This window comes from Parafrankia sp. BMG5.11, assembly GCF_004337455.1.
On sequence record NZ_SJXI01000009.1, the window covers coordinates 1 to 57671 of the forward strand.

The 57671-nt window shown below is 71.6% G+C and carries 51 protein-coding genes (1 of these 51 running past the window's edge); 14 read left to right on the forward strand and 37 right to left on the reverse strand.

Features of this window, described 5'->3' with window-relative positions; all coding sequences use genetic code 11:
* Positions 1 to 373: 373 nt before the first annotated feature.
* From E0504_RS06205 to E0504_RS50245, 7 genes are all read right to left on the reverse strand, one after another.
* Positions 374 to 1516, reverse strand: coding sequence for an IS701 family transposase (locus tag E0504_RS06205; RefSeq protein WP_131622433.1), 1143 nt, complete (start codon positions 1514 to 1516; stop codon positions 374 to 376).
* A 92-nt stretch (positions 1517 to 1608) separates the two neighbouring features.
* Entirely contained in the window at positions 1609 to 2937 is a 1329-nt protein-coding gene (locus E0504_RS06210) for a lipopolysaccharide biosynthesis protein (RefSeq protein WP_131622395.1), read from the reverse strand.
* The gene (locus E0504_RS50240; RefSeq protein ID WP_207912221.1) at positions 2934 to 3734 is read right to left on the reverse strand and encodes a glycosyltransferase family 4 protein; all 801 of its coding nucleotides are present in this window, start codon (positions 3732 to 3734) and stop codon (positions 2934 to 2936) included. Before E0504_RS50240 ends, E0504_RS06210 begins: the two co-directional genes overlap by 4 nt.
* 217 nt (positions 3735 to 3951) lie before the next feature.
* Positions 3952 to 5319: an O-antigen ligase gene (locus tag E0504_RS06220; protein ID WP_165938417.1), complete on the reverse strand. Its 1368-nt coding sequence runs from the start codon at positions 5317 to 5319 to the stop codon at positions 3952 to 3954.
* 103 nt (positions 5320 to 5422) lie between these two features.
* The gene (locus tag E0504_RS06225) at positions 5423 to 5914 is read right to left on the reverse strand and encodes an acyltransferase (RefSeq protein ID WP_165938418.1); all 492 of its coding nucleotides are present in this window, start codon (positions 5912 to 5914) and stop codon (positions 5423 to 5425) included.
* A 98-nt stretch (positions 5915 to 6012) separates the two neighbouring features.
* The gene (locus E0504_RS06230; protein WP_165938419.1) at positions 6013 to 6834 is read right to left on the reverse strand and encodes a class I SAM-dependent methyltransferase; all 822 of its coding nucleotides are present in this window, start codon (positions 6832 to 6834) and stop codon (positions 6013 to 6015) included.
* Between the two features lie 394 nt (positions 6835 to 7228).
* Positions 7229 to 7570 carry a hypothetical protein gene (locus E0504_RS50245; protein ID WP_165938420.1) on the reverse strand — a complete coding sequence of 114 codons (342 nt, stop codon included), beginning with the start codon at positions 7568 to 7570 and terminating at the stop codon, positions 7229 to 7231.
* Between the two features lie 51 nt (positions 7571 to 7621).
* Here E0504_RS50245 and E0504_RS06235 point away from each other — a divergent pair, with 51 nt between their 5' ends.
* Positions 7622 to 8347, forward strand: a complete 726-nt coding sequence (locus E0504_RS06235; RefSeq protein ID WP_165938421.1) for a glycosyltransferase family 4 protein — start codon at positions 7622 to 7624, stop codon at positions 8345 to 8347.
* A gap of 197 nt (positions 8348 to 8544) precedes the next feature.
* Here E0504_RS06235 and E0504_RS06240 read toward each other — a convergent pair whose 3' ends face one another.
* Entirely contained in the window at positions 8545 to 9393 is an 849-nt protein-coding gene (locus E0504_RS06240; RefSeq protein ID WP_131622406.1) for a hypothetical protein, read from the reverse strand.
* Between the two features lie 442 nt (positions 9394 to 9835).
* Here E0504_RS06240 and E0504_RS51960 point away from each other — a divergent pair, with 442 nt between their 5' ends.
* Positions 9836 to 10036: a hypothetical protein gene (locus E0504_RS51960; RefSeq protein ID WP_306769218.1), complete on the forward strand. Its 201-nt coding sequence runs from the start codon at positions 9836 to 9838 to the stop codon at positions 10034 to 10036.
* A gap of 313 nt (positions 10037 to 10349) precedes the next feature.
* Here the strand turns inward: E0504_RS51960 and E0504_RS06250 are convergent, their stop codons facing one another.
* The 8 genes from E0504_RS06250 to E0504_RS06285 all read right to left on the reverse strand — a co-directional run bounded on the left by E0504_RS06250 (position 10350) and on the right by E0504_RS06285 (position 19338).
* Positions 10350 to 11984, reverse strand: coding sequence for a bifunctional diguanylate cyclase/phosphodiesterase (locus E0504_RS06250; protein WP_243657435.1), 1635 nt, complete (start codon positions 11982 to 11984; stop codon positions 10350 to 10352).
* A gap of 74 nt (positions 11985 to 12058) precedes the next feature.
* Positions 12059 to 12742 carry a protein tyrosine phosphatase gene (locus E0504_RS06255; RefSeq protein WP_131622408.1) on the reverse strand — a complete coding sequence of 228 codons (684 nt, stop codon included), beginning with the start codon at positions 12740 to 12742 and terminating at the stop codon, positions 12059 to 12061.
* 146 nt (positions 12743 to 12888) lie between these two features.
* On the reverse strand, positions 12889 to 14670 hold the full coding sequence (locus E0504_RS06260; protein WP_131622435.1) for a bifunctional diguanylate cyclase/phosphodiesterase: 1782 nt from the start codon (positions 14668 to 14670) through the stop codon (positions 12889 to 12891).
* An 825-nt stretch (positions 14671 to 15495) separates the two neighbouring features.
* Entirely contained in the window at positions 15496 to 16545 is a 1050-nt protein-coding gene (locus tag E0504_RS06265) for a class E sortase (protein WP_131622409.1), read from the reverse strand.
* 9 nt (positions 16546 to 16554) lie between these two features.
* Positions 16555 to 17310 carry an energy-coupling factor ABC transporter ATP-binding protein gene (locus E0504_RS06270; RefSeq protein ID WP_131622411.1) on the reverse strand — a complete coding sequence of 252 codons (756 nt, stop codon included), beginning with the start codon at positions 17308 to 17310 and terminating at the stop codon, positions 16555 to 16557.
* Positions 17307 to 18089, reverse strand: a complete 783-nt coding sequence (cbiQ, locus tag E0504_RS06275; RefSeq protein ID WP_131622413.1) for a cobalt ECF transporter T component CbiQ — start codon at positions 18087 to 18089, stop codon at positions 17307 to 17309. Before cbiQ ends, E0504_RS06270 begins: the two co-directional genes overlap by 4 nt.
* Before the next feature lie 26 nt (positions 18090 to 18115).
* Positions 18116 to 18547, reverse strand: coding sequence for a PDGLE domain-containing protein (locus E0504_RS06280; protein WP_131622415.1), 432 nt, complete (start codon positions 18545 to 18547; stop codon positions 18116 to 18118).
* Positions 18544 to 19338, reverse strand: coding sequence for an energy-coupling factor ABC transporter permease (locus tag E0504_RS06285; RefSeq protein WP_243657436.1), 795 nt, complete (start codon positions 19336 to 19338; stop codon positions 18544 to 18546). The genes E0504_RS06280 and E0504_RS06285 overlap by 4 nt, the downstream gene beginning before the upstream one ends.
* Before the next feature lie 311 nt (positions 19339 to 19649).
* On the opposite strand from E0504_RS06285, the gene E0504_RS06290 reads away from it, so the two are divergent.
* Positions 19650 to 20543 (forward strand): glycosyltransferase family 2 protein, encoded by an 894-nt coding sequence (locus E0504_RS06290; protein ID WP_131622417.1) that lies wholly within the window; start codon positions 19650 to 19652, stop codon positions 20541 to 20543.
* Here the strand turns inward: E0504_RS06290 and E0504_RS06295 are convergent.
* Positions 20518 to 21285 carry a bifunctional 2-polyprenyl-6-hydroxyphenol methylase/3-demethylubiquinol 3-O-methyltransferase UbiG gene (locus tag E0504_RS06295; protein WP_243657437.1) on the reverse strand — a complete coding sequence of 256 codons (768 nt, stop codon included), beginning with the start codon at positions 21283 to 21285 and terminating at the stop codon, positions 20518 to 20520. The two genes, E0504_RS06290 and E0504_RS06295, sit on opposite strands and share 26 nt — an antisense overlap.
* A gap of 238 nt (positions 21286 to 21523) precedes the next feature.
* Here E0504_RS06295 and E0504_RS06300 point away from each other — a divergent pair, with 238 nt between their 5' ends.
* Positions 21524 to 22717, forward strand: a complete 1194-nt coding sequence (locus tag E0504_RS06300; protein WP_243657438.1) for a glycosyltransferase family 4 protein — start codon at positions 21524 to 21526, stop codon at positions 22715 to 22717.
* A gap of 45 nt (positions 22718 to 22762) precedes the next feature.
* Here the strand turns inward: E0504_RS06300 and E0504_RS06305 are convergent, their stop codons facing one another.
* The 4 genes from E0504_RS06305 to E0504_RS06320 form a co-directional block, all read right to left on the reverse strand.
* On the reverse strand, positions 22763 to 23680 hold the full coding sequence (locus tag E0504_RS06305) for a bifunctional 2-polyprenyl-6-hydroxyphenol methylase/3-demethylubiquinol 3-O-methyltransferase UbiG (protein ID WP_243657439.1): 918 nt from the start codon (positions 23678 to 23680) through the stop codon (positions 22763 to 22765).
* Positions 23681 to 23831: 151 nt separating this feature from the next.
* On the reverse strand, positions 23832 to 25010 hold the full coding sequence (locus E0504_RS06310; protein WP_006538863.1) for an RNA polymerase sigma factor: 1179 nt from the start codon (positions 25008 to 25010) through the stop codon (positions 23832 to 23834).
* 40 nt (positions 25011 to 25050) lie between these two features.
* Positions 25051 to 26925, reverse strand: coding sequence for a DNA primase (gene dnaG / locus E0504_RS06315; RefSeq protein WP_131622419.1), 1875 nt, complete (start codon positions 26923 to 26925; stop codon positions 25051 to 25053).
* Between the two features lie 500 nt (positions 26926 to 27425).
* Positions 27426 to 28727, reverse strand: a complete 1302-nt coding sequence (locus E0504_RS06320; protein ID WP_112106843.1) for a deoxyguanosinetriphosphate triphosphohydrolase — start codon at positions 28725 to 28727, stop codon at positions 27426 to 27428.
* A 71-nt stretch (positions 28728 to 28798) separates the two neighbouring features.
* Between E0504_RS06320 and E0504_RS50250 the strand changes: the two genes are divergently transcribed.
* The 8 genes from E0504_RS50250 (at position 28799) to E0504_RS06355 (ending at position 38291) form a co-directional block, all read left to right on the forward strand.
* Positions 28799 to 28954: a hypothetical protein gene (locus tag E0504_RS50250; protein ID WP_020459728.1), complete on the forward strand. Its 156-nt coding sequence runs from the start codon at positions 28799 to 28801 to the stop codon at positions 28952 to 28954.
* A 40-nt stretch (positions 28955 to 28994) separates the two neighbouring features.
* The gene (locus tag E0504_RS06325; protein ID WP_020459727.1) at positions 28995 to 29534 is read left to right on the forward strand and encodes a PH domain-containing protein; all 540 of its coding nucleotides are present in this window, start codon (positions 28995 to 28997) and stop codon (positions 29532 to 29534) included.
* Between the two features lie 294 nt (positions 29535 to 29828).
* A complete protein-coding gene (locus E0504_RS06330; protein WP_131622421.1) occupies positions 29829 to 32633 on the forward strand; it encodes a non-ribosomal peptide synthetase in 2805 nt (934 codons plus the stop codon).
* Between the two features lie 40 nt (positions 32634 to 32673).
* Positions 32674 to 33171, forward strand: a complete 498-nt coding sequence (locus E0504_RS06335; RefSeq protein ID WP_241831772.1) for a BlaI/MecI/CopY family transcriptional regulator — start codon at positions 32674 to 32676, stop codon at positions 33169 to 33171.
* Positions 33164 to 34180 carry a M56 family metallopeptidase gene (locus E0504_RS06340; protein WP_112106840.1) on the forward strand — a complete coding sequence of 339 codons (1017 nt, stop codon included), beginning with the start codon at positions 33164 to 33166 and terminating at the stop codon, positions 34178 to 34180. The genes E0504_RS06335 and E0504_RS06340 overlap by 8 nt, the downstream gene beginning before the upstream one ends.
* A gap of 309 nt (positions 34181 to 34489) precedes the next feature.
* Positions 34490 to 35497, forward strand: a complete 1008-nt coding sequence (locus E0504_RS06345) for an iron ABC transporter substrate-binding protein (protein WP_112106881.1) — start codon at positions 34490 to 34492, stop codon at positions 35495 to 35497.
* A gap of 23 nt (positions 35498 to 35520) precedes the next feature.
* Positions 35521 to 37074, forward strand: a complete 1554-nt coding sequence (locus E0504_RS06350; RefSeq protein ID WP_112106880.1) for an iron ABC transporter permease — start codon at positions 35521 to 35523, stop codon at positions 37072 to 37074.
* Positions 37071 to 38291 carry an ABC transporter ATP-binding protein gene (locus E0504_RS06355; RefSeq protein WP_235014106.1) on the forward strand — a complete coding sequence of 407 codons (1221 nt, stop codon included), beginning with the start codon at positions 37071 to 37073 and terminating at the stop codon, positions 38289 to 38291. Before E0504_RS06350 ends, E0504_RS06355 begins: the two co-directional genes overlap by 4 nt.
* Before the next feature lie 75 nt (positions 38292 to 38366).
* On the opposite strand, the gene E0504_RS06360 is transcribed toward E0504_RS06355, so the two are convergent.
* The 6 genes from E0504_RS06360 to recO form a co-directional block, all read right to left on the reverse strand.
* Complete coding sequence (locus tag E0504_RS06360; RefSeq protein ID WP_131622423.1) at positions 38367 to 40250, reverse strand: transketolase; 1884 nt, start codon at positions 40248 to 40250, stop codon at positions 38367 to 38369.
* A gap of 358 nt (positions 40251 to 40608) precedes the next feature.
* Positions 40609 to 41295, reverse strand: coding sequence for a YdcF family protein (locus E0504_RS06365; RefSeq protein WP_071065341.1), 687 nt, complete (start codon positions 41293 to 41295; stop codon positions 40609 to 40611).
* 71 nt (positions 41296 to 41366) lie between these two features.
* Complete coding sequence (locus E0504_RS06370) at positions 41367 to 44426, reverse strand: glycine--tRNA ligase (protein ID WP_131622425.1); 3060 nt, start codon at positions 44424 to 44426, stop codon at positions 41367 to 41369.
* 113 nt (positions 44427 to 44539) lie between these two features.
* A complete protein-coding gene (locus E0504_RS06375) occupies positions 44540 to 44938 on the reverse strand; it encodes an antibiotic biosynthesis monooxygenase (protein ID WP_071065340.1) in 399 nt (132 codons plus the stop codon).
* Positions 44931 to 45728 (reverse strand): isoprenyl transferase, encoded by a 798-nt coding sequence (locus E0504_RS06380; RefSeq protein WP_112106878.1) that lies wholly within the window; start codon positions 45726 to 45728, stop codon positions 44931 to 44933. The genes E0504_RS06375 and E0504_RS06380 overlap by 8 nt, the downstream gene beginning before the upstream one ends.
* 233 nt (positions 45729 to 45961) lie before the next feature.
* Entirely contained in the window at positions 45962 to 46693 is a 732-nt protein-coding gene (gene recO, locus E0504_RS06385; RefSeq protein ID WP_198145482.1) for a DNA repair protein RecO, read from the reverse strand.
* A gap of 148 nt (positions 46694 to 46841) precedes the next feature.
* Between recO and E0504_RS06390 the strand changes: the two genes are divergently transcribed.
* Entirely contained in the window at positions 46842 to 47492 is a 651-nt protein-coding gene (locus tag E0504_RS06390; RefSeq protein ID WP_243657441.1) for an NUDIX domain-containing protein, read from the forward strand.
* Positions 47493 to 47525: 33 nt separating this feature from the next.
* On the opposite strand, the gene era is transcribed toward E0504_RS06390, so the two are convergent.
* The 9 genes from era to hemW all read right to left on the reverse strand — a co-directional run bounded on the left by era (position 47526) and on the right by hemW (position 56546).
* Positions 47526 to 48458, reverse strand: coding sequence for a GTPase Era (era, locus tag E0504_RS06395; RefSeq protein WP_020459718.1), 933 nt, complete (start codon positions 48456 to 48458; stop codon positions 47526 to 47528).
* Positions 48458 to 48841 (reverse strand): cytidine deaminase, encoded by a 384-nt coding sequence (locus E0504_RS06400; RefSeq protein ID WP_071065336.1) that lies wholly within the window; start codon positions 48839 to 48841, stop codon positions 48458 to 48460. Before E0504_RS06400 ends, era begins: the two co-directional genes overlap by 1 nt.
* A complete protein-coding gene (locus E0504_RS06405; protein WP_112106837.1) occupies positions 48838 to 50292 on the reverse strand; it encodes a hemolysin family protein in 1455 nt (484 codons plus the stop codon). The genes E0504_RS06400 and E0504_RS06405 overlap by 4 nt, the downstream gene beginning before the upstream one ends.
* A 15-nt stretch (positions 50293 to 50307) precedes the next feature.
* Complete coding sequence (gene ybeY, locus E0504_RS06410; RefSeq protein ID WP_020459715.1) at positions 50308 to 50787, reverse strand: rRNA maturation RNase YbeY; 480 nt, start codon at positions 50785 to 50787, stop codon at positions 50308 to 50310.
* 58 nt (positions 50788 to 50845) lie between these two features.
* Positions 50846 to 51883 (reverse strand): PhoH family protein, encoded by a 1038-nt coding sequence (locus E0504_RS06415; protein ID WP_112106876.1) that lies wholly within the window; start codon positions 51881 to 51883, stop codon positions 50846 to 50848.
* A 235-nt stretch (positions 51884 to 52118) separates the two neighbouring features.
* Complete coding sequence (locus E0504_RS06420) at positions 52119 to 52898, reverse strand: 16S rRNA (uracil(1498)-N(3))-methyltransferase (RefSeq protein ID WP_112106836.1); 780 nt, start codon at positions 52896 to 52898, stop codon at positions 52119 to 52121.
* Positions 52895 to 54037, reverse strand: coding sequence for a molecular chaperone DnaJ (gene dnaJ / locus E0504_RS06425; protein ID WP_020459712.1), 1143 nt, complete (start codon positions 54035 to 54037; stop codon positions 52895 to 52897). Before dnaJ ends, E0504_RS06420 begins: the two co-directional genes overlap by 4 nt.
* Entirely contained in the window at positions 54037 to 55056 is a 1020-nt protein-coding gene (gene hrcA, locus E0504_RS06430) for a heat-inducible transcriptional repressor HrcA (RefSeq protein ID WP_020459711.1), read from the reverse strand. Before hrcA ends, dnaJ begins: the two co-directional genes overlap by 1 nt.
* 260 nt (positions 55057 to 55316) lie before the next feature.
* Positions 55317 to 56546: a radical SAM family heme chaperone HemW gene (gene hemW, locus E0504_RS06435; RefSeq protein ID WP_112106835.1), complete on the reverse strand. Its 1230-nt coding sequence runs from the start codon at positions 56544 to 56546 to the stop codon at positions 55317 to 55319.
* A gap of 278 nt (positions 56547 to 56824) precedes the next feature.
* Here hemW and E0504_RS50255 point away from each other — a divergent pair, with 278 nt between their 5' ends.
* Entirely contained in the window at positions 56825 to 56992 is a 168-nt protein-coding gene (locus E0504_RS50255) for a hypothetical protein (protein ID WP_243657442.1), read from the forward strand.
* Between the two features lie 79 nt (positions 56993 to 57071).
* On the opposite strand, the gene lepA is transcribed toward E0504_RS50255, so the two are convergent.
* Positions 57072 to 57671, reverse strand: the final stretch of a protein-coding gene (gene lepA / locus E0504_RS06440) for a translation elongation factor 4 (RefSeq protein ID WP_071065331.1). Its footprint extends 1260 nt past the window's final position; the window shows 600 of its 1860 coding nt (coding positions 1261–1860); the start codon falls outside the window, past its right edge; its stop codon occupies positions 57072 to 57074.

A 57671-nucleotide genomic window follows, 5' to 3' on the forward strand; every position in this document is an offset into this window, starting at 1 on the left:
GGCCAGGACGTCGGCGACGGTGCGGGGTAGCGTCATCGTCAGCTCCGGTCCGGGACGGCCAGGCCTCAGGCCAACCGCCGCCAGGTAGCGGCATCACAGGCGGGTTCATCGTCAACCCGTCACACCGCCCGGCCGGAGCCCACGATCACAGCCGGACCACAGCAACATGCTCGTCGGGCTGGGGCGAAGCCCCGTTAGTACTGCAACGGCACTTACGGCCAGTCGTGGCTGTGGCGTTTGTAGTGGCTTCGGCGGGCTTGCCACTGGCGGTGGCGGCGCCAGCGTGACCAGTCCCCGACGGTCTGTTCGTCGGGGTACAACGGGGCGAGCAGAGCGGCGTACAGGCGCTGGATCTCGGGCACGGTCAGCGGGATCAGCTCGTCGCCGCGGGGGGTGGCGCCCCCTTTTGAGCCAGCGCGCGCATCACCGCGAGCCAGGCCAGGGCCAGCATGGACAAGGTGATGCGGGCGTACCAGCCGCGCCAGGTACGGACCTGGTAGTCGTCCAGGCCGGTCTCGTTCTTGGCCCGCTGGAAGCATTCCTCCACCGGCCAACGCGCGCCGGCGACGCGGGCCAGGTCGGCCAGGCTGGCCCGGCGTGGGCCGTAGCAGATGTAGTAGGCGATCTCGCGGGGGTCACTGATCGAGCGGCGGGCCAGCAGCCAGTGTCCGCGGCCGGGGCGCCAGCCGATCCGGATCGCGATACGCGCCCAGTCGTAGAGCCGCGGGCCGTGCGCGCCGTCGCCACACGAAATCCGCCGCCACGCCCGGGCCGGCAGCGCGGCCACCACCTGGTCGGCGCGGCCGTAGCCGTAGCCCTGGGCGAGGACGTCGTCGTCGCAGCGGGTGGCCACCACATAGTGGATGTCGTGCTCTTCCAGCCACACCCGCAGGTACTTGACCTGCCCGTAGATCTCGTCGGCGGTGACCCAGGCACACGGCACCCCGGCGTCGAGCACCCGTTGCAGCATCGTGAGGGCGATGCGGGGCTTGGTGGTGAACTCCACGCCGTCGCCGATCCCCGCAGCCTGGCAGCGGGCACGATCGGAGGTCCACGACTCGGGCAGGTACAACTCGCGGTCGATGAGAGCGTGACCGGCCGCGGTGACATAGGCGGCGAACACCCCGACCTGGCAGTTGTCCTTCTTGCCCGCCGTGCCGGTGTACTGCCGCTGCACCCCCGCGGACTTTGTGCCCTTTTTGAGGAAACCGGTGTCGTCGATGACGAGTACCGCATCCGGATCACCGAGATGCTCGACGACGTAGTCGCGCACGTCATCACGCACCGCGTCGACATCCCAGTCGGCCGTCCGCAGCAGCCGTTGCATCCCGTCCGGCGCAACCTCCCTGGCATGCTCGGCAAGGGTCCAGCCGTTCTTACGCTCCAGCCCGGACAGCAGCCCGTCGAGATAGCGACGCATCCGCGCCCGCGGCTCAGCCCGAGCGAACCGGCCACCGACCCGGTCGCACACCCGATCGAGTTCCTCGCGCCACACCGCGACATCGACACCGTCCATGCCGGTTGCAACGCCCGGACGGGCAGTAGTCATGCCCATAAGTGCCGTTGCAGTACTAACCGCGCCCGACCGCCCAGCGAAGCCAGCTCCCGTCAAGGCTCCGACACGGAGAAAACGAGCCCATTCCGCCGGCGCCTCAGTCCGAGCATCAGAATGTAGTAGCCTGCCGCCGAACAGCAGGGTACTGCCACTGACGCCCACGCCGTCCCGGCGAGCGAACCACTATGGACCGCGACAAGCAGCAGGGCCCCCGCCAGCAGGCCCACCGGTACCTGGACGGCGATGATTCGATAGCCCGCCGACATGCTCATGAGCACGTGAATGAGCAGATAGTCGACCGTCTGCGGGACGATCCCGAGAACCAGAATCCGCGTCACGTCGCTGGCCGGGCTGAACTCCGCCCCGTAGAGAACGCCCACGAGGACAGGCGCGCAGACGGCCAACGGTATCGCCATCGCGGTTGCCAGGACCGCGCTTCGCATGATCGCCTGACGGACCAAGCTCGCCTGCTGTTCCTCCGCGGTGACCGAGCGGAGCTGGCTGAACATCACGAGCGACCTCGCCTGCGCGAGAGTCGCGCAGGCCGTCGCCAGAGATGCGGCCACGCCGTAGAAGGCGACCTGCTCATTTGACATGAAGGCCGCCACCAGAAGCAGATGGAGGCGGTAGGCGATCTGGGTGCCGACGACAGCGGAATAACATTTGCGGGCGGTCCTCGCGAACTCCCTCGTCGGTAGCATGCGGCGACGTGCGCGTAGCCCGGCAATGCCGCCGAGACCGCGGAAGAGGAAGACGAGCGCAGGTCCCACGCTGAGCAGTCCGAGCGCAAGCAGCCAGACACCCACGTCCGTAAGGCCGACCAGCACGAAGGCCAGGAAAGCCACCAGCGCCATCGCGCCGGGGGTGAGCCGGACCACCTGGAACTCAGTCGTCATGCGGCCCCGTCGCTGAGCGAGTCCCACCGCGGTGGAGGCTGCCACGGCTGCCGCGACCGCGCACGCGGCACCCACCACACCTGGCGGACCCAACCAGGGCTGGACGTCGAAGACCGCGAACAATGTAAACAGAACCAGGCCACACAATCCGGCCAGTGCCGTGTGCAGCAGCAGCGGCCCCAGCAGGAACTCGTCACTGCCGGTGTCGACGACCAGTGCCTGGGAAACCCCGAGACACAAGTACGCCCCGACCGACACGGCCCAGGTCTGGGTAGCCAGGAACTCGCCGCGGGCCTGCGGGCCGAGAGCACGGGCGGCCACCACGCTGACGGCGATTCCGAGGAGCATGCCGGCCAGGCTGCCACCCATCACCGCCGCAGTCTGCCGCCCGGAGAGGTCACGATGCCGCCGCCGGCCTGGCGTCGGGACGGGTTCGGCGGGCCTCGCCTGCGGCGGGGTCGTGCTGGTCAGCGAATCCGACGTCATCGCCGCACCAGACCGCCGGCCCGACGGCGGACCGCGCTCCGCGTCGCCTCGGCCTCGGCCGATCGACGCGGCCGGGGTATCAGGGCTTCGATCTCCGCTGCCATCCGGTAGGCCACGTTCTCGCCCAGACACGGAATCATACGCCGTGCCTCCTGACTGGCTCGGAACATGGCTTCGCCCAGTCCGCGGATGTCGCCGGTTCGGTAGCGCCAGCACGTGGCCGGGTCGAGCAGGTCATCCGCCGCGGCCACGCGATCGCTCGCGACGACGGGAAGGCCGTTAGCCACTGCCTCGTTGACGACCAGTCCCCAGCCCTCGCGATGCGAGGGAACAACGAGCACATCGGCGGCAAGATAGTAATGACCGAGATATTGATGATCGCAGGCTCCGACCAGGGTCATGGTGGCTTCGCCCAGCACCTGACGCTCGACCTCGGGCCGCTGCGGGCCGTCGCCCACGATCACCAGGTGGGACCGTCCGGGAGTCTTCGCGAGGTACTCCCTGAATCCGGCAACGACGTCCAGTGGCGCCTTCTCCGGAGAGAGGCGGCCTACGTACAGGAAGACGAACCCCGGCTCACCGAGTTCGGCCCGTAGCCTTCTCGCCTCATTTGGATCACCCAGCGGTGGCTCGGGCACCGTGTAGGGGATGAGGGTCCTGTTGTGGAATCCCAGTTGGTTCCAGTACCGTTCGTTAGCCGAACCGATGGCCCAGATCCTGGCGCATGTTCCGAACAACGCCCGCATGGCCCAACGCCTGGCGAGCCGACGCCCGGCACCGCTCTCCGCCGCGTCCAACGGATTGGCGTCCGCCCTGGTGACGATCGGCAGACCTCGGCATCTGGCGACTGTCAGGGCCACGAGCTGAGCGGGTCTGCGGTACCCGAACGAACAGACCATTTCGACCCGGGTGCTCACGAAAATGTTGGCCACCGCGATCAGCTGCGACCAGAACCCCGCGGGCAGCGTGACGTGGGGGTGGTTCAGATTTCCGTTCCCCCATCCTCGCCCACCGTCATCCCCTCGACAGTAGAGCACCTTGATCTGAACGTTCAGCAACCGGCGCGAGAGCTCGTCGAGCACCGGCGTCCGCTGCGGAGTGGGCCGCTCGATCAGGAATAGCGCGGTCGGCGGCCGACTCGACGGTTTCCTGGAGACACGCGCCGACCACAAGCCAGTAAAGAACCATGAGAACAGTCCCCCCGCTGAAGAGCCACGCCTCGAAGAAAGCATTTACGAGACCTCCCACGACTACCACACCGAAGACCGTGGTCCGCCGCACCCGCAGCGTCGGCCAGATGACCAGCGGCACAAGCAGAACCACCACGACAAGTCCACTCACACCCAGCGCTGCCACAATGGCGATATAGGAGCTGGCCCCGTCGAAAGCGACGGTTCCGGCTCCGAACCCAATTCCGGTCAGCGGCCGCGAACGTGCGGCATCGATTCCCGCCTGCCAGAACTCGCTTCGCGTATCCACGGTCACGAACATCGAGCTGCTCGCCGTCTCGCCGATCCCCTCCGACAGGAGACTGTTCACCAGCAGCCAGGCCAGCACGAGGCCGAAGAACCAGACCACCATCCGGACGCGCGGCTGCCGCAGCAAGAAGACCCCGTAGAGCAGGCCCGCGACCGTGGCCAGCGCGCTCGCTCTGGAAGCGGACTCGAATATCAACCAGAGAGCCCCGAGACCGACCACCGCCCCCGCGCGGCCGCGTTCCAGGCAGAATGGCAGAGTCAGGGCACACATAAGCCCCAGACTGTTCGGATTCGCGAAGATTCCGGCAGTGTCCCCTCCTGCCGGGAACAGCCCCGAAACTGCCACGAAGGTCGAGAGCAGGACCAGTATGGCGAGAAGGGGCCACAGGAGGTCGGATATTTCCCGGGGTGTGAACAGCCGGGATGCCGCCCGTACGATCAGCCAGGAGATCGCCACCCCGACCGCCGCCTCCGTTGTCGCGGCAGGGCTGGGCGACCAGAAAGCGGATATCATTGCCAGCAGGGCCAGGCCCCCGAGCAGCCGGTGGACACGAACAGCGGCCCGCGACGGCGTACATGCGGGACGCCAAGCCGCACGGGAAACCAGCAGGAACACGAACGGGATAGCGCCAAGTCTCGCTTCTGCGGGGAGAGCCAAGGCATCCGTCGACAGCACTGGCAGGGTGTAGCAGACGAGCACCAAACCGAGGGCCAGCCGCGTGTTGGATTCCGCGACCACCACGACAAGGCAGTAGGCAGCCGCTCCTACAGCGTAAAGCCCGAGCCCACGGTTGAAGACGGGCAGGCAGGCGAAGCCGACAGTGAGGATGGCCAGACAGGCGATCAACGCTCTCGGGCGGACGCGGTCCAACAACGGCATCCGGTCGAATACCTGCAGCGACATAACACCTCCGACCGCTAGCTGGAAGTCGCGAGAACACGGCATACGGGCCCCACGCGCGGACCCCGACGAATCCAGCCGCCTCGGCGGCCGGTCTCGCGGAGTATCACACCAGGACGGTTTCCTCCGCCGAGTCGTCAGGCATCCCTGCCGCCATATCGCGATCCGTGTCGCGAGGGGCATCGTCGACAACCGGACGGACATCGCCTTCGGACATATATATCGTGTGGTCGGGAACATTTACACGGACAACGGCGCCAGCGCCGATCACGCAACCCCGGCCTATAGTGGCCGGACCGATGATGAGGGAGCCCGCACCAATCCAGGTACCCGCACCGACCTCGATCCGTGTCCCACGACCCGCGCCTGCTCTGCGGGTGCGACCGCCGATCTCGTGTGTTCCCGCCAGAAACATCACGCCCGGCGCGATGTCCACCTGCTCGCCGATGCGGACCTCCGCGCCAGCGCCACCGTAGACGCGCACCTCGTGACCGACGAAGGCGTCGCGACCGATGTGGAGCGCGGGGAGGTAGAACCTGGCCGATGCCACACAGCGGGCGGTTCGGTCCACATCAAAGCCCGACCGCTGTAGCAGCATGGCCCGCCATCTGTATCCACGGGTCAGCGGAGGCAGACCGGCCAAGAACCGAGCGACCCGCGCGGGAACCGAGCGGCCGGAGGAGAGGACCAGCCCGGTCATGGGAACTGGCCACGGCGCAGAACGACGATGTCGTTGGGCCTCATGTACGACATCGGACCGGCCGACGCGAGTGCGAGCGGCCGGCGCAGCTCGATGCGCAATCCAACCGACGCCACGGCGGTGTCCCAGGGAACTCTGTCCCCGTACGGTCGTAGCCGGGTGTAGCTCCGTGGGGGCCTCGGGTGGAGGTCGGAGTCTCGCTCCGTTCCCACCATGATATGGCCCATCAGACGCTCTGTCCGGCGCGCAATGGACCGGGCGCGCGGCACTGTCAGCAGCAGCGCCCCGCCCGGCCGCAATAGGCGCGCCAGCCTGGCGACAGCGCCACCAGGATCTTCTAGATACTCCAGCACCGCGATCGCCAACACCAGATCGAATCGTCCGTCGGCGTTGACCGAGACCGCGTCCAGTGTCCCGGCGGCACGACGCACCACCCTAGGCGGGGTCAACGTCGCCCGACCCAGGACAGCCTCCATAGCCGCGTGGCCCGACACTCCGGCCCTGAGCATCTCCAGCGACGGATCGAGGTCAAGCACGAAAGAGGCCCGGTCCGAACACAGCAGGCTGAATATTCCCGGGCCTCCACCAAAATCAAATACCCACGGACAGTCGACCCCGGCCAGCAGCGATTCGACGACGTGTGCGACGACACGCAAGCGCTCCTGGAAGGAGGGATGGTCTGCATAGCGATCCACCCAGCTACTTGCGATCTGATCGAAGTACCGACCGGTCGTCGGTTGCCCCAGACCTCCGGACCCCAGCGAGGGGCCTTGCCTCCCGCCGGCCATGACACTTGTCCGGGCGCCGACCTGCCGCATTTTATCTCCTTTCGCGTCGTTCGCCCACCGGCCCGTACAGGCCCGTCCCTGGAGTGAAGTATGCATGCCGGAGGGTCACCGTCCCGGTCTTGCTTCGGCGTGCGTGTCCCGCCCTTCCGGCTCGACAAGAGGACATGACACAAAACTTCGCCCATCCGACTTGAAACCGGGAGATGACGGTTTGAGTACCTAAGGGGGTAACAAAGTTTACCGACACGCAGACATCAGATGCCGTCGCCCAGCTGGATCGTCATTACCATGCTTGACCGTGACCAGTTCTTCTAATGCCCGCCAGCCGGCCACGGAACCAGTTTCTACTGTTCCCGACACCTCGCCTGGCGTCATCGATGCGCAACTGTCCCACGAAGCCGGGGACGGCGATCGGCGAAAAGTGCTACTTATCGCCGCGTCCATCGGCCAAGGCGGCGGAATCGAGCGCTACCTTGCCCAGGTAGAGGAAGCCCTCCGGATGGCTGGTGTCGAGGTCCACCGACTTAACCTGGTGGACGTCGACGGGAAGCTCACCTGGCCAGACCGTCTGCGGTTCGTGGTACGGACTTTGGTGACGGCTCGTCGTCTCGGTCGGCTGGACGCCATCGTAACCGGCCTTCACACCTTGGTACCCGTCGGCGCCGCCGCAGCGACACTGACCGGCACCAGGCATGCACCGGTGCTGTATTATCTGCAGGATGTCTGGATGATGCGCCCTTTCAAGACCGCCGTGCTCAGACACCATCCATCACTTTTCCCGGTGACTATCAGTAATTACACGGCAGGTGCTCTCTCGATGATCGATAGGGCTCCGATAATAGCTCCCAGCATCGCCCCTTCCTGGCGTTCGAGGCTGTTGGCGGAGGGAGCTCGACGAAGCGAACCCGCAGAGGTCCCGACCATTCTCAGCGTCTTCCGTCTGCCCGACTGGAAAGGCAAGGGGCTGCGGACCCTACTGGCCGGAGTTGCCGGGGCCCGTGAGGTGGTGGGGCCCGTTCACCTCGTCGTCGCGGGCCAGGGCCCGGCGCCTACCGTGGTACGCGAGCTGATCGCCTCCCACCAGGACGTCGAGCTGCACGAAACACCTCCGGACGACGTACTGACCCGTATGTACGGCACCGCGGACCTGTTCGCGTTGTGCACACGAACCGATCCACCCCACGACGGCGAGGGGTACGGAATGGTGCTACTCGAGGCACAGCTCGCCGGGTGCGCGGTCGTCGGCCCGGCATCTGGTGGGTGCCGGGAGGCGTACCGCGAGGGAATCACCGGTCTCACCCCGCGGGACGAATCGGCTGCGGCGCTCACCCACACCCTGATCGATCTGTTGAGCGACCGGCACCGACTCGCCGAGATGGGACGGGCGGCGACCCGGAACGCGGAAGCGGTGACCCGTCCGGAGGACTTCATCGCGAACGTCGTGAACATACTCGTTGGCGGGCCAGGGCCAGCGCGACCGCACAAGATCCCGAAGCAGACGAGAAGGACGGCTCCCGCGACGGTGAGCCGACAATCACCCTGAACGACCCTGCCGCCAAAAGGCCAAGGCCGTGCAGTTAGGGCGTCGAGGCTGGTGTCAAGGGGTGGCTCCGATCCTGGGGCTGCCGGATGCGGAAAGCGGAGCTCCCGGTAGAACGACTTGTCCGCCAAGACGAGTCGTTGCCGGTAGGAGCTCCGCTGTCCACATCAACATCTTGACAGGACCGATCATGGTGTCCGTCAATCGACGGACACCAGCGGCAGCCCCGAGATCAGCGGCCATTGTTCCGTCCAGCCACCCGGGTGAACGTATTGGTGGGCACAGTTCTCCGCGAAATCGATCCGCACCAGCCCCGTGACGTCCAGGTCCACGTGGACGGGGTCCACAAAAAATGCGTTCACACCATTGCTCTCCACGGTGACGAACTCGTATCCGAGCCGGGCGAAGAAAAGTTGCCAGCCTCCGAGCGATACACCGTAGTAGAGACCCGACCTCCGGTCGCCGTAACCGAATGAGTTCTGGTAGGGGACCGTGAGCGCAGCTTTTGGCCCGTAGGCAGAATTGTATTCCACACAGACCACGCGGGGACGGAAGTCAGCGGCGAACAGAGCCTGCGCCACATGGAAGTCCATCCCGTCAATGTCCAGTGAGAAGAAATCCGGGGTGCGGGTTCGACACCGGTCCAGAATAATCCCTATCTTCGCCGGCTCCACAAACGCGTGCAGATAATGGACACCGTGGTTCATCGCCCACAGCACTCTCTTTGCGTGCCGCGACTTCAACGGGTCACCCTCCACCATCACTCCGCTGTACTTCTTAACAAAGGCCAGGTAGGCGGTGTTGTTCTCCAGCCCGTCGGCCGCCCCGATCTCGACGAAGTACCGGGTCTGTACCTTCAGCCGGGAAAGTAGTTCTTCGATGATTCCGTCCTCGCCGTTCTGACTGAAGGCGGAGAACTCCCAGGATGCCGTGTTCCCCGGTTGGAACCTGCGGGTGGCCGCGTTCAGCGCACCCCGCGCACAACCCATCGACATCCGGTTCACATGCAGGAAATTCGAATTGACAAAGTTGGCCGGCGCCAGCAGCATCCTCTTGGTAGCGGTTCTCATAATGCGCACCCTACCTCCGCTCCAGAGGAAACCCACAAGATCTGGTGTTCCGGCGTGTCCACACATCGATATGGTCGGCAAACCGTCGTTGACCCATCTCGAAACGAAGGTCCGATAGTCGAGGTTTCGTCGATTCGAACCGATCGCAGCTGCCACCAACCAGCCAGGCGCTAACGATTGACGAATCAACCGATATCCTCAGGACGCGGACATCCTCCGGCTCCCCGTCATGAATCAGCGGGTGTGGAATGTCCTCCTGGTGGATACGGCAACCTCTGCTACTCCCCATGGTGGAACGCCCGACTGTTACGCGCGTCGACGGGCTGAATGCAATCCTGTGTACACAAGCACCCGGCACGGACTGAGGACGGGCCGCAGGATGGTGAGACGCACGGGAGGCGCAATACGCCGGTCGGTGCTCATGGTCTGCACCGGCAACATCTGCCGCTCACCGATGGCGGAACGATTCACCATGACCCGTTTGGCCCGACTCGCTATGGAGGCGGGCGCGCCGGAGTCGACGGCGAGAGGCGGACCTGGTGCTCTGCGCGACGCGGGCACATCGGGCCGAGGTCGTGGGGCTTGCCCCGCGCGCCGTCCGCCGGACATTCACCCTGCGTGAGTTCGCGCGTCTGACAGATGCGGTCGAATCGGAACGCATCGATACGACTGCCGGTAAGCTCGCCGCCCTGCATGAACATGGACATTTCCGCGCGGCGGGGACGGCGCTCGTGGCGGCCGGGACAGCCGCCCGTGGCGTGGTTCCCCGGTCACCGCGGCGGACGACGATCTTGTGGATCCACTGGGCGGCGACCTCGATGCCTTCCGCGCGTGCGCGGATGCTATCGAGGCCGCCCTCGACCCACCGACCCGTCTGCTCGCTGTCCTCCTGAGCACCGCGGCCCCCCGCTAAATGCCGGGCCGGCCTGGCATGCCTATCCCGTCAGGCGCCGCCCATCATGCGCAGGCTGGCCGGACGGCCGCCGGCTTCCCGCTTCAACGTGCTGCGACATGCGAAATCCCATCGACCGTAGGCCCGGGCGACTGGACGGCACGGCGAGCGAGGGTTTGCCGGCTACGAGCGGCTCCGCGACGCCGGACGCCGAACCAGAGGCCGTCATCGACGCCGCCACGACTCGGTTTGTGGGTCCGGACTGCGCGTTCCTGAGTGACGCGGGGCCGGCCACGCGTGCGGAGCCGTTCGGCAGCGCGGATGGTCCAGCGGTCGACGGCGGGACAGACGTAGTCATCGAGGCGGTCGCGACCGGCGCGGCGGACGCCGCTCCCACCGCGGACGCTGAGGCCTGGGCGTTCGGGGCGGTAGCCGCCGAGTGCGCACGAGCGCCACGCGAGGCAACGGTGACCCTGATCGGACCCGTCTGGGCAGGCTCGACCCCTGAGGGCAGCCAGCGGAGCCGGTCCCCCCATTCCCGCAGCCAGCTCAGCACCCGCTCCCCGACCAGCGGGCGGGAGACGAAGTATCCCTGGACCTCATCGCACTGCCAGGCCGCAAGCGACGCCCACGAACGCGACGCCTCGACCCCCTCGGCGACGATCCGCAGCCGGAGCGCGAGCGCGACCGTGGACCGGACGATCTCCGCCGCCGAGGAGTCTCGATCGATGTCACGTAGGAACCGCTGGTCGAGCTTCACCTCGTCCGCGGGAAGCTCCCGCAGGTAGGCGAGTGAGCACAGGCCGGTGCCGTAGTCGTCGAGGCTGACCCGCACGCCGTGGTCACGCAGGCCGGAAAGGGTCCGATGCGCCTGCTCCAGGACCGTGATGAGCCCGTTTTCGGTGACCTCGACGACAAGGGCCGACGCGGGCAGACCGTGGCGCTCCAGCGCACCACGCACCAGGTCCACGAATCCGCGGTCGACGATGACCGAGGCGGGTACGTTCACCGACACGGCCAGCGCGGCGCCGGCGGCGTGCCAGTGGGCGCAGTCGGCGAGGGCGAGGTCGAGGACCCGCTGGGTCAGGCGCCCCATCAGGCCGGCGCGTTCCATCTCGGGCAGGAACATGTTCGGCGGACGGAGCCCGCCGGTGGGATGGCGCCATCGCACCAGCGCCTCGACACCCCTGATCCGGCCGCTGCGCATTTCGGCCTTGGGCTGGTAGCGGAGTTCGATCTGGCCGCCGTCCAGCGCCTCCCGCAGGTCGGCCCGCAGCCCCAGCTGGGCACGGTCGCCGAGCTGGCACGCAGGGTCGTAGACCCGCTGGCCGGTGTGGGATCCCTTGGCCGCGTACATCGCCTCCTCCGCCCGCCGCATGAGCTCCAGGATGCCGCGCCCGTGTTCGGGAGCATGGGCGATGCCGACACTGACGTCGGCCTGGACGCGCAGGTCGTTCAGGCGGACAGGGATTCTCAGCGCCTCCCGGATCCGCCGGGCGACCGCCTCGGCGCCAGCGAGGTCGACGTCCCGCAGCAGTACCGCGAACTCGTCGCCGTCGACCCGCGCGAGCAGGTCGGCGGGATGCAGCACGGAACGCAGCCGCGCGCTGACGGTGACCAGCATGCGGTCACCGTAACGCGCCGCCCAGCCGGCCGAGATCACCCGACCGCTCGACACGGTTCACCTGGCGAGCGCGGTCGAGCCCTTCGGCGTCACCGGGCCGGTCGGCTCGCTCACCGGCCCTGCGCCGGTCATCTGGGGGCGGTGGCCCCCAGGAGGGCGGCGAGTAGCCGGTCCAGCGGCTCGAGAGCGGCCTCGATGGCATCCGCACATGCGCGGAAGTCATCGGAGCCGCCGCCGAGAGGATCCCCGAGGTCGTCGTCATCTGGAGCATCCGGGGGCGCCACGCCACGCGCGCCCGCGCCTGCCGCCCCGAGCGCCATCCCGGCGGCGCGCAGCCGTCCGCTGGGATGGCTGCCGGCGACCTCACCGGCGAGCTCGTCGATGTGCGACGGCGCCACCGCCTCCGCCAGGCGCGCGAACTCCCGCAGGGTGAAAGTCCGCCGGACGGCACGCGGTACGAGCTCGACGATCTGGGCCCGATGCGCCCGCGTCGCGCAGAGCACGATGTCGGCCTCCGCCACCATCACGGGCGTGACCTGACGCGAGCAGAATCCGATGTCGTCCGCGCCGCGTTCGCGCAGCACCGCCGCGGCCGTCGGCTCCATGGGCGTGCCGGGGAACGCCTGCACACCCGCACTACTGACCCGGGCCGAAGCCTCCGGTGGACCAGGCAGGCCCGCCGCCGTCGTGAGGCGACGCAGGCGAGCCGCCGCCAGGCGCTCGGCCATGGGCGAACGGCAGAGGTTGCCGGTGCAGACCATCAGCACCGACCAGTCGGCACGCTCCCCGATGTTCTCCGAGCGCCTGGCCATTGCGCTACCCGCCCATCCTCGCCACGCCGACAAGACCAACTACCTACAGTGCCCGAACGGATACTAGCCAAGCGGGATCGGTCCGCTGCGCGCACCACCGGCGAAACGTACGACCAGATGTCGAGGGCCGGAAACGATCGCCTCGGTTAACCCGCCATGCGTCCGTCCTGAACGCGCAGGCTCCCCCGCTCGCCACGCGACGGCGGCGGCCGGAGACCTGCCTGCCACGACGGGCCGGTAGCGGCCGGCACTGCCACCGGTCGCGCCGACGTTACGGGCTGCGCGGCGCCCAGCGCCGCCCGCGCTCCGCGCCGGGGCGTTGATCGCCTCCCGCCCGCCGCGGCGGCGCCGTTCCCGATCGGCGCAACGGCTCCCGATCCGGCTGTTGATCCTGATCCTGCTGCCAGCGTGGCGCGCCCGCGGGCGACGGATCCCTGGGTGACGGACCCGACCTTGATCGGGCCCGTCGCGGGAGCCTCCCCCAGGGATGGCAGCCGCCGGAACCGGTCGCCCCACTCTCGCAGCCAGCTCAGCACCCGCTCGCCGACCAGCGGCCGCGAGATGAAGTACCCCTGGACCTCGTCGCACTGCCAGGCCGCGAGATAGTTCCAGGACTGCGACGTCTCGACCCCCTCGGCGACGATGCGCAGCTGCAGCGCGTGCGCGAGCGAGACCGTGGAGCGCACGATCGCGGCAGCGGACGTGTCCCGGTCGATGTCGCGCAGGAACCGCTGGTCGAGCTTCACCTCGTCGGCGGGCAGCTCCCGGAGGTACGCGAGGGAGCAGAGACCGGTGCCGTAGTCGTCGAGGCTGACCCGCACGCCGTGGTCACGCAGGCCGGCGAGGGTTCGCTGCGCCTTCTCCAGCACCGTGATCAGCCCGTCCTCCGTAACCTCGACGACGAGCGCCGTCGCGGGCAGGCCGTGGCGTTCCAGCGACCCGCGGACCAGGCCGACGAAACCGGGATCGACGATGACCGAGGCCGGCACGTTCACCGAGACCGCCAGCTCGGCGCCGGCGCGGTGCCAGCGGGCACAGTCCGCCAGCGCGATGTCCAGCACCCGCTGGGTCAGCCGGCCCATCAGGCCGGCGCGTTCCATCTCGGGCAGGAACATGTCCGGCGGGCGCAGCCCGTCGGACGGATGACGCCAGCGCACCAGCGCCTCGACGCCACTGATCCGGCCGCTGCGCATATCGGCCTTGGGCTGGTACCGCAGCTCGATCTGGCCGTCGTCCAACGCCTCCCGCAGGTCGGCCCGCAGCCCGAGGCGGGCGCGGTTGCCAAGCTGGCAGTCGGGGCCGTAGACACGCTGGCCGTTGTGGGAGCGCTTGGCCGCGTACATCGCCGCCTCCGCCCGCCCCATGAGCTCCAGCACGCCCCGGCCGTGCTCGGGCGCGTGCGCGATGCCGATGCTGACATCGGCCGGGACCCGCAGGTCGTCCAGTTCGACGGGCAGCCGGAGCGCGTCGCGGATACGCCGGACGGCCGCCTCCGCGCCGGGGAGGTCAGTCCCGGGCAGCAACAGCGCGAACTCGTCGCCGTCGACCCGCGCGAGCAGGTCGGTCGGGCGGATCACCGAGGACAGCCGAGCACTGACGCTCGCGAGCATCCGGTCTCCGTGCTCGTGACCGAGAGCCCCGTTGATGTCCCGCAGGCGGTCGAGATCGATCAGGATGAGCGCCGCGGACAACCGGCCGCCGGCCCGATGGCCACCGCCGAGCCACCGGGAGGCGGTCCGCATGAAGTAGCGGCGGCCCGGCAGGCCGGTGAGGCCGTCCGTGTCGTTGCGGTGGCGTCGGCCGAGCGCGACAGCCCGCCCGCCGAGCCCGAACGCGGGCAGCCACGCCACCGCGGCCGCCGCCAGCGACATCGTCACCGCGGCGGTCGGAACCAGCGTCCGGCTGGCGAGGTACCAGACGACGATCATTGTGAGGACGGTGACGGCACCGCGGCCCGGCCCCACCCACGGGCCTGCCGGGGCTGTCCCCTCCCGTGAGTCCGGGATTGCACCGGAAGTGCGGCGGGGCTTTTCCTCAGTGCCGGCCGGTTTGTCGATTCCACCGCCACGGGGCACCGCCGCCGCCGGGGCGGATGCCCGCCAGGGCGACATGGCGCGCGGCGCGGTGAGGCGCCGGAGCCGGCCCGCACGCACCGACGTCGTCACGGGCCCTCACCCGCCGGACCAACCAGAGAACTGACTTGCCTAACCATACGATTTGCCCCCGAAGTCGAACCTGTTCCGCCCGGAACGAAGCTCCCCTTCGCTTTGGCCGCTGCCCGATCGATGGGCGGCAGCCGGTGCATGGTTCGTTCGTCCCGCGGTGTGCGAGCGTAACCCACACGAGTCGGCAGATTATCCGACGCCCGGCATTTCCGGACCCTGCGGAACCGGACGCGGCCGCACGCTTCTCCTTGGGAGGAACACCTCGCCGGCAGAATTCCGGACTAGCGGCCGTCGTTCGGCGGCACAACGCCACGACATTGGCGTTCGTGGTCTGCATGTGGCCTGCCCAGGGCAAAGGGGCGCCGGGGTAGCGGACCACCCCAATGCCACAGGGAGCAACGGCGCCGCACCTTCCGCGGCTAGTCGCCGACCGTTACTCTCGTAGCAGGCAGATGTGGCTCGACTGCCGGAAAAACGACGAACAGCAGGAACGCGACGGTCAGGAGCAGCAGGAGCCCGGCGAGCGGGATCCGGACCCTCCCGGGCCCTGGCAGGTGTCGGTAGATCCAGCCGTACATTCTCGTTCCCCTACTCGTCCGCGAGCGCCGGAGGTGGTCCGTCGGCCCTGTCAGTCGTCTGGTCGAGCTCGGCGAAGACGATGAGTCTGCTCCGTGCCGAGAATCGCGGATGACAGGTCGTCAGCGTCATAATTGCGCTGGTGGGCGCAATACCGGGGTGTTCCGGAACTGGATAGGTCACGTCCAGCCGATGTGGGTCGACGACCTCCGACCGGGTCACCCGATAGGTGAAATACCGATCAGCGACCTCCACCACGATCGGATCGCCCACCCGCAGCTCGTCCACCCGGCCGAACGGCTTTCCGTACGTCGTACGGTGGCCGGACACGACGAAGTTCCCCACCTCGCCGGGCATCGCCGTCCCGGGGAAATGCCCTGGTCCGCGGCGCAGCGCGTCCGCTGACACGCCTTCGACGATGACCGGCGCGTAGTCCGCGCCGAAGCGCGGCACCCGTAGCACCGCGAGCCCCTCACCGAGGTCGACGGGCGGCACGGCCCGCGGCGGGCCGGTCTCACCGGTGGGCGCGGGGGGCGGGGGCCTGTGCGCCCAGGCGGTGGTCAGGTCCCGGCGGAGGTCACTCTGCGTCCGGGCCGCCAGGATGTCGGTGATCCAGAGCTGGTAGACGAGAAAGAGCACCACGACCACACCCGCCGTGATCATGATCTCGCCGAGGCCACGGGTGACCCGTCCGCCGACCGGACGAGCCGCCAGCGCCGCCGACGAGTACGGCCGCCCGGCCTGGTCCGGCCGTCGTCCGCGGCGTGCCCTGGCGGGCAGCCGGCCGCCGGGGTCGTGGTGCGGGTCCACAGCCTGCCGGGCCCGCGGCACGACCGATGGGCCAGCGGGCCGCCGCGTCGGCCGGGCGTCCGCCGGCCGGTCCACGGCGACGTCGGTCGGCAGGTCTGTCGGCGGGTCGACCGGCGGCGGAACCGTCGGCGGGTCAGCGGGCGGCAGTTCGGTCGGTGGGTCCGGCAGTGGTAGGAGCGTGAGCGGATCAGGCGCCGGCAGGACGACTCCCTTGCCCTCTTCGTGTCCCGCGGCCGTCGACCCACCACCCATGCCATCACTCTAAGGCATCAGACCATCACTCTTTGCAATTGAGTAGCGAGGGTCGAAGCCGAACGGCAGCTCCAGCCGATGGGCGGCCAGCAGTGCCTCGTCGGCGAGCAGGTCCACCGTCGCGCCATCGACGGCGATCACCCCCCCGTCGAGGATCACCGACCGGGGGCACAGCTGCAGCGCGTAGGGAAGATCGTGGGTGACCATGAGGAGGGTGAGGTCGAGGCCGGTGAGGACCTCGGCGAGCTCCCGCCGGCCGGCCGGGTCGAGGTTGGCCGACGGCTCGTCCAGGACGAGCACGTCGGGTCGCATGGCGAGCACCGTCGCCACTGCCGCGCGGCGCCGTTCCCCCAGGCTGAGATGGTGGGGAGCCCGGTCCGCGAACTCGTCGAGGCCGACGGCGGCAAGCGCCTCGCGGACCCGCTCGGCGAGGTCCGCCCCGCGCACGCCGAGGTTCGCCGGGCCGAAGGCGACGTCCTGCCCGACGGTGGGCATGAAGAGCTGGTCGTCGGGATCCTGGAACACCAGGCCCACCCGGCGGCGGACGTCCCGCATGTTCGGGGCCGTGACGGGGACGCCGTCGACCCGGACCGAGCCGGCCCCGGGGGTCAGGATGCCGTTGAGATGGAGCATCAGCGTCGTCTTGCCCGCACCGTTCGGTCCCAGGACGGCCACCCGCTCGCCGCGCGCGATCGCGAGGTCGACCCCGAAGAGCACCTGGCGGCCGTCCGGGTAGGCGAAGGCCAGCCCCTCCACCTCGATCATGCCGGCGCGCCCAGGTCGAGGCGCCGGCCCAGTACGGCGATGGCCGCACCAAGGATGACCAGGCACAGCGCCGCGCCCCACTGCGCCCGCCGCGGCGCCGGGCCGGGCAACGCACCGGGCAGCGCGCCGGTGTAACCACGGGCCAGCATCGCCAGGTGCACCCGCTCGCCCCGCTCGTAGGAGCGGATGAACAGCGTGCCCAGTGACGCCGCCAACGCCCGGGTGGCGAGCAGCGACCGGGGCTCGTGCGCGCGTGAGCGGCGCGCGATGCTCATCCGGCCCATCTGGTCGATGACGATACCGGCATACCGGATCATGAAGGAGGCCACGGCGACGATCACCGGAGGCATCCGCAGCCGCTCCAGACCGACGAGCAGCTCCCGCGCCGGGGTGGTCGCGGCGAGCACGATGACCGTCATCAGCCCCAGGGTAGCCCGCGCGACCAGCCCGAACGCCTGTTCCAGGCCGGGCCTGGAGAGTGCCACGCCGAGCACCTCCGTCCGCTCCCCCGGCACGACGAACGGCAGGGCAACCGCGAACGCGACGAAGGGCAGCTCGACCGCGAGCCTGCGCAGGACGAGCCCGGGCGGAAGGCGTGCGAGCGCGCACAGCCCGCTGACGACGGCCAGATGTGCCCCGAACGCCCAGCCCGCGGTGATGGGCGTGAGCACGACGCACACGACGTACCCGAACGTGGCCGCGATCTTGCACTGGGCGGGCAGGCGGTGCAGAACACTCCCGCCCGGATGGTAGGGATCAAGGACATGGGCGCCACCCATGACGTGACCGTTCCCGGCCGGCGAGGTCAGGCGGCGGGTGCCGCGCCGGCACCCGCCGCATCCGTCCCCACATCGCCGGGACCACCAGGACCCGGATCATCCGGCCCGCGGTCACCGGTCGGAGCCGACGCGCGGCCGGGTCCGCGGGACCGCAGCCGGACCGCCCCGAAGACGAGCAGGCCACCGACGACGAAGGCGATCGACACTCCGATGACGCCCGCGACGCCGCCGGCGAGGCGCTCGTTGCCGATGCCGGAGACGGCGTAGTCGGCGAGCGGCCAGTTCGCGAAGGCGTGGTCGTCGGCCTGGCCGAGGAAACCCTTCTCCTCGGCGACCTTCTCCAGGCCGTCCGGGTGCGAGCTCGCGTAGCCGGACACGAATCCGGCGAGCACGAACGCCACGAACAGCCCCGCGACAACGAAACGCGTGTTGCCGCGACGTGCCCCGCCGGCGGTCATGCCTCGCTCCCCGAAGCCGCCCGGCGGCCGGTCACCGATGTCGCGGTGGGCTCGAGGCCGCCGGCGGCGGCACCGGTGCCGCCGCCGTGGGCGGTGGGCATGGCCGCGGCCGCGGCCGGCGGGCGGATCTCCAGCCGCCGGGCGTCGAGGAGACCCCGAGCGCCGTACACGAGGTCGGGCCGGGTGCTCATGACCAGGCTCACCGTCGCCGCCGTGATGACAGCCTCCCCTATTCCGATCAACACGTGCACTCCCAGCATCGCGCCGACGACGCCGCCGAGCGGCAGGTCCACCGTCCCACCGAGGGCGAACTCGATCACGAACGCCCCGGCGGCCAGCGGCACGGTGATCAGCGCGGCCACGGCCGAGGCGGCGGCGACCGACGGCGCGCGGGCCGGCAGGAGCCGCAGAACCAGCGCGAACAGGGCGTACCCGCCGAGCGCGCCGACCAGGGCCATGTTCGTGATGTTGAGGCCGAGCGCTGTCAGCCCGCCGTCCGCGAACAGCGACTGGACCCCGAGCACCACGGCGATGGCGATCGCCCCCAGCCAGGGCCCGACCAGTACCGCCGCCAGCACACCGCCGAGCAGGTGGCCGCTGGTGCCCATGGCCACCGGGAAGTTGAGCATCTGGGCCGCGAAGACGAAGGCGGCGCACAGCCCGGCGAGCGGGACCACCTGGTCCGAGGCCTCATCGCCCGCGCGTTTCACCGCGTACCCGACGCCCGCGACGGCGACCGCCCCGAACGCGGCCGACGTCGGTGCGTCCACGAATCCGTCCGGGATATGCATGATCTCTCCTCGACCGCGGTGCCCGGACCAGGCGGCGACACCCGACCGGCCCTCGGTCGCTAAGAATACGCAGCTGCGAATAGTTTGCAGTACCAAACGCCTGACTCCGCCAAGTCCGGGCGACCAGCTGGTGCGCCACGCGCCCACACCATCACCCGCCACCCAGCACTTTCAGTAATCTCTTCGCTACTCTTAGCCCGAAGGTGTGGGGCTGCCGCCCGGGCGCCACCGGAGTCGGCACCCCGCGCCCGGGCCAGCACGCACCACGGCCCATCCACACCAGCCCGCGCAGGTCCGCACGAGGTGAGTCCATGAAGACCGTCGCGGTGATAGTCCACTGGGGAGCGCCCGATCCGACGACCGGGCTCGCGACCCGACTGGACGCCTCCGCCCAGATCGACCAGGTCGTCGTCGTCGCGAACGACCAGTCCCCGCGGCCGGCCCAGCTCCCGCCGGGGGTCAGCTGGCTCCTCCCCCCACGCGATCTCGGGGTCGGGGGCGGCTTCCGGCACGCGGCGGACGCCTTCCCCGCCGCGTCGGCCTACCTGCTGGTCACCAACGACGTGGCGATCGCCGAGGACACCATCGCGACCTGCCTCGACCTGCTGACCGGCACCAACATCGGCGTCGTCGCGCCGACCCTCGTCGTGGCCGACGGCGTGCGGGCGGCCGCGGCCCGGCTCACCAGGTTCCTCGTCGCGTCAAAGGTGCTGGGACGGGCCCCGGCCAGCCGCCCGAGCGAGGCCGACTGGGTCTCCGGCGCGGCGATGTTCATCAAGGCCGAGTGCCACCGGCGGGTCCCGATGGACGGCCGCTTCTTCCTCGGCTTCGAGGACATCGACTTCTGTCATCGGGCCCGCAGCGCCGGCTGGAGCGTGGTGGTCAGCCCCGCGCGCGCCTGGCGTGCCAGCGGTGGCCTCACCTCGCCGGCCCACCACGACTACTACTGCTACTACGAGGTGCGGAACCGGCTGTGGTTCACCCGCGTCCGCCGCTGGCACGGGCGCACAGCTCTCGTGACGGCGTGGACGATTCTGGTGACGCTGCCCCGTGCCACCGTCCTGGGCCTGTTCCGCGGCGGCGCGCCGCGCGCGGGCTCGACCCTCGTCCTGCACGGGCTGGTGGACGGGCTCGGTGCGCTCCCGCCGAGCGGTGATCCCAGCCCGGACGAGCCACGTGTCACCCGCTGGACGGCCCCGGGCTGACCCGGCCGGGCGGGGCGGCCGGCACCGGCCGGGCCGACTTCTCGGTGTGCCGCCGGCTCCGCTGCTCGACGACAGGTACCGGCCCGCCCGTCGGGACGGTGAGGAACACCGCCTGCCAGGCGAAGAGGTTCGGCCGGTTCGCCAGGGCCCAGCGGTCGGCGCGCGCGACCAGCTCTCGCGGGAGCAGCCGCCGGCTGTGCCACCAGGGCAGGCCGCCACTGGCGTCGGAGGCGAGGATGGCCAGGCCGTTCGTCTCCAGCAGCCGGCGGGCGGTCTCGACGGTGAAGAACCGGACGTGGGTGGAGTCCATCACGCCGGTCTCGGTGTACTCGAACCGGCCGAGGAGATGCAGGGCCCGCTGCCGGAAGTGCGCGACGTTCGGCAGGGCGATCGCGATGCGCCCCCCGGGCGCGAGGACCCGGCACGCCTCCGCGATCAGCGCGGCGGGATCGACCAGGTGCTCCAGGATGTGCGACAGCAGGACCAGGTCGAACGACCCGTCGGCCGCGAACGGCAGCCCGGCGGACAGGTCGGCGAGCTCGGTGGCGACGCACTCCGCGGTGGCCGCCACCAGCTCCGCCGGATCGAGCGTCACCCCGGTGACCTGCCAGCCCTGCTGCCGCAGCAGTCGCGCGTTGTCACCGGCGCCACAGCCACAGTCGAGGACCCGGCCGGGTGGGATGTCGAGCAGGTCGAGCAGGGCCCGATTCCCCGGATTGCGGTATTGGAGGTCCATGGGCATCGACGGCTCCCTGTGGTTCACGCTCGGAAATACGCCAGTCAACTACACCAAGAGATTGTCTCACTACAAACAGTAGCAGTAGTAGTCGGTGACATCGCGCAAGGCACCGCCCGCCACACGGAGCCACACCGGGCCGGGCGTAACGCGATAACTACCAGGAGACTCATTAGTATCACTCTCCGTGTCACACTTTCGCAGATCACCCCGTCCGCCGGCCCAGGGTGCGGGCGGCCCGCGAGTGCTCCTGCTCAGCCCGTCACCGGACCGCCAGGACCCGGACGCGGCGCGCGACCTCGCGGTGATCGCGGCGCGGCTGCGCGCCGGCGGTGCCGAGCTCCTGCGGATCGAGCCATCCGAGACGCCCGCCCTCACCGGCGCCCAGCCCACCACCGCCGCCGCCGACCAACCCGTCGCCGCCCGGCTCACCGGCGCCAGGCTCACCGACTTCGGCCGCTCGCTGTGGCACACCGCCCTCGGCACGAGGGCACTCGGCGTGCTTGACTGCGTCGTCGTCGGGCGGGCCGATCTCATCCCGGTGGGCATGCTGGCGGCACACCTCACCGGCGCACGGCGGGTCCCCGTCCTGTTCCACGGCACGGACATGTGGACGATGCGACCCCACCTGCGCTGGCTGCTTCGCCGCGACCCCCTGCTCTACCCGGTGACGACGAGCTCGTTCGGCGCCGGCGCGCTCTGCGCGGTCAGCGTGGGGGCGGTCCTCGCCCCTGGCCTCGAACAGCGGTGGCGGGACACGCTGCTCGCCGAGGCCGGCCGGCGGCGCCCGCTGCCGCCGGTGCCCACCGTGCTCAGCGTGTTCCGCCTGGACGAATGGGAGGCCAAGGGCCTGCCCGCCCTCGTCGAGGCCGTGGCCGAGGCCCGCCGCGTTCTGGGCGCGGTGCGCCTGGTGGTCGCCGGGCCGGGGCCCGCGCCCGGCGCCCTGCACGAGCTCGTCGCCGCCAGCGAGCACACCGAGCTGCATGAGAACCCCGGCGACGAGGCGCTGGCACGGCTCTACGCGACGGCGGACCTGTTCGCCCTGTGCACCCGGACCAGGACGTCACCGCCGGTGAGCGGCGAGGCGTACGGCCTCGCCCTGCTCGAGGCCCAGCTCGCCGGGTGCGCGGTGATCGGCCCGGCGCGGGGCGGCGCCCGCGACGCCTACCGCAACGGCGACACCGGGTGGACGCCGTCCGACGAGTCCCCGCAGGCGCTCGCGCGCGTCCTGCTGGATCTGCTGGCCGATCGGGCCCGGCTGGCCCGCGCCGGCCGCCAGGCCGCGGAGTGGGCGGGCGCCTGCACCGACCCGCGGGCCCACACCCGCGCCGTGTTCAACACCCTGCTGGGCTGCGAGCCCGTCGTGCCGGCCCCCGCCGAGAACGTGCTTGCGGCGAGCCAGCCGCCCCGGACGACCGGAACCCCGGCCGTGCGGTAGCGGAACGCGGACACCGCAAGCCGCCCGGGCTGCCGATCTGGGGTGTCAGGCGCTCGCCGCGCGTTCCTCGCAGGCCTGTTCCAGGCCGGCACCCTGATGGCCGGCCGGCGCGCCGAGCGGGCGCCGCGCCACCAGGAGCCGCCGGACCACGCCGTCGCCGTCCAGGCGCCCAGTGCCTTCCAGGGTCTCGGCGCTCTCGGGGTTCTCGACCTGGGGCACCGCGGCCGTGATGATCTTTACGTGGGTGAAGCCTGCCCACTCGACCAGCCGCGCCGCCCGCGCCCTGGTCCGGACGGTGCGGTGCGGCCCGGAGCGGCGCCGCGTGCCCGGGCCCGGCCGTGCCGGTGCGCCACCGCGCACCCGCGAGCCACCCTCGCCGCGCGCGCCCGGCCCGGCGGCGAGCCCGTCGTCCGGCTCGTCGACCGCCACCTGCATGAGCAGGTGACCCCCGGGCCGCAGGACGGCCCGCACCGAGGTCAGCATGGCCGACAGGTCATGGTCGTCGAGCTGCTCGGCGAGTGCGAGGCACACGGCGACGTCCACCCGGCGGCCGGACTCGAAGAACTGCCGGGGCGTCCGGTAGTCGATGTTGAGTGCCGGGTTGAGCACCCGTGCGCAGGCGAGAGCGCCCCGAGACACGTCGATCGCCGACACCGACCACACCCGCCCGGCCACCGCCCGGGCCAGGTATCCGGGGCCGCAGCCGACGTCGAGCAGGTCCTGCTCGGGCGCCAGGTAGGGAGCGAGCACGTCGCGGACGAAGACCTCGCGGGAGCGGCGGCTACGCCACGCGCTGTCGTCCCGCCCGTCGGGGCCGCTCGGGCCCGGCCCGAGCAGCCACAGCGCCATGCCCGGCCGCCGGGCCTGCGGTGTCGCGGCGAGCAGCGCCCGAGCGCAGATCGCCCCGAGGCCGTTGCGCGCGCCAGCGGATCCGGACGGTACGACGCGCGCCCGGTGTTCCAACGCCGGAACCGGCACCGAACCGTCAGGGAGTCCGGGAGCCGCAGATCCTTCCGGACTGCCTGACCGCTGCGTCACAGTGTCCGACCCTGACAGGACGGACACACTTAGTCAACGAACCACTACAGCGAGTCCAACTACTCGCCGAGTACGACTACTCCAGGTAGTCGCGCAGCTTCTGGGACCGGGACGGGTGCCGCAGCTTCGACAGCGTCTTCGACTCGATCTGCCGGATGCGCTCCCGGGTGACCCCGAACTCGCGGCCGACCTCCTCCAGCGTGCGCGGATGGCCGTCGGTGAGGCCGAAGCGCAGCTGGATCACCTTCTTCTCGCGGTCGGACAGCGTGTGCAGCACGGAGTCGAGCTGCTCCTGCAGGAGGATGAAGCTGGCGGCGTCCACCGGGACGACCGCGTCGCAGTCCTCGATGAAGTCGCCGAGGTGGGAGTCCTCCTCCTCACCGATCGGCGTCTCCAGGGAGACCGGCTCCTGCGACACCTTGAGGATCTCCCGCACCTTGTCGGGCGTGAGGTCCATCTCCTTGGCGATCTCCTCCGGGCTCGGCTCCCGGCCGAGGTCCTGCAGGAGCTGGCGCTGGATGCGGATCAGCTTGTTGATCGTCTCGACCATGTGCACCGGGATGCGGATCGTCCGGGCCTGGTCCGCGATGGCGCGGGTGATGGCCTGCCGGATCCACCAGGTGGCGTAGGTGGAGAACTTGTAGCCCTTGGTGTAGTCGAACTTCTCGACCGCGCGGATGAGGCCGAGGTTGCCCTCCTGAATGAGGTCCAGGAAGAGCATCCCGCGCCCCACGTAGCGCTTGGCGATCGAGACGACGAGCCGCAGGTTCGCCTCGACGAGCTTCCGCTTGGCGATCTGACCGTCCCGCTCGATGGCCTCGAGATCCCGCCGCATCTGCGGGGAGGTCTTCTTCGTCGCCACCGCGAGCTTCTCGGAGGCGAACAGGCCCGCCTCGATCCGCTTGGCGAGGTCGACCTCCTCCTCCGCGGTGAGCAGCGGTACCTTGCCGATCTCCTTGAGGTACATCCGCACCGGGTCGGAGGTCGGCGCCTTGAGCGCGAGCTCCTCCTCCTCGCGGCGGCGACGGGCCAGCAGATCCGCCTCGTCGGCGTTCTCCCCCCCGGCCTCGAGGACCTCGATGCCCTCGTCGTTGAGCACCTGCAGGACGGTCTCGGCCTGCTCGGGGGGCAGCTCGGCCGCCTGGATCGCGACCGTGACGTCCTCGGTGGTGAGGAAACCGATCTCCTTGCCACGGGTGATGAGGTCCTTGACCTCGTCCACCTGGGCCTCACGGGGTAGGACGGTAGGACTCATGGGCGGAATCTCGTCACTTCCTTCTCGGGATCGACCCAGGTTACGCGGCACCTACGCCCCGCTCCCGGAGTTGGCGACTGCGCTCTTCCAAGGCAATCAGCTCACCGAACGCACGGTTGTAGGCCTCCGTGTCGGATGCCGGGTTCAGCCGCTGCACCCGCGACTTGACCTCCCGGACCAGACGCGTCACGTGCAGCTCCTGCAGACGCGACATCTGTTTGTCGACGTAGCGGTCGTCCACATCGTGGTCCCATAGCACTCCCTCGACAGCGAGCGCGAGGACGAACCGCCGGAGCTCCTCGTCCGGCGTCGCGTCCACCACCGCCGCAACCCAGCCGGACGGGTCACCGGCCGCGTACAGCCCCGCGCACACCCCGCCCGCCGTGGCGATCGCCTCCCGGACGGCGCGGTACGCGGGAACAGTGAACAGCTCCGTGGACAGCGTGTCGAACATCGGTCCGGCCAGCCCCGGATGTTGCAGGGCGAGCTTGAGGGTCTCCCGTTCGACGATGGCGGTCGCATCGTCCGGCGCCGGGTCCAGCCGCCGGCGCGCGCCGACGCCCTCGGCCGCCCCGGCCTGCGGCCGGTGCTGCCCCACCCGCTCGACCACGAACCGCTCGTCGAGGAAGCCGAGCCAGCGGTCGAGGTTCACCGCGTACCGGTGCCGCATGCCGGCGTCCTTGAGCCGGTTCACCAGCGGGGCTGCCGCGTCCAGCGCGGCGATGCGGCCCTCGGTGGTGTTGAGGTCGTAGCGGTCGATCACGCCGCGGATGGCGAACTCGAACAGCGGCTGGCGACTGGCCACCAGGTCGCGCACGGCCGCGTCACCGTGCTGCGTCCACAGGTCGCAGGGGTCGAGGCCGTCCGGCTGCACCGCGACGAAGGTCTGGGTGACGAAGCGGTCCTCGTACTCGAAGGCCCGCAGGGCGGCGGCCTGGCCCGCCTTGTCTCCGTCGAAGGTGAAGATGACCTCGCCGGTGCGGGCGTCGGAGTCCATCAGCAGCCGGCGGACGATCGCGACGTGGTCGGCACCGAAGGAGGTTCCGCAGCTCGCGACCGCCGTCGGCACCCCGGCCAGGTGGCACGCCATGACGTCGGTGTAGCCCTCGACGACGACAACCTGGTAGCGGCGCGCGATCTCGCGGCGGGCCAGGTCGGCGCCGTAGAGGAGCTTCGCCTTCTTGAACAGCGGCGTCTCGGCGGTGTTGAGGTACTTGGGACCGGCATCGGGGCCCTCGGCGAGGCGCCGGCCGCCGAAACCGACGACCTCGCCGCCGAGGTCGCGGATCGGCCACAGCAGGCGGTGGTGGAACCGGTCGATGAGGCCGCCGCGGCCGCCCCGCTTCGCCAGCCCGCCCAGCTCCAGCTCCTCGGCGGTGAACCGGCGGGCGAGCAGGTGCCTGGTCAGCGCGTCCCAGGACGACGGCGCGTAGCCGAGACCGAACTGTTCCGCCGCCGCCCGGTCGAAGCCGCGCGAGGCCAGGAACTCCCAGCCGGCCCGGGCGTCCGGGGAGGAGTGGAGCTGTTCGACGTAGAACTCGGCGGCCAGCCGGTGGGCGTCCAGCAGCCGCTGACGCTGGCTCGTCACCGCGCGGCTGGTGGTGCCCCCGCCCTCGTAGGTCAGCGTGATGCCGGCCCGCCGGGCGAGCCGCTCGACGGCCTCCGGGAAGGTCAACCCGTCGATCTTGCGGATGAAGGCGTAGACGTCCCCGCCCTCGTTGCAGCCAAAGCAGTGGAAGAACCCGACCGAGGGCCGCACGTTGAACGACGGTGACTTCTCGTCGTGGAACGGGCACAGGCCGACCAGGCTGCCACCGCCGACCGGACGGAGCTGCACGTGGTCACCGATGACGTCCGCGATGGGTGAGCGCTCCCGTACGAGAGCGATGTCAGCGTCGCGGATGCGTCCGGCCACCGATACCCTCCCTGCTCACGTCCGGCGGACCCACCAGCGGCGGGCTCCGAGGTCACTGGTCCGAGTCACTGGATAGACGGCGCGCCCCGGTCGGGGGTTGCGCGTCGCGGGTTACTTGTGTCCGGTCACCTGATACGACGCTGCCGGTGGTACGGCCGACCGCCGGGGCTACTATGCCGCCGGCCGGACGGTGCCACCGATGACGCCGGTGTCAACGGTCCTTTAGCGTGATGGTACTTGTCATCCGGCCGACAGTGCCGATCTTGCCGGCAGGAACTCCGTGGGCGACCGATCGGCGACCCCACGGACCGCCACGGCGACGTCACCGCACGCGCACGCTCGACCACACCGAGCGGCGCGCTCCGGCCGAACCATGATGCGCCACGAACCACAACGGACGCGCCCGACGGACCACCCGGATCACTCCAGCATCGCGCCACGGTCACATCCCATCCCAAACGCTGTCGGCAGCGATCACAGCGTACGTCGTTTTTCGCTGGTCACAGCGCCCTCGGCAGCGGGCGGCCCGTCAGTGCCGCGTGCCGGCGCCCGGCGCTGGCGTCGGTGAGCCGGGCGACCTGGTCGATGACCACCCGCAGCCGGGCCGCGTCGTCGGCCGCGTGCCGGTAGGAGTCGGCCAGCGGCGCGTCCAGCGACGCCGGGGCGCTGGCCGCGAGCAGGTCGACCAGCTCGGCGATCAGCTCGCGCTGCCGGGCCCGCCGCTCGGCGGCGCCGGGCCGGCCCATCACGTACCACGCGGTGACGCCCTTGAGCGCCGCGCACTCGGCGAGCGTCTCCACCGGCACGACCAGGTCGGCCCGGTAGCGGCGCAGCGGCTCATCTCCGTGCCGCTCGCGGGTGGCCCGCACCGCGGCCATCGAGAACCGGGCGACGAGTTCGCTGGTCATCGCGCGCAGCGCGGCCAGGCCGGCGACGGACCCGACCTCCTCCCGGATCCACCACGGCTGGGCGCGCAGCCGGTCGAGCCCGGCCGCCGCGGCGGGCGCGTCGACGTCCGGGTACCAGGCCGCCGTCCGGGCGGCCAGCTCGGCACGCAGCTCGGGGTCACGCAGCGCGGCGAGGTCGATGTGCCCGGCGACGACGCCGTCCTCCAGGTCGTGCACGGAGTAGGCCACGTCGTCCGCCCAGTCCATGAGCTGGGCCTCGAAGCTGCGCCGCGCGCCGGGGGCGTCGCGGCGCAGCCAGGAGAGGATGCCGGCGTCGTCGGCGTAGGCCCCGAACTTCGGCGTGCCGGCGCGGCGCAGCCACGGGTACTTCACGGCGGCGTCCAGGGTCGCCCGGGTCAGGTTCAGCCCCACGCCGCCGCCGGCCGCGCCACCGCCGGTCTCCCCGGCGGGCGCGACGATCTTCACCTCGAGCCGGGTCAGCTCGCGCAGGCTCTGGGCGTTGCCCTCGAACCCGCCGCAGGTGTGCGCCGCCTGGTCGAGCGCCACCTCTCCGTTGTGACCGAACGGGGGATGCCCGATGTCGTGGGCGAGGCAGGCGGCGTCCACCAGGTCGGGATCGGCGCCCAGCGAGCGGGCCAGACCGCGCCCGATCTGCGCCGTCTCGAGCGAGTGGGTCAGCCGGGTGCGCGGGAAGTCGTCGTCGAGCGGGCCCACGACCTGGGTTTTTCCGGCAAGTCGCCGCAAGGCGCTCGAATGGAGCACTCGGGCACGATCCCGCTCGAACGGGGTGCGTTCGCCCGGTGTAGCCTTGTCCTGCTCTGTGACCCGTCGCGCCAGGTCGGCAGGGTCATACCACTCACTGACCACATAGCCGAGCGTATCGGCGCGATTCACGTACCTACGTCGATCGCAACGGCGATACTTTGGGCGCACCCCGTTCCCCCAACTCGGCCCGGAGGCCCGCCGTGGACAAGATCGTCAAGTACGGTGCGATCGCATTCCTTATCTTCTTCGTCGTCACCGCACCGGACAGCGCCGCGAGCATCATCGACCGGGTGTTCGGCTGGCTCGAGGACATCGGGAACGGAGTGTCGGAGTTCGTGACAGACACGGCCCTGTGATGCGGTCCCGGCGGGGCCTCATGTCTGCGACACTTCGTCCGTGGTGAGACTCCAGCTTCCCGACCCTGCGCTGCGGGACACCAAGTACCTGGCCTCCCAGGAACGCCTGGTGATGATGGTCCGGCTGCACTGGGCCATCATGCTGCCGGTCCTTCTGCAGACGCTGGGTGCCGTCATGCTCGCGCTCGTCGTGAACATCCTCTTCGCGGCGCAGGGCATCGACACCGGGCCGATCACCACTGTGCTGTGGTACTTCGCCCTGTTCATGATCCTCCGGATGCTCTGGAAGATCGCGGACTGGCACTTCGACCACCTGATGATCACCGACAAGCGGTTGCTGAAGGTGTCCGGCATCGTCTTCCGGAAGGTTCAGACGATGCCACTGTCGAAGATCACGGATCTCACCTACAACCGGGACCCGCTCGGGCGGCTCCTCGGCTACGGCGAGTTCGTGGTCGAGTCCGCGGGGCAGGACCAGGCCCTCTCGAAGATCAATTTTTTGCCACGGCCGGACCGCCTCTACCTCACCCTGGTCGACATGACCTTCGGTGGCGGTCCGTCCCCGGCCGGCGACGACTGATCCCCTCGGCTCACCCCCGAGGGGACGTCCCACCCTCACCCCGCGGCTGCCCATACCCGCCGGCGTCTCCCGTCACACTGCCGCCTCGCCACATCGCGCCGTTCACCCTGCCTGCCGAACGAAGGACCCGGTTCTGGCGTTCCAGGGAAAGGTGAGCTTAAGCTAAGCGCCTTCCACCTGGGTGGATGACGTGGGCATGTATGGGGACTGGCCCTGACACGGGCCCATCTCCAGTCCGCCGTCATCCACCCGGTGTCGTCGTCTGCGTTGTGCGAGGGTCGGGGCCTGCCAGAGATGCGTGCCAGCGTTGGCGTCCCGTTCGCGCGCGGACTACGCGTCTTCGGTGACCGGCTCGCCACCGTCGGCGCCGACGGATCAACGCTCACCTACCGCCAGCTCGCGGACCGGGTGGACCAGGCCGTCACGAGGTTGGGCCCGACGCGGCGGCTGGTGATGATCCTGGGAGCCGCCGAGCTGTCTGACGACCCCGAGCCGCTCGTGGTCTACCTCGCCGCGCTCGCCGCCGGGCATCCCGTGCTGCTCGTCGGCCCCGACGACGAGCAGGCTCGGGAACTCACCGCGGTGTACCGCCCGGACGTCGTCCTGGCGCGCGCACCGGAGGGCTGGCGGATGCGCGAGCACCACACCGGGCCGACCCGGGACCTGCACCCCGACCTTGCCCTGCTGCTGTCGACCTCGGGCTCGACCGGATCCGCGAAACTCGTCCGGCTCTCGGCCGACGGCGTCCAGGCGAACGCCGAGGCGATCGCGTCGTACCTGGATATCCGGGACAGCGACCGCGCACCGGTCCAGCTGCCGATCCACTACTGCTACGGCCTTTCGGTCGTGAACAGCAACCTCGCGCGCGGCGCCGGGCTGCTGCTCCCCGAGGGCTCGGTCACCGCCGAGCGGTTCTGGACGATGTTCCGCGAGTGGGGCGCGACCAGCCTGCACGGGGTGCCGTACACGTTCGACCTGCTGCGGCGGATCGGCTTCGAGGACATGGATCTGCCGCTCCTGCGGTATGTCACCCAGGCCGGCGGTGCCCTGGCGCCACAGCGGATCCGTGAACTCGCACGGCTCGGCCGGTGCCGCGGCTGGCGGTTCTTCGCGATGTACGGCCAGACCGAGGCGACCGCGAGGATGGCGTACCTGCCGCCGGACCTCGCCATGACCCGCCCGGAGTCGATCGGACGACCGATCCCCGGCGGATCGTTCGAGATCGTCCCCGACCCCGACCAGCCCTCGCAGGGCGAGCTGGTCTACCGGGGACCGAACGTGATGATGGGATACGCCGAGAACGCGGCGGACCTCGCGGCGGGCCGCACGGTGGAGGCTCTGACGACCGGTGACATCGCGCGCCGCGCACCGGACGGGCTGTACGAGATCGTCGGACGGGCCTCGCGCTTCGTCAAGCTGTTCGGTCTGCGCATAGACCTCGACCGCACCGAGCGCATCCTCGCCGAGCGCGGCCTGAGCGCGGCGTGCGTCGGAACGGACGAACAGCTGACCGTGTTGGTGACGGCACCCGGGACCGATCAGGCGGCCGCCGTCCTGGCCACCCGGCTGCGCCTGCCACCGGCCCATGTCCGGGTACTGGCCGTCGAGGCGATCCCCCGCCGACCCAACGGCAAGATCGACTATCCGGCCGTCCGCGCATGGGCCGACGCGCACCCCTCCGGGGCCGAGACGTCCGGCGCGCACCCGTCCGGCCCGCCTGCAGCCCTGTCTCCCGCGGCGACGTCGGTCGTTCGCGCGCGGTTCGCCCGGATCCTGGGCCACGCCGACGTACCGGATGACGCCACCTTCGTCGGGCTCGGCGGCGACTCCCTGACCTATGTGCGGATGTCGTTGGAGATCGAGCGCGTGCTCGGTCATCTCCCGACCGCCTGGCCCACGATGCCCGTGGCCGAACTCGAACGCCTCGCCGCCCAGCGCGACGGGTACACGCGACGACCCGGACGGCGGCGCGCACGCGGCCGGGACGGCGGCGGCACCCTCCCGGCCCGCACGACCGGAACCGGAACCGGTCTCATCCGGACCGTCGAGGTCAACGTCGTGCTGCGGGCGGTGGCCGTGGTGCTCATCGTCGCCAACCATGTCGGGCTGTTCCATCTGCTCGGCGGGGCGCATCTCCTCCTCGTCGTCGCCGGGTGGAGTTTCGCGCGGTTCTGCCTGACGCCCGGCGGCCCCGGCGGCACCGGGCGGGGGGCGGCGACGAGCCGCCGGATCCTGCGCGCCGCCGGGCGCATCGCGGTCCCGTCCATGCTCTGGCTGGCCTGGCGGGCGGTCAAGGCCTCGGACGTGGGCCTGTCCAACGTGGCACTGATCGACAACTACCTGCGCCGCGGGGTGCCCGGGTACTGGTTCGTCGAGGTCCTCGTCCAGGTGCTGGTCCTGCTGGCCGCGCTGTTCGCGATCCCCTCGGTCCGGCGCTGGGAACAACGGAACGGATTCGTCTTCGCCCTCGTGCTGCTGGGGCTCGCGCTGCTGGTCAACATCCCGACGGACGGCGTCGGGACCTTCCCCAGCGCGTTCTACGTCACGCATGGCGCGGCGTGGTTCTTCATGCTCGGCTGGCTCGCCTGCCGGACGACGGGCACCGCCGGGCGTCTCACGGTGCTGGGGATCGCGGCCGCGACGGTACCGGGCTATTTCGGCAATCCGACACGGGAGACGGTGGTGCTGGTGGGCCTGGCCGCGCTCATGTTCGTCCCACGGGTGCCGCTTCCCGGGGCTGTCGTCGCGCTCGCCGGGGGGATCGCGGGCGCGTCCCTGTACACCTATCTCACGCACTACGCGGTGTACGAGATCGCGCTTCCCTCGCTGGGGCCGCTGCCGGTGCTCCTGCTCTGCCTGGCGATCGGGACAGGCACGGCGGCCGCTGCCGAACGGGCGCGACTGAGCCGACCGCGCGCGGAGCACCTCGCGGCCGCGCTCTGGCGGGGCGCGGTCCGGGTGGGCGAGCGGACGGCGCGGGGCCGGCGGTGGGCTGTGGCCCCGCCGTTGCGGGCCGCCTCGGTCGGGTCGCTGGCGGGGCCCATCCTGCTCGGGCAGCCGCTGACCCACGCGTTCGGCCGCCTGAACCGACCCGGCTGAGACCGCCCGGACCGTGCCGACCCACTCGTAAGGTGGGCCTATGAGCCCCGACGAGGCGATGCCGTCCGGCGAGCGGCGCGGCCCCGACGGTGCCTCGGCCGAGAACACCGAGAACACCGAGAACGGCGGGCCCGCCGGCGCGGACGCCGAGCGGGTCGACTCGACGGGTCGGTCCGCGACGGGTCGCCGGGCACGGGGTTCCCTCGAAACGGAGATCGTCGACATCCTGGCCCAGTCCGGCGGCGCACTGTCGCCCGCCCAGGTACGCGCGCGGCTTCCCGGGTCGATCCCGCTCTCCTACAGCACCGTTGTCACGATCCTGACCAGGTTGCACGCCAAAGGCCTGGTCACGCGACACCGCGACGGCCGTGCGTACCGCTACGCCGCGGGCGACCCGGCCGCCGCCGCCGCCCGGCGGATGACACGGCTGCTGGACGACCAGGCCGATCACCGGGTGGCCCTGGCTCACTTCCTCGCCGCCCTCTCCCCCGGCGACGAGGCGTTGCTGCGATCCCTGATCACCGAGTCCGATGAGTGATCATCTCCTCGGGTCGGTGCTCGTCGCCCCCCTGCTGACAATGCTGGTCATCCGCGCGCTGGTGGATCTGCTGTGGCCGCGGACGGCGGTCGTCGCCTGCACCGTCGCGGCGGTGCTGGTCGCCGCGGCCAGCATGATCAGTCTCGCGGCGCTCGCGGCTCCGGCCGCGGTCGAGCTCTGGGCCCTGGTGGTCGGCACCGGGCCGGTGACCGACGCCTGGCGGACCGCCGTCACTCCCCGGTGGCTGTCCTGGGCGTCGCTCGTCGCGTTCTGCGCGCAGGTCGGCGCGGTCGGGGCGACGGTACGCCGGCAACGGCTCGGGCTTCGGTCGGCACGCGCGCAGGCCGCGGCGCTGCCCGGTGCCGCCGAGGTCGTCGTGGTGCCCGACGACCGGGTGGACGCGTTCGCCCTACCCGGATCACCGGGTCGGATCGTCGTGACCAGCGGCATGATGTCGGCGCTCACCGCCGAGCAACGAGAGATCGTCATCGCGCACGAACGCGCCCACCTGGCAGCCCGCCATCACCGTTTCAGCTTCGCCGCGCGGCTCGCCGCCGCCGCGCATCCGGGCCTGCGCGCGGTCGCGCCGACCCTCGAGTACGCCGTCGAACGCTGGGCGGACGAGGACGCCGCCCGGGTGATCCGGGACCGCCGCGTCGTGGCCCGCGCGATCAGCACAGCCGCGTTGCTGACGACCTCACCCCACGCCGTGTGCGGCACGACCACCCTGCACATCGGCAGTTTCCGCCGCGATCCCGGCCGCCGCCGCCGAGTCGTCGGCGGCCGGTACGGGGCACCGGTCAGCGCCCGACGACGACGGCTGCCGTCCGGGTCCGGCCCGGTCCCGCGCCGCGTGGCCGCGCTGCTGGTGCCGCCGCCCGGGAACCGGCTCAACCGGATTGCGCTGTCCGCGCTCCCGGCGGCGCTCGCCGCCGCGTCCTGCGGTCTGGCGATCGAGGCGCTGGTCGACCTTCCCCTCCCGTTCGCCTTCACGAACAGGGACTGCTGACCCTCACCCGCCCCGGGCCGCGGCCGGTTGCCGGCCGTGAACGCGCTGGTCAGCGGGGCCCAGGCGAGCCTTTGCGTGGCATATGTGAACCGCGCCACAGTCATCAGGTTTAAGGTAAGGCTCCGCTAAGTTCTACAAACATCGTAGAAGTTGCGCCGGGCCCGGTCGCGCTGCCAGCACGTCTCACAGAGAGGGACTTCCGCCGTGCCTGATGTCCGCGCGAGCACCCCCGACGACGCGCCGCACGCCCACCGGCACCCCCGGCGGCGCGCACGCCACGCACGCCGCAGAGCGCAGTCCGGGTTCGCACTGGCGGCGCTCGTCACCGCCCTCACCGTCCTCACCGCCTGCGGCGACGACGGCGGCTCCGCGGCCGAGGGCTCCCTCACCCTGTACAGCGGCCGGAACGAGGATCTGATCGCGCCGCTGCTCGAGCGGTTCACCGCCGACACCGGCATCGACGTCGAGGCCCGGTACGGCAACACCGCGCAGATGGCGGCCCAGCTCCTGGAGGAGGGCGACCGGTCACCAGCCGACGTCTTCCTCGCCCAGGATGCCGGCGCGCTCGGCGCGGTGGCCAAGGAGGGCCTGTTCACGCGGCTGCCCGCGGCAAGCCTGGACGCGGTGCCGGCGGGCTTCCGATCCGCGGGCGGCGAATGGGTGGGGGTGACCGCGCGATCCCGGGTCCTCGTCTACAACGCGGACGCGGTGGCCGAGACGGAGCTGCCGGCGTCGGTGTTCGAGCTCACCGAGCCCCGGTGGAGCGGGCGGGTCGGGGTGGTGCCGACCAACGCCTCGTTCCAGGCTTTCGTCACCGCGATGACCGTTGTGCACGGCGAGGAGCGCACCCGCGAGTTCCTCGCCGGGCTCGCGGACAACGAGCCGCAGATCCGCGACAGCAACCTCGCGGTTCTCGAGGAGGTCGACGCCGGCACGCTCGACATCGGCCTGATCAACCACTACTACGTGGGCGAGCTGGCGGCCGAGCGCGGCGTCGCGCCGGACAGGCTCGACGCCCGGCTGCACTTCTTCCCCGGCGGTGACATCGGCGCGCTGGTCAACGTCGCCGGGGTCGGGATCCTCACCACCGCCGCCGACGACCCCGAGGCGCAGGCGTTCGTCGACTACCTGCTCGGCCCGGACGCCCAGACGTACTTCGCCGAGCAGACCTTCGAGTACCCCGTGGTCGACGGGGTGGCCGGCCCGGCCGGGCTGCCCGCGCTGGCCGAGCTGACCACGCCGGACGTCGACCTCAACGACCTCGATGGTCTCGAGGGCACGATCGCCCTCATCCAGGCGTCGGGGTTGACACCCTGAGCGCCGTGTCGCGGGCCCTCCCGCTGTCCCGGTTGTCGCCGCCCCGTCGTCCGCTGCTGTCGCTGGCGGCCCTCGGCGCCGCGGCGGTCACCGCCATACCGCTCTGCTACCTGCTGGTCCGGGCGCTCACGCCGGGCTGGGCGGGGTGGGCCGAGACGGTGCTGACCACACGCGTCGCGGAGCTGACCGCACGCAGCCTGGCACTGGCCGCGGTGGTCACCGCCGCCTGCGTGGTACTCGGGGTCGGCTCGGGCTTCGCCGTCACGCGCACGGACCTCCCCGCCAGGCGGGCGTTCGCCGTCCTGGCGGCGCTCCCGCTCGCGGTGCCGACCTACATCGCCGCCTTCACCTGGGTGTCGACGTTCCGGGGGATGGAGGGTTTCTGGCCGGCGGCGCTCGTGCTGACACTCTGCTGTTACCCGTATGTGTTCCTGCCGGTGACCGCGGCGCTGGTCGGGGCGGACCCGGCGCAGGAGGAGGTGTCGGCGTCGCTCGGACGCGGACCGCTGCGCACCGGTGTCGCGGTGACACTCGGGCAGATCCGCCCGGCGATCGGCGCCGGCGCGCTGCTGGTGGCACTGTATGTGCTCTCCGACTTCGGGGCCGTGTCCATCCTGCGGACCGACACGTTCACCCGCGCGGTGTTCGTGACGTTCGACCTCGGCTTCGACCGGACCGGCGCCGTGCTGCTCTCCACGGCCCTCGTCCTGCTGACCGTGGTCGTCCTGTCGGCGGAGAGCGTGACGCGCACGAGGCACGCCCGCTACACCCGGCTCGGGTCGGGGGCCCGGCGGCCGCACCCGCGGCTGCGCCTGGGACGGGCTCGGCTCCCGGTCGCCGCCGCGATGGCCGGGCTCTGCGCGCTCTCGCTGGGTCTGCCGGCGGTGAATCTCGCCCGGCGCCTGGCGGCCGGCGTGTCGGAGCCGGGCACGCTCGGTGAGGTCGCCCGCGCGACGGGGGCGACGCTGTGGCTGGCCGGCACGGGCGCCGCGCTGACCACCGTTCTCGCGCTGCCGGTCGGTCTCCTCGCGGTCCGCTCACCCGGGCGGCTGGCGGCCCTGCTCGAACGGCTGACCTACCTCTCGCACGCGCTGCCCGGCGTCGTGATCGGCCTCTCCCTGGTCTTCTTCGGGATCAACGTCGCCTACCCGCTGTACCAGAGCACGTGGCTGCTCGCCCTCGGCTATGCGGCCCTGTTCATGCCGCTCGCCGTCGCGGGGATCGCCGCGGCGGCCGCGCAGGCCCCGGCGGTCCTCGAGGAGGTCGCCTCCTCGCTGGGCAGACGCCCGCTCGGCGTCCTACGGACGGTGACGCTGCCCCTGATGATCCCCGGGGTGGCGTCGGGCGCCGCTCTGGTGTTCATCGCCTGCGTCAAGGAGCTGCCGGCGACGCTGCTCCTGCGGCCGACCGGCATGGACACCCTGGCCACCGAGCTGTGGACGCAGACAAGCGTCGCCGCCTACGCCGCGGCGACCCCGTACGCGGCGTTGCTGCTGGTGGTCTCCGCCGGTCCGGCCTGGCTGCTCGCCCGCCGCACCGGAGTGCTGGCCGAGTCCGGCGCACAGGTGTCCCGGTGAGCCGCGCGGGGACGGGCGGGGACCCGCCCGCGCTGCTGGTGCGGGGCGCGGTGCGCAGCTTCGGATCGGTCCGCGCACTCGACGGCCTCGATCTCGTCGTGCCGGCGGGCTCGCTGCTCGCGGTACTCGGCCCGTCCGGCTGCGGGAAGACGACGCTGCTGAGGGCCGTCGCCGGCTTCGAACGCCTCGACGCGGGCGAGATCAGCGTGCGGGGCCGGACCGTCGCCGGACCCGGCGTCCACGAGCCGCCACACCACCGGCGCGCCGCCGTCGTGCCCCAGGAGGGAGCCCTGTTCCCGCACCTCGACGTGGCGCGGAACGTGGGATACGGCCTGGACCACGCCACCCGCCGGTCCGGACGGGTCGCCGAGGTGCTGGCGCTGGTGGGGCTCGAGGGCTACGGCCACCGCATGCCGCACCAGCTCTCCGGCGGGCAGCAGCAGCGGGTCGCGATCGCCCGCGCCCTCGCCCCCCGGCCGGCGCTGATCCTGCTGGACGAACCGTTCACGGCGTTGGACGCGGGTCTGCGGGCGACGCTGCGCCGCGAGGTCCGGGAGGCGCTGCTCGCCGACGGCACCACCGCCATCCTGGTGACCCACGATCAGGACGAGGCGCTCAGCATGGCCGACCTGGTGGCGGTGCAGCGGGCGGGGCGGATCGTCCAGGTCGACGCGCCGCACCGGGTCTACTCGATGCCGGCCGACCCGTGGGTGGCGGGCTTCGTGGGCGAGGCCGCGCTGGTCCGGGGCTGGCTCGGCGACGGCGAGGTCCGCACACCCCTGGGCACGGTGCCCGTCACCGGGACGGACGTCGACCTCACCGACCCCGCTCCTGGGCCGGTGCCGGTGACAGTGCTCGTCCGGCCCGAGCAGATCGAACTCGTGCCCGCGGACGCTCACTGCCGGATGACACCGCCCGGCACGGGCGGCGGACAGGAGTCGGGCCGCCTCGCCCGCGTCGTCGCGCGGGACTACCACGGCCACGAGGTGCTGGTCACCCTCGCCGTGCGGGACGAGGACGCCGCCCTCGCGGCCAACGCGGCCAACATCCCCGGCCCGGGGGCAGGCAGCGGCACCGTCAGCGGCACCACCGTCAGCGGCACGGAGCTGCGTGCCCGGGCCCGGGTGGCCGGCGACCGGCCCGCCCTCGAGATCGGAGACCAGGTGATCGCCCGGCTCCGGAACGCCGCGAAGGTCTGGTACGACCCCTCGCGGTGACGATCCGCGGCCGCCCGGCCAGGGGGACGGGCGGCCGCGGATCCCGCGCCGGACGAGCCGGCGCGGGAGGTGGTCTCAGCGCAGCAGGCCGCGTGCCGCCTCGACGATGTGCGGCGTGGAGATGCCGGCGAAGTCCAACAGCTCGTCCGGGGTACCGGAACCGGGAAGCTCACCGACGGCAAGATGCGCCAGCCGCAGCGAGACGCTGCCGTCGCGCAGGACGCCCGCGAGGCCCTCGAGCACCGCGCCGCCGAGGCCGCCCTCGGCGTAGTGGTCCTCCGCGACGACGAGGCGGCCACCGGTCGCCCGCGCCGCCTCCGCCAGGGTCGCGGTGTCCACCGGCTTGACCGAGTACAGGTCGATCACCCGTGCCGAGACTCCCTCGGCCGCGAGCACGTCGGCCGCGGCCAGGCAGTGGTGCAGGGTGACCCCGGCGCCGATCAGCGTCACGGTGTCGGCGTCGGAGCTGCGCAGCACCTTGGAACCGCCCGGCGCGAACGTCTCGTCCGGGCCGTAGAGCACCGGGTAGGCACCGCGGGTCGTCCGCATGTAGCTGACACCGGAGATCCCGACCATCGCCTCGATCAGCTTGGCCGCGGAGGTCGCGTCGCTCGGGTAGAGCACCGTCGAGCCGCCCACGGCCCGCATCATCGCGAGATCCTCGAGCGCCATCTGGGACGGGCCGTCCGCACCGATCTCCACCCCGGCGTGCGATCCGGCCAGGCGGATGTCGACCTGCGAGATGGCCGCCATCCGGATGAAGTCGTAGGCGCGGGAGAAGAACGCGGCGAACGTGGAGGCGAACGGGACGTACCCGCGCACCGACAGGCCGACCGCGGCCGCGACGAGCTGCTGCTCGGCGATGAAGATCTCGAAGAACCGCTCGGGGTGCGCCTTGGCGAAGTCCTCGGCGTAGGTCGAGTTGCTCACCTCGGCGTCGAGGGCGACGACGTCGGTGTGCGCGCCGACCGCGGCCAGCGCCTGGCCGTAGGCCCGCCTGGTCGCGACCTTGGCGCCCAGCTCGTAGGTGGGGAGCTTGATCGCCGGCTTATGGGCCGGGGCCGGGCGCGCCATGTCCGCCGGGGGAACCGGGCCGCGCACGCGCAGGTTCCGCTCGCCGCCCAGCTCCGCGATCGCCCGGGCGGCCATGTCCTCGGGCAGCGGCTTGCCGTGCCAGCCGTCGGCGTCGGCGACCTCGGAGAAGCCCTCGCCCTTGCGGGTGCGGGCCAGGATCACCGTGGGCCGGGAGGCGTCCTCGGCGTCGGCGAGCGCGGCGTCGATCGCGCCCAGGTCGTGGCCGTCGATCACGACCGCGCGGGCGCCGAACGCCTCGACCCGGCGGGCGTAGGCGTCCATGTCCCAGCCGAACTCGGTGGGACCGCGCTGGCCGAGACGGTTGACGTCCACGATCGCGATCAGGTTGGACAGGCCGTAGTAGGCGGCCTTGTCCAGCGCCTCCCACATCGAGCCCTCGGCCATCTCGCTGTCGCCGCAGACGACCCAGACCCGGTACGGAACCTTGTCCAGGAACTTGCCGGCCAGCGCGACCCCGACGGCGTCGGGCAGGCCCTGGCCGAGCGATCCGGTCGCCACGTCCACCCAGGGCAGGACCGGGGTCGGGTGGCCCTGCAGCCGGTGCCCGAACCGGCGGTAGCCGGTCATGAGCTCGTCGTCGGTGACGACGCCGACCGCCTTGAACATCGAGTAGATCAGGGGCGACGCGTGCCCCTTGGAGAAGATCAGGTGGTCGTTCGCCGGGTCGTCCGGGGTGTCCCAGTCGTAGCGCAGGTGGCGCGTCAGCAGCACCGCCATGACGTCCGCGGCGGACATGGAGGAGGTCGGGTGACCGGATCCGGCCGAGGTGCTGCTGCGCACCGAGTCGACCCGCAGCTGCTGTGCGAGTTCCCGAACCGTCTCCAGGTCGGCGACACCGACCACTTCGGACACGGGAGTTGCCACACCAGCCTCCTTAGTCAGGATTGTGCTGCGCAGATCGGTTGCACGGATGTGTCAAGGGCCGGCCGGCCCGAGCGTTCCGTCGCCTGCCGAAGTACCCTGTCACTCCGCGATCCGAACCGTACCAGCACCTACGGCCCGCCACGCCTGGCGCAATCGCGCCTTCGTCACACCTTCCCGCTCGTCACCCGGCCCGCACGGCCCCGCCGCCACCTGGCGATCGGCCGGGACGCAGGGACTACTGGGCGTGGTCCGCGACGTCCACCCGTCCTGGGCCGACACCACACCGTGGTGATCATCACGCGGCGGGCGCGTCCCGCCGCCCCCCGGTGGGGCACCCGCCCGGGGATCCCCGGGCGGGTCAGACGGCGGGTGTGTGGGCCGCGGACGGCGAGGCCCGATGGAACAGCTGATAGAAGCGGTACCCGATCCCCTCGCGCAGGATGTACCGCATCTGGGTGCCGAACCCGCGGTTGGCCGGGCCCGCCGTCGCCGGCGACGTCACCGCGTCGACGCCGAGGTCGTCGGCGATCGCCCGGGAGCGCAGGCTGTGCCAGCGGTCGGTCACCACCACCGCGGACCGCCACTGCCGGCTGTCCATCAGCCCGGCCACCGCGGTCAGCGACGACAGTGTGTCGACGCCCTGGGGCACCACCAGCACGGCGCTGGACGGGACGCCGTGGTCACGCAGGTAGGACCCGGCGGCCTCGGCCTCGGTGAAGCGGTCCCCCGGCTGGTTGCCGCCCACCGTGATGACCCGTGGCGCGACCCCGGACCGGTAGAGCTCGAGGGCGTGGTCGAGCCGGGCGGCCAGGATGGCGGACGGCCGGCCGTCGTACTGCGAGGCGCCCAGGACGATCAGCGCGTCGGAGGCCCGCCGGTCGTCACCGCGCCCGACCCACCACACCTGCCCGAAGGTCATCACGGACCCGAGCAGCACGATCCCGACGATGATCGCGACGATTCGGGCCGCCCAGCGCCACCAGGGCACCCTGAACCAGGACGCCGAGGGCGGACGGGGCACAAGCCGCCGGAGGGACAGGTCCACGCGATGTCACGTTAGCCGTCCGGGACCAGCCCAAACCTCCCGGGCGCACCTGGGTGCTCCGCAACGCGTACTCAGGTGCCGGTGGGGCCGTCGGCGCCGCCCGGCGCGGCCGGCAGCGGGCCGAGCGCGTCCCAGTCCAGCACCTCGGCGGCGACGTCGCGGATCTCCGCCAGCAGCCCGAGCCGGGCCGCGCGCAGCGCGGGATCGTCGGCCATCACCAGCACCGCGTCGAAGAAGCCGTCGACCGCGTCCGGGAGCTGCCCGGCGGCGGCCACGAAGTCGTCGAGCCCGGGCAGGCGGCCGGCGGTGCGCGCCGCCAGCTGGCGGGACAGCTCGGTGACGGCCTGAGCGAGGCGGTGGTCGGCGGGGTCGACGAGGGCGCTGATCTCGATGCCCGGCGCGACGTCGGCCGGGACGATCCGGCGGACCCGCCCCAGCGCGGCGGCCAGCCGCGCGAACGACGCGGTCTCCACCAGCGGGCGCAGTGCCTGCAGGGTCACCATCGCCTGGCCGGGCCGGCCGGTCAGCGGGCGCAGCGCGCCGACCAGCCGGTGGTCGACGCCGGTGTCGAGCAGGTACTGGGCGAACCGGCCGCGCACGAACGCGTCGGCCTGCTCCAGGGCCGCCTCCGGAACCGACACCGGGACGAGCTTCGCGGCCTCGGCCAGCATGTCGGCCACGGTGATCCCGGCCAGCTCCGGCCGCTCGGCCAGGATCGCGGTGACGCCCAGCGCGGCGCGGCGCAGACCGAACGGGTCGGAGCTGCCGGTGGGCGCCGCGTCGAGCGCGAACAGCCCGGCAAGCAGGTCGATCCGGTCGGCCAGGGCGAGCAGCGCGCCGGGGACCGTGGCCGGCAGCGTCCCGCCGGCCCGGCGCGGCAGCTCCATCTCGTGGAGCGCGACGGCGACCGCCTCCGGCTCGCCGGCGCGGCGGGCGTACTCGCGGGCCATCGTCCCGGCCAGGCTGGACAGCTCGATCACCATCTGGGTGGCGAGGTCGAACTTGGCCAGCTCGCCGGCGCGGTCCAACGTCCGCCGCTCCGCCGGGGACAGCGCGCCCGCGTCGGAGGTGGCGAGCCGGTCCGCGAACAGGCCGGCCAGCCGCGCGATGCGCTCCGCGCGGTCGGCCACCGACCCGAGCCGCTGCTCGAAGGTCAGCTTCGCCAGCCCCGCGCGGAACGTCTCCAGCGGGACCTTGAGGTCGGCGTCGAAGAAGAACGCCGCGTCCTCGAACCGGGCCCGCACCACCGCCTCGTTGCCCGCGCGGACCAGCGGCACGTCCACCGCGCCGTCCGCGACCGTGACGAAGCAGGGCAGCAGCGCCCCGGCCGTGTCCCGCACCGCCAGGTAGCGCTGGTGCTTGTGCATGACGGTGGTGAGGATCTCGGCAGGCAGGTCGAGGTAACGCGGCTCGAAGGAGCCGAGCACCGGACGCGGGAACTCGACCAGGTTGGTCACCTCGTCGAGGACGTCGGCCTCGGCGTCGAGGTCGATCGTGCCCGCGTGCTCGGCCGCCAGCTTCGCGGCCTCGTCGACGATCAGTTCGCGGCGCGCGGCCGGGTCGAGCAGGACGGAGTTCTCGGCGAGCAGCTCCGGGTAGCCGACGGCGCCGGTCACCTCGATCGGCGGGGACCCGGCGCGCCGGTGCCCGCGGGTGGTGGAGCCCGCGGCCAGCGTCGACACCGCGACCGGGACCACCGCCCCGCCCAGCAGCGCCACCACCCAGCGCACCGGACGGCTGAAGGACAGCTCCGGGTCGTTCCAGCGCATGTTCCGCTCGGCGCGCAGCCCGCCCAGGACGGCGCCGAGGACCTCGGCGAGCACCTCCGTCGCGGGACGGCCGGTGTCGGTGCGCACCAGGGCGACGTGCTCCACCCCGCGGTGCTCGACGACCGTCAGGTCCGCCACGTCGCCGCCCTGCCCGCGCACGAAACCCGTCGCGGCCTTCGTCGGCGCGCCCTGGTCGTCGTAGGCGGCGGAGCGGCGCGGGCCGCGCACGACCCGCTCGACGTCGGGCTCACGCGGCGCGACGTCGTCGACGATCGCGACGATGCGCCGCGGGGTGCCCTGCACCCGCAGCTCGCCGTAGGTGAGCCGGGTCGCCGCGAGCCGCTCGACGAGGGCCGCGCGGACGGCGGCCGTCTGGCGGGTCACCTCGGCGGCGGGCAGTTCCTCGGTGCCGATCTCGAACAGCAGGGTGGCCGGCCCCGCCGGCACGGCGGCCGGGTCGACCGGCCGGGCGACGGCCGGGGCCAGGCGCGGCGCCTCCCCCAGCGGGTCGCCGAGCTCGTCGCGCCTGTCCCGCCAGAGCTGGGCGACCTCGCGCGACATGCCGCGCATCTGGGCGAAGGAGGTGGCCCGCTCGGTGGTGGAGACCGCGCCGCGCGAGTCCAGGATGTTGAACGCGTGCGAGCACTTCAGCACGTAAATGTGCGCGGGCACCGGCAGCCGGGCGTCGATGAGGCGGCGCGCCTCTGCGGCGCAGTCGGCGTACATGCGGCGCACCGTGTCGATGTCGGCCTCGTCGAGGTAGTACCGCGACATCTCGTACTCGGCCTGGCCGAACACCTCGCCGTAGGAGACCCCCGGCGCGTAGGCGATCTCGGTGAAGTGCCGGACCTCCTGCAGCACCATCAGGATCCGCTCGATCCCGTAGGTGATCTCGACGCTCACCGGGTCCAAGCTCTGGCCGCCGGCCTGCTGGAAGTAGGTGAACTGGGTGATCTCCTGCCCGTCCAGCCACACCTCCCAGCCCAGCCCCCAGGCGCCGAGCGCCGGCGAGGCCCAGTTGTCCTCCACGAAGCGGACGTCGTGCGCCGCGGTGTCGATGCCCAGGGCCTGCAGGCTGCCCAGGTAGAGCTCCTGCGGGTTGCCCGGGTCGGGCTTGAGGACGACCTGGAACTGGGTGTGGGTCTGCAGCCGGTTCGGGTTGAAGCCGTAGCGGGAGTCGTCCGGGCGCACCGAGGGCTCGACGTAGGCCACCCGCCACGGCTCGCCGCCGAGCACCCGCAGGATGGTCGCCGGGTTGTGCGTACCGGCGCCGACCTCGGTGTTGAACGGCTGCACGATCATGCAGCCGCGCTCGGTCCAGTAGCGGGTCAACGTCAGCAGGGCGTCCTGCATGGTCAGCATCGGGTTCAGCCTCGGCAGCTCGGTTTCGGCGACTCGGTCTCGGCCACTCACAGCCGAGGCTACCGGGTGGCGGCGCCGCTACCCGTAGCCCGCGTGGCGTGCTCCGGGCGTGGCTAGCCCTCCCGGCGCCCGCCAGGCGCAGCTACGGCGGCGTCCGGCGCCAGCGCGGACCCGTGCGAGCGCGCCGCGCCGTCGGCCTCCCGTTCGTGCAGCACCTCGAAGGCGCCGGGCGCGTCCTGAGCCCAGGCCAGCAGCGGTGTCAGCTCGCACCGCACGGCGAAGGCGGACAGCGCCCGCCGCCAGGCCCCGGGCCCTGCCCACTCCGTCACCAGCAGCCAGGCCACCGGCTCGTCGACGGCGCGGCCGAGCCGGGCCGAGCGGAACCCGCGCTGGCCGGCGAGCGCCGCCACCACCCGCTCCCCGGCCGCGGCGAAGTCGACCTGGGCCGGCTCGGGCACCTCGAAGCGCAGGACCGCCACCACCGGAGCCCCCGTCTGGTCGCGGTCAGGCACGGTTGGTGATGATCCCGCCGTAGCGCCGGTCACGACGGGCGTACTCCTCACAGGCCAGCCACAGATCCCGGCGGTCGAAGTCAGGCCACAGAGTGGGCACGAAGGAGAACTCGGCGTACGCGGCCTGCCAGAGCAGGAAGTTACTCAGCCGCTGCTCGCCGGACGTCCGGATGAGCAGGTCGACGTCCGGCATGTCGGGCTCGTCGAGATACCGGGCGACGGTCTCCTCGTTGACGCGCTCCGGGCGCAGCAGGCCGGCCCGCACGTCCCGGGCGATCGCCGCCGCGGCGTCCGCCAGCTCGGCCCGCCCGCCGTAGTTCACGCACATCACGAGCGTGAGCCGGTCGTTGTCCCGGGTGCGCTGCTCCGCCGACTCCAGCCGCCGGATCACGTTGCCCCACAGCCGGGGACGGCGGCCCGCCCAGCGGACCCGGACTCCGAGCTCGTCCATGTCGTCGATACGGCGACCGAACACGCCGTCGGTGAACCGCATCAGGAACGCGACCTCGTCCGGCGAGCGCTTCCAGTTCTCCGTGGAGAACGCGTACACCGACAGCCAGCGCACCCCCATCTCGATGGCGCCCTCGACGCAGTCGAACAGCGCCTCCTCACCCGCCTCGTGCCCCTTGGTACGGGGCAGGCCGCGCAGCTTCGCCCAGCGCCCGTTTCCGTCCATGACGATCCCGACATGCTGCGGGACCAGGGCCGGCGGCAACGGCGGTGGCTGCGCTCCGGACGGATGAGGACGCGGATCGCGGAACCGCCGGCCCACCTCTTCACGCAGGCTCACAGCCGACATCCTCTCGTTCGGGCCGACGGCACGGCGACCGACCTCCGCCCCGGTGGGGCGCTCACCCCCATGGTCCGAACCGGCCGGCCCGCGCACACCCGGACCGCCGGTCTCGCAGCACACATCCCGTCCCCGCTCCTCACACGGTCCCTCACGCCCGCCGCGCACTGCCGTGCCCGGCCAGGGCCCCCGCCCTCGGCCACGTGTCCTCCGGCCGCCCATGCCCGTGGCCCTCACGTCCGTTCGAGATGCGGAAGGGCGCGCAGCGCCCGCTCGAGATGCCACTGCAGGTAGGCGGCCACGATGCCGCCGGCCTCCCGCCGGACGCGGGCATCGCTCGCCTCGGCGCCGTCCCAGTCACCGTGCAGGAGGTCGGCAAGCAGCCGCACCGCGGCCGGAGACGTCGACGCCGCACCCCGCGGTCGACATTCCGGGCACACTACGCCGCCGCCGGGAACGGACAGCGAGTGGTGCGGCCCCGGCTCCCCACACAGGGCGCACTCGTCGAGGGCCATGCCGTACCCCGAGACCGCCAGGGAACGCAGCAGGAAGGCGTCCAGGACCAGCGACGGCGGACGCTCACCGCCCGCCAGGGTACGCAGGCCGCCGACGAGCAGCAGGAACAGCCGTAGGGCAGGCTGGCGTTCTTCGCTGGTCAGGCGCTCGGCCGTCTCCAGCATCACCGCGGCCGCCGTGTACCGCGCGTATTCCTGCGCGATCGTCGCACCGTAGGCACCGAGAATGTCCGCCTGGGTCACCGTGTCCAGCGACCGACCCTCGTGCAGTTGGAGGTCGACGTGGGTGCCGGGCTCCAGCCGGGCACCGAACCGCGAGGACGTCCGCCGCACCCCCCGGGCCACCGCGCGGACCCGGCCGTTACGCCGGGTGAGCACCGTGACGACGCGGTCGGCCTCGGCGAAGGGCGCCGTCCTCAGGACGACGCCTTCATCGCGATACACCGGCACGTTCCCATGGTTGCACGCCCGTCCCCCCGAACAGGTAGGCCGCCGCCCGCAGGGCACGACGAGACGGACCCGGCGGCGGCAGACCGCTGGCGCGGCGTTGGGCGGGGATTCCGGCGACCACCGCCGCCGCGATCGCCATCATGTGTGGGTGCGGGTTGTTCGGCGGACGGCGCGAGGCATCATCATTGACGAGAACGGGCGGCTGGTGCTGTTCCGCAGAACCTTCCCCAAGCGCAAGCCGTACTGGTCCACCCCGGGCGGCGGCGTGGACCCCGAGGACGCCTCGGTGGAGGACGCGCTGCACCGCGAACTCGCCGAGGAGCTCGGCGCCGTGGTGGACCGGGTCCAGCAGGTCTACGTGACCGCCGCGCCCCGCGGCGAGGGGATGAACCTGCAGCACTTCTTCGTCTGCCGGCTCGTCTCGATGGACCTGGACCGGCGTACCGGCGCCGAGTTCGGCAACCCGGCCAAGGGCCGCTACGCCGTCGAGCGGATCGACCTGCGCGGCAAGAAGCTCGCCCGCTACGACCTCCAGCCGGCCGCGGTGAAGGACTACATCGTGGCCAACAGACAGGCCCTGCTGGCCACCGCGCTCAGCGGTGACGACCCGCCGCTGATGCGGGCCGACGCCCCGGAGCCGGAGCCGGAGCCGGAGCCCGCCCGGCCGTCGATGCCGCCCATCCTCGAGATCGTGGACGGCGAGATCGTCGGCGCCCCGGCGGGCCGGACCACCGACGAGCGGTCGCCGGCCCGGCGCTGGCGGGACCGCCTGCGGCGCCGGCTGCCGACACCGTCGTGACACCCACGGCCATGACGCTCCGCGCCGTGACGCTCAGAAGCCCAGCCGGCGCAGCTGCTTCGGGTCCCGCTGCCAGTCCTTGGCAACCTTGACGTGCAGGTCCAGGTAGATCGGGGTGCCCAGCAGCGCCTCGATCTGCGTCCGGGCCCGGGTGCCGACGTCGCGCAGCCGGGAGCCGCCGGCGCCGATGACGATCGCCTTCTGGCTCGGCCGCTCCACGTACACGTTCACGTGGACGTCGAGCAGCGGCCTGTCCTCCGGGCGGTTCTCCCGCGGGATCATCTCCTCGACCACCACGGCCAGTGAGTGCGGCAGCTCGTCACGCACCCCCTCCAGCGCCGCCTCGCGGATCAGCTCGGCGACCATGACCTGCTCGGGCTCGTCGGTCAGCTCCCCGTCGGGGTAGAGCCGCGGGCCCTCGGGCAGACGGGAGACGAGCACGTCGGCCAGCGTGCCGACCTGGAAGGACGACACCGCGCTCACCGGCACGATGTCGGCGAAGTCGCCGAGCCCGGAGACCTCGAGCAGCCGGGCGCCGACCCGGTCCGGGTCGCCGACCGCGTCGACCTTGGTCAGGATCGCCACCACCGGGGTGCGCCCCGCCATCCGGCCCAGCTCGTCGGCGATGAAGCGGTCGCCGCGGCCGAGGGGCTCGTCGGCGGGCATGCAGAAGCCGATCACGTCGACCTCGGACAGCGTCGTGCGGACGACGTCGTTGAGCCGCTGGCCGAGCAGGGTGCGCGGACGGTGCAACCCCGGGGTGTCGACCAGGATGAGCTGCGCGTCGGGGCGGTTGATGATGCCCCGGATGGCGTGGCGGGTCGTCTGCGGCCGCCCGGAGGTGATCGCCACCTTCGTCCCCACCAGGGCGTTCGTCAGCGTCGACTTGCCCGCGTTGGGCCGCCCCACCAGGCAGGCGAACCCCGACCGGAAGTCCGTCGCCGGGTCGGCGAGCTCGATGTCCACTAGCTCGTCACCCGGCTGTGCGCGACGCCGTCGGGACCGGCGAGGTAGACGGGCACCCCGGCGCCGAACTCGGCGAGCATCGCCAGGTCGTCGCCGGCGGCCTCGCCCGCCTCGGTCACCACGGCCGCGGCCTCGAAGCGGCGGGCGCCGCTGGAGGCCGCCGCCACGACCGCGGCACGCAGCGCCGACGTGGCCAGCTCGGGCCGGGTGTGGGAGACAGTCGCGGCGGCGTACGTCCGGCCGTCGGTGTCGCGCACCGCCGCGCCCTCGGCCGGCTGGCCCGCGGACGTGTACGCGCGCAGCCGGGCGGACCGAGCCAGCACCACCAGCTTCGCGTCCTCGGCCTCAAGGACGAGGCCGGCCGGCGGGGTGGGAGACGTCACGATGTCACCTTTCTGCTCGCTGGGCCCGGCGGGTGGCCCTCCGACTCGCTGTCGGTCTTCTTGCCGTCGGTTTTCCTGTTGCTGCCCTTGCCGTTGCTGCCCTTGCTGTCACTCCCGGTGGCACCCTTGCCGGTGGTGCCCCTGCCATCGCCGCTCTTGCCGGCTCCGTTCCCGCCGTTGCCCGGTGCCGGGGACAGCCGGTGGACGACGACGGTGCCGATCTGGTTGCGCCGCCCGGCCGCGCGCTCCGCCGACAGCCGCAGGCCGGCGACGTCCGCCGTCGCGCCGGGGATGGGCACCCGGCCCAGCGCGTTCGCGAGCAGCCCGCCGACGGTCTCGACGTCCTGCGCTCCGGGCAGCTCCTCGACGCCGAACAGGTCCGCGAGGTCGTCGACGTCGAGCCGCGCCGTCACCCGGGCGGTGTCGTCGTCGAGCCACTCGACCGGCGGCGCGGCGCTGTCGTACTCGTCCGTGATCTCACCGACGATCTCCTCGAGGACGTCCTCGATGGTCACCAGGCCGGCCGTGCCGCCGTACTCGTCGATGACGACGGCCATGTGGGTGCGCGACGCCTGCATCTCGCGCAGCAGGTCGTCGGCGGGCTTGCTCTCCGGGACGAGCACGGGTGGGCGCATGACCTCCGCGACCCGGCTGCTCTCCCGGCCCTCCCGCTCCCAGCCGACCATGTCCTTGAGAAAGCCGATGCCGACGACGTCGTCGATGCTCTCGCCGATCACCGGGATGCGGGAGAAGCCGCTGCGCAGCGCCAGCGAGATCGCCTGCCGGACGGTCTTGTCGGACTCGATGAAGACCATGTCGGGCCGCGGCACCATCACCTCGCGGACGAGCGTGTCACCCAGTTCGAACACCGAGGCGATCATGTCGCGCTCCTCGGGCTCGATGACCTCGTTCTCCTCTGCGAGGTCGACGAGGTCGCGCAGCTCCGCCTCCGAGGCGAACGGGCCGTCCCGGTAGCCGGGGCCGGGCGTCACCGCGTTGCCGAAGGCGATCAGCAGGCGGGGCAGCGGGCCGAAGACCTTCGCGAGCCGGATGGTCAGCCCGGCGGTGGCCAGCGACACCGCCGGGGCGTGCTGGCGGCCGAGCGTCCGGAACATCACGCCGACGAGGATGTAGGCGACGAGCGTCGACACCAGGGCCCCCAGCCCGACGGCGGCGAACCCGGAGCCGTAGGCGTGCACGGCCAGGACGGTGATGCAGGCCGCCGCGGCCATCTCGCCGGCGATCCGCAGCAGCAGCAACAACGCCAGGTAGCGCCCGGGGTCGGCGACGACCCGGGCGAGGTTCGCCGCCCCCGCCTTGCCCTGCCGGGCGAACTCGTCGACGCTGACCCGGGAGACCCTGGTCAGCGCCGCGTCCACCGCGCCCAGGCCGGCTGCGGCGAGCGCGGTCACCGCGGCGATGAAGACGAGGAGAAGATCACCGGAGTCCATGGCGGCCCGGCCCCGTCAGGAGGCGCCGGTGCCGGCCGCGGTGTCCCAGGAGGCCAGCAGGCTGTTCTGGAGCTTCCACATCTCCCGTTCCTCCTCCGGCTCCGCGTGGTCGTAGCCGAGCAGGTGCAGGATGCCGTGGGTGCAGAGGATGTGCAGCTCGCGCTCCATCCCGTGGCCGGCCTGCGCGGCCTGCCGCCGGGCCACCTCGGGGCACAGGACGACGTCGCCGAGCAGGGTCGTCGGGTCCTCCTCGGGCGACTCCGACCACGACGGCTCGAACGCCTCGTCCTGCGGGAAGGCGAGCACGTCGGTCGGGCCCTCCTCGGCCATGTAGCGCACGTGCAGGTCGGTCATCGCGTCGATCTCGACGAGCATGACCGAGAGCTCCGCCAACGGGTTGACCTTCATCGTGTCGAGCACGAAACGGGCGAGCGCGGCCAGCGTGACCTCGTCGAAGTCCGTCACGCCCGACTCGTTGGCGACGAAGACGGCCATCAGAGAACCCTTCCCGCCGCCGGGGGGGGAGCCACGGCGCCAGCGCCGGCACCGGCGCTCATCGGCGGTCCCGGCGGGCCGCCCGCGTGGGGCGCGCGTCCGTGCTCGGTGCCGGGCTCGCCGCGTCCCAGCGCGCGTAGGCGTCGACGATGTCGCTGACCAGCCGGTGCCGGACGACGTCCGTGCTGGTCAGGGTCGCGAAGTGGACGTCGGCGACGCCGTCCAGGATCTCGCGGACCACTCGCAGGCCACTCTGCGTGCCACTGGGCAGGTCGACCTGGGTGACGTCACCGGTCACCACGATCTTGGACCCGAAGCCGAGGCGGGTCAGGAACATCTTCATCTGCTCGGCCGAGGTGTTCTGCGCCTCGTCCAGGATGATGAAGGCGTCGTTGAGCGTACGGCCACGCATGTACGCCAGCGGCGCGACCTCGATGGTGCCGCTCTGCATGAGCCGCGGGATCGAGTCGGGGTCGATCATGTCGTGCAGCGCGTCGTAGAGCGGACGCAGGTACGGGTCGATCTTCTCGTAGAGCGTCCCGGGCAGGAAGCCGAGCCGCTCACCCGCCTCGACCGCCGGCCGGGTGAGGATGATCCGGTTGGCCTTCTTCGCCTGCAGCGCCTGCACGGCCTTGGCCATCGCCAGGTAGGTCTTGCCGGTGCCCGCCGGGCCGATCCCGAACACGATCGTGTGCTGGTCGATCGCGTCCACGTACCGCTTCTGGTTCAACGTCTTGGGACGGATCGTCCGACCACGGTTGGACAGGATGTTGAGGGTGAGCACCTCGGCAGGCCGCTCCCCCGCGCCGCTGCGCAGCATCGCCACCGAGTGGTCGACGTGCTGCGGGCTGATCTCGGTGCCGGCGTCGAGCAGCGCGACGAGCTCGGAGAACAACCTGGCGGCCAGCTCGTTCTCCGCCGGGTCACCCGTGATCGTGATCTCGTTGCCGCGGACGTGGATGTCAGAGGAGAAGGCCTTCTCGATCACACGCAGGAGCTGGTCCTGGTGCCCGAGCAGGCTCACCATGCTGTGCCCGTCGGGGACGACGATGCGTGTGGTGACCCGGGAGCCGGGTGGGGTGTCGGATTCGGGCATGTAGTACGGCCGCCTGGGCCGGAGCACCTCTCGCTTCAACCTGGGACGAAGGTCGCCCTCAGAAGGCGGTAACGCCGCGGGACCGTCGGATCCATGCCTCGGCCACCGAGGACCAGGTCGAAACTGCGAACAAGCCACGCTGTGCCACGCCAGCCATGCTGTGCCACACCAACCACGCCACCGGCCAGCTGTGCCACCCGGGGCGGGGCCGACACGTTACCGGCCGATCTCGAGTCTATCCGCCCAGCCGACCGATGTCGGCGAGTACCACGGCCGCCGCGACCACGCCTGCCGTGGACGTCCGCAGCACCGTCGGGCCGAGCCTGCCAGCCACCGCGCCGGCGGCCGTGAGCGCTTCGAGCTCACCGTCGGCCACACCGCCCTCCGGACCCACGACCAGCAGAATCTCGCCGATCTCCGGCTCGACCGCGGGCACCGGCTCGACCGCGAACGCCGGCTGCAGGGCACGCGCGAGCCCGGCCAGCGGCGTCGTCGCCGTCTCGTGCAGCACGACGGCGAGCGCCGCCCGGCGCGCGCGCTCGGCGAGCGCCGCGGTGCCCGCCAACGGGCCGACCAGCGGCCAGGCGTGCCGGCGCGACTGCTTGGCCGCCTCCTGGGCGGCGCGGGTCCACCTGGCGCGCGACCGCTCGCCGCGTTCCCCGTCCCAGCGGACGACGCAGCGCGAGGCCGCCCAGGGCACGATCTCGTCGACCCCGATCTCGGTGAGCATCTCGACCGCCAACTCCCCACGGTCGCCCTTGGCCAGGGCCTGCGCCACCACCAGCCGGGGCCCGGCCGCGGCCGGCGACCGCCGGCGCAGGACGACGCATTCGAGCTCGTCGCGGCCAACCGACCGGACCTCGCACTCCAGCGCGGCACCGGCGCCGTCGGTGACGTCCAGGCGCTCACCCACCCGCAGCCGGCGCACCGTCGCGGCGTGCCGGCCCTCGGGGCCGCCCAGCACGAAGACGTCGGCCGACGGCAGCGGATCCAGGTGGAAGACGGGCGCGGTCAGCGGTTGCGCCGACCGCCACGGCGCCGGGAGAACAGGCCGGACCCGCTGGAGGACCCGCCGACCACCGCCGGCGTCTCCTCCTCACGCAGCTTCGCCAGCTCCCGCAGGAGGCGTTCCTGCTCGGCGTCGAGCTTCGTCGGCGTCTCGACGACGATGTGGATGTGCAGGTGCCCGCGCCCCACCGCGCGCAGGTGCGGAACACCGCGCCCGGCGAGCCTGAGCACCTCGCCGGGCTGGGTGCCCGGCTTCACCGTGATCGTCTCGGAGCCGTCGAGGGTCTCCAGCGTCGCCATCGTGCCCAGGGCCGCGGCGGTCATCGGCAGGCGAAGGTCGCAGTGGAGGTCGTCGCCCTCCCGGCTGAAGACCGCGTGCTGACGCTCGGAGACCTCGACGTACAGGTCGCCGGGCGGCCCGCCGCCGGGGCCGACCTCGCCCTCGCCGGACAGCCGGATGCGCATGCCGTCCTCGACGCCCGAGGGGATCTTCACCGTCAGGGTCCGGCGCTTGCGGACGCGGCCGTCACCGGAGCAGTCCCGGCAGGGGTGCTCGATGACCGTTCCGGTGCCGGAGCAGCGCGGGCAGGGCCTCGAGGTCACCATCTGGCCGAGGAACGAGCGGGTCACCTGCTGGACCTCGCCGCGGCCGTGGCAGGTCGAGCAGGTCGACGGCTGCGTGCCGGGCGCGGCGCCCGCGCCGGTACAGGTCGCGCACACCACGGCCGTGTCGACGGTGATGTCCCGGGTGGCACCGAACGCGGTCTCGGCCAGGTCGAGCTCGAGCCGCAGCAGCGCGTCGTTCCCACGGCGCACCCTCGAGCGCGGGCCGCGGCTGGCGCCACCACCGAAGAAGGCGTCCATGATGTCGCCGAGGCCGCCGAAACCGGCGCCGAACGGCGAACCGGCGCCGGCCGCGCCACCACCGGGCGCGAGCGGGTCACCACCGAGGTCGACGATCTGCCGCTTCTCGGGGTCCGAGAGGACCTCGTAGGCGTTCGTCACGTTCCTGAACCGCTGCTGCGCCTCCGGGTCCGGATTGACGTCCGGATGCAGCTCCCGGGCCAGCTTGCGGTAGGCCCGCTTGATCTCGTCACCGGTGGCGTCACGCCGCACACCGAGCGTCGCGTAATAATCCACTGCCATCAGTCGGCACCCAAGAGTTCACCCACGTACTTGGCGACGGCTCGTACGGCCGCCATCGTTCCCGGATAGTCCATCCGCATCGGGCCGACGACTCCCATTCCGCCCAGCACCGCTGGGCCGAGACCGTACCCGGTGGCGATTACCGACGTTGAGCGGAGGGCGTCCACATCCGTCTCACGCCCGATGCGCACCGTCACAGTACCGGTCTCCCGGGCTGAACCGATCAGTTTGAGGAGCACGACCTGCTCCTCGAGTGCCTCCAGAATGAACCGCAGCGAGTCGGCGAAGTCGACCGAGGAGCGTGTGAGGTTGGCGGTACCGGCCAGCGCGACCCGCTCCTCCTGCCGCTCCAGGAGGGCCTCGAGCACCACGGTGGTGAGCGTCGTCAGGTGCGGACGCAGATCCGGCCGGACGGTCTCGGGCAGGTCCGCCGCGACCTCTGTGGCGTCGACCACACGGCGGCCCCGCAGCGAGCCGTTCAGCAGGCCGCGCAGCTCGCCGACCACGCCGTCGTCGACCGGGGTGGGAATGTCCACCACCCGCTGCTCAACCCGGCCTGTGTCCGTGATCAGTACCAGGAGCAGGCGGTTCGGGTTGAGCGTGACGATCTCGATGTGTCGGACGCTGCTGGACGAGAGTGAGGGGTACTGGACCACAGCCACCTGACGTGTGAGTTGCGCGAGCAGGCGCACCGACCGCCGCACCACGTCGTCGAGGTCGACCGCGCCCTCCAGGAAGCTCTGGATGGCCCGGCGCTCGGCGCGTGACAGCGGCTTGACGCCGGAGAGCCGGTCGACGAAGAGGCGATAGCCTTTGTCTGTCGGGATGCGGCCCGCGCTGGTGTGCGGCTGCGTGATGTAGCCCTCTTCCTCGAGGGCCGACATGTCGTTGCGCACCGTGGCGGGCGACACGCCCAGAGCGTGCCGCTCGGCCAACGTCTTGGATCCCACCGGCTCGTTGCTGAGCACGAAATCCTCGACGATCGCCCGCAGCACCTCCAGCCGCCGTTCCTCCAACACGTGGCCACACCCCCTTCGCCGGTTTCGGTAAGCCAGGCGGGGCTGGCGGCGCGCGCCGGACCGGTCACCCTGTGCTACTGGTCACCCTGTCCCACTGGTAACCCGGCCCTACTGGTAACCCGGTCCTGGCACTCGGCCGCCGTGAGTGCCAAGTGTAGCTTCCCACCCAGGTCGGGGCAGCCATCGTGAGCAGACCCGCCTCCGAGGACACACGGAGATCCTCCGACCGCGGGTCACCGCCCGGGCGGGCGGCGGGACGCTCAGTCGGGCAACAGGGCACGGACGACCGTGTCGGTCAGCAGCCGACCACGGCGGGTGAGCGCCACCCGACCCTGCGCGAGGACGTCCGCGACGATGAGGCCGTCCGCCGCAAGCTCGGCGGCGACGTCCAGCGCCTGCTCGCCCAGCGCGTCGAGGCCCAGCCCCTCGACGAGGCGGACCCCCAGCATGACCCGCTCGACCCGGCGGGCCTGGGCGTCCAGCACCTCGCGGCCGGCGGCCGGGCTGTGGCCGGCACCGACCCGGGTGGCGTACTCGGTCGGGTGGCGGACGTTCCACCAGCGGACGCCGCCCACGTGGCTGTGGGCGCCCGGCCCCAGCCCCCACCAGTCGTCGCCCCGCCAGTAGCCCATGTTGTGGCGGCACCAGGAGGACTGGTCGCGCGCCCAGTTGCTGACCTCGTAGTTGGTCAGGCCGGCGGCGGCGAGCGCCTCGTCGGCCTGCAGGTAGCGATCGGCGAGCAGGTCGTCGTCCGGCTCCAGCAGCTCGCCGCGGCGCACCCGGCGGGAGAGCTTGGTGCCCTCCTCCACGGTCAGGGCGTAGGCGCTGACGTGGTCGGGCGCGAGCTCGATCACCGTGTCCAGGCTCGCCGCCCAGTCGCTCTCGGACTCCCCCGGCGCGCCGTAGATGAGGTCGAGGCTGAGCTGGCGGAACCCGGCGGACCGCGCCCATCCGACCACCTCGGGCACCCGGCCGGGGGTGTGCCGCCGGTCCAGCGCCGCGAGCACGTGCGGGCGGGCGCTCTGCATGCCGAACGAGATCCGCGTGTACCCACTCGCCCGGAGCTGTTCGAGAGTCTCCCGGTCGACGGACTCCGGGTTGGCCTCGGTGGTGACCTCCGCGTCGCCGGCCAGGCCGAAGGTGTCGTCCAGGACCCGCAGGACCTTGGCCAGGTCGGCGGCCGGCAGCAGCGTCGGAGTGCCGCCGCCGACGAAGACTGTCGAGACCGTCAGGTCCCGCTCGCCCAGGACCGAGCGGGCCAGCCGGGCCTCGGTGGCCACCGAGTCGACGAACGAGGCGGCCCCACCCTGGCCGCCCGCGCCGAGCTCGGCCGGGGTATAGGTGTTGAAGTCGCAGTACCCGCAGCGTGCCGCGCAGTACGGCACGTGCACGTAGACACCGAACGGCCGGGTCCCGACCTCGGTGAGCGCGGCGTCGGGGAGTGCGCCGTCGACGGGTGCCGGCGCCCCCTCGAGAGGCTTGGATGGCATGTCCCCAGTGTGCCCCCAACGCGTGCCGAGACCGCAACGCTCTGTTTGTCAACGTGCCCGGAGACCGTCATTTTTGCCGGTCTCGGACGACATCGGGACCAGGAACGGACAAGACGCCCCGGCGCGCCGCCCTTACGGGCCATCACCGGGCCGACACCGGCGGCACGACGCCACCGACCGCCCAGAATCACCCAGTTTGTGGTCTGTTGACAATCGCAGGGTCAAATCGTGGGCGATTGGTCATGGATCAGTCGAGGTCGGTACGAAATGATTCGACCATGCAAGAGGAGCCCATCAGTGCCCTCGTGACCATCGAGGAACTTCTACCCCCACATACCACCGAGTACCGGTCGGGATCCGTCCTCGCCCTGGGCTTCGCCCAAGTCGAACCGGCCACCGAACCGATCCGGCTTCCCCGGATCGCCGCGGCTCCCGAGAACGTCTGACGGCCGCCCGCCCGCGCCCGGCCCGCGAAGGGCCGGCACGGGCCGCCGTGCCGCTCGCACGGTGCGGACCGCCGCGCCGCTACCGCCCGGTCTTGGGCGCCGGCGCCTTCGGGCTCTCGGTCGTGGACAGTGCCGCGATGAACGCCTCCTGCGGGACCTCCACCCGGCCGATGGTCTTCATCCGCTTCTTGCCCTCCTTCTGCTTCTCCAGCAGCTTCCGCTTACGGCTGATGTCACCGCCGTAGCACTTGGCGAGGACGTCCTTGCGGATGGCGCGGATGTTCTCCCGGGCGATGATCCGGCTACCGATGGCCGCCTGGATCGGCACCTCGAACTGCTGGCGGGGAATCAGCTCCCGCAGCTTCGAGGTCATCGCCACTCCGTAGGAGTAGGCCTTCTCCCGGTGCACGATCGCCGAGAACGCGTCCACCGCCTCGCCCTGCAGGAGGATGTCCACCTTGACCAGGTCCGAGGCCTGCTCGCCGGCGGGCTCGTAGTCGAGGCTGGCGTAGCCGCGGGTGCGCGACTTCAGCGCGTCGAAGAAGTCGAAGATGATCTCACCGAGCGGCAGCGTGTACTTCAGCTCCACCCGGTCGGTGGAGATGTAGTCCATCCCCTTGAGCACGCCGCGCCGGCCCTGACACAGCTCCATCACGGCGCCGACGAAGTCGGTGGGCAG

Bases quoted from the DNA above. Each gene is read 5' to 3' on its own strand.
- E0504_RS06205 (WP_131622433.1), bottom strand. From the start codon at position 1,516: ATGGACGGTGTCGATGTCGCGGTGTGGCGCGAGGAACTCGATCGGGTG.
- E0504_RS06210 (WP_131622395.1), bottom strand. From the start codon at position 2,937: ATGACGTCGGATTCGCTGACCAGCACGACCCCGCCGCAGGCGAGGCCC.
- E0504_RS06220 (WP_165938417.1), bottom strand. From the start codon at position 5,319: ATGTCGCTGCAGGTATTCGACCGGATGCCGTTGTTGGACCGCGTCCGC.
- E0504_RS06225 (WP_165938418.1), bottom strand. From the start codon at position 5,914: ATGCTGCTACAGCGGTCGGGCTTTGATGTGGACCGAACCGCCCGCTGT.
- E0504_RS06230 (WP_165938419.1), bottom strand. From the start codon at position 6,834: ATGCGGCAGGTCGGCGCCCGGACAAGTGTCATGGCCGGCGGGAGGCAA.
- E0504_RS50245 (WP_165938420.1), bottom strand. From the start codon at position 7,570: ATGGTGTCTGAGCACGGCGGTCTTGAAAGGGCGCATCATCCAGACATC.
- E0504_RS06235 (WP_165938421.1), top strand. From the start codon at position 7,622: ATGATCGATAGGGCTCCGATAATAGCTCCCAGCATCGCCCCTTCCTGG.
- E0504_RS06240 (WP_131622406.1), bottom strand. From the start codon at position 9,393: ATGCTGCTGGCGCCGGCCAACTTTGTCAATTCGAATTTCCTGCATGTG.
- E0504_RS51960 (WP_306769218.1), top strand. From the start codon at position 9,836: ATGGTCTGCACCGGCAACATCTGCCGCTCACCGATGGCGGAACGATTC.
- E0504_RS06255 (WP_131622408.1), bottom strand. From the start codon at position 12,742: ATGGCCAGGCGCTCGGAGAACATCGGGGAGCGTGCCGACTGGTCGGTG.
- E0504_RS06260 (WP_131622435.1), bottom strand. From the start codon at position 14,670: ATGATCGTCGTCTGGTACCTCGCCAGCCGGACGCTGGTTCCGACCGCC.
- E0504_RS06265 (WP_131622409.1), bottom strand. From the start codon at position 16,545: ATGGGTGGTGGGTCGACGGCCGCGGGACACGAAGAGGGCAAGGGAGTC.
- E0504_RS06270 (WP_131622411.1), bottom strand. From the start codon at position 17,310: ATGATCGAGGTGGAGGGGCTGGCCTTCGCCTACCCGGACGGCCGCCAG.
- cbiQ (WP_131622413.1), bottom strand. From the start codon at position 18,089: ATGGGTGGCGCCCATGTCCTTGATCCCTACCATCCGGGCGGGAGTGTT.
- E0504_RS06280 (WP_131622415.1), bottom strand. From the start codon at position 18,547: ATGACCGCCGGCGGGGCACGTCGCGGCAACACGCGTTTCGTTGTCGCG.
- E0504_RS06285 (WP_243657436.1), bottom strand. From the start codon at position 19,338: ATGCATATCCCGGACGGATTCGTGGACGCACCGACGTCGGCCGCGTTC.
- E0504_RS06290 (WP_131622417.1), top strand. From the start codon at position 19,650: ATGAAGACCGTCGCGGTGATAGTCCACTGGGGAGCGCCCGATCCGACG.
- E0504_RS06295 (WP_243657437.1), bottom strand. From the start codon at position 21,285: ATGCCCATGGACCTCCAATACCGCAATCCGGGGAATCGGGCCCTGCTC.
- E0504_RS06310 (WP_006538863.1), bottom strand. From the start codon at position 25,010: ATGAGTCCTACCGTCCTACCCCGTGAGGCCCAGGTGGACGAGGTCAAG.
- E0504_RS06330 (WP_131622421.1), top strand. From the start codon at position 29,829: ATGCGTGCCAGCGTTGGCGTCCCGTTCGCGCGCGGACTACGCGTCTTC.
- E0504_RS06335 (WP_241831772.1), top strand. From the start codon at position 32,674: ATGAGCCCCGACGAGGCGATGCCGTCCGGCGAGCGGCGCGGCCCCGAC.
- E0504_RS06340 (WP_112106840.1), top strand. From the start codon at position 33,164: ATGAGTGATCATCTCCTCGGGTCGGTGCTCGTCGCCCCCCTGCTGACA.
- E0504_RS06370 (WP_131622425.1), bottom strand. From the start codon at position 44,426: ATGCTGACCATGCAGGACGCCCTGCTGACGTTGACCCGCTACTGGACC.
- E0504_RS06405 (WP_112106837.1), bottom strand. From the start codon at position 50,292: ATGGACTCCGGTGATCTTCTCCTCGTCTTCATCGCCGCGGTGACCGCG.
- ybeY (WP_020459715.1), bottom strand. From the start codon at position 50,787: ATGGCCGTCTTCGTCGCCAACGAGTCGGGCGTGACGGACTTCGACGAG.
- E0504_RS06415 (WP_112106876.1), bottom strand. From the start codon at position 51,883: ATGCCCGAATCCGACACCCCACCCGGCTCCCGGGTCACCACACGCATC.
- dnaJ (WP_020459712.1), bottom strand. From the start codon at position 54,037: ATGGCAGTGGATTATTACGCGACGCTCGGTGTGCGGCGTGACGCCACC.
- hemW (WP_112106835.1), bottom strand. From the start codon at position 56,546: ATGCCATCCAAGCCTCTCGAGGGGGCGCCGGCACCCGTCGACGGCGCA.
- E0504_RS50255 (WP_243657442.1), top strand. From the start codon at position 56,825: ATGCAAGAGGAGCCCATCAGTGCCCTCGTGACCATCGAGGAACTTCTA.